This is a genomic window from Trinickia soli (assembly GCF_002879855.1).
In the GTDB taxonomy this organism is placed as follows: Bacteria; Pseudomonadota; Gammaproteobacteria; order Burkholderiales; family Burkholderiaceae; genus Trinickia; species Trinickia soli.
Window position 1 is genome coordinate 165,828 of the sequence record NZ_PNYB01000003.1, and the last position, 56,826, is coordinate 222,653.

Sequence of the window (56,826 nt, forward strand, 5' to 3'; positions counted from 1 at the left end):
CTCTGCGGGCGTCGTATAATGGCTATTACCCTAGCTTCCCAAGCTAGAGACGTGGGTTCGATTCCCATCGCCCGCTCCACGTTTCCTGAAGCGATGCCTTCGGAGTCGGCAATTTGCCTCTGATGACGTGATCCTCCCATGTCGGCGGAAAGACTAACGAAACGCATGGTGCTGCTGCTCGCCTGGGTATCGGCGTGCGCGTCTGCTGCCGTGATCGCCGCGCCTGCGCAAACGCAAACGCCCCCCCCAGAAACGCTCACCGAAGTATTGGCTCAACGCAGCGGTCTCACTTCGACCGAGGTCGCCTCCCTACTCGCCAGTTGCGACGCCAACCCCACCAGCATGAGGTTTTGCGCGTGGCGCGATCAACTCGTGGCGGAACGCAAGCTACAACAGCTCATCGACGAGAGACGCACGGCCTCCCCGAAATGCGCAGCGGCGCTCGCGCAAAAGGTCGCCGCCTGGCAAAAGTTGCGCGATCAAACTTGCACAAGGTCGGCGCAGGATCACTGGGGCAACGGTTCGATGCTGTCGGCCGCGGTGGCCATGTGCGAGACCGATCGGACCAAGCAAATGGTGCAATCGATCTCTTCCAATACCTGCAACTGAGACGTTCGTCGAAATCCGCCGCGCTTGAAAAACAGCATGCAACGCCCAATGTGAGTCTCAATCGAGACCGCAAACGCGCACGCGTGCAGTTTCCCTCGCCGACCATGAGCCATGATCGGCACGCCAGCTTCGGCTCTGCTTCGAGCCTGTACAGACAGCGGAATTTTTGGCGCGCGTAGCGGTCGATAGACAGCCGACTACCCCGCCGCCCACGACGCTACTTCTTGTTGCATTCAAAAAAAATGGAACGGTTCTTCATGTCGCGCACGAGCGCGGTCGCCCTACTCGTCGATACGCGTCGCGCGCTGACCGCCGATCTGCACGACACGACGATGGGCTCGGAGCGCCATCAAGCCATGCTGCACGAGGTCGAACGGCTGCTGCTCAATGTGCGCGTGGGCCGAACGCGCGAGTTCGAGCTCGAATATCCGAACCGGATGCAGGTCATCGTATCGGACTGAGCGCCCGGTTTTCTTCCCTCGCACCAAACCGCGCACGGCCCGCTAAAGGTCGTTGAGATTTCACAGGCGATTTCACGGGCGTCGCGCACTCGTCTACAATCCTGCCCACGCTCGCCGGCCGCACGCCGGCCCGCCCGATATGCAAGCCGCCCGCCTTGGCGGCTTTTTCACGTCGTGGCGGCCGCTGTTTTCGACTGTTGGAACACCATGATTCACGATCCGAATGAAACGGGCTACGAGCCCGACGCCCCCGGCCATGCCGATGACGCCACCCAATCCCCCGCCGACGGCGCCCCCGCTTTCCCACGCCGCATCCGCAGCTTCGTGACACGCGCCGGCCGCGTGTCGACCGGCCAGCGCCGCGCGATGGACGAATTAGGCCCGCGGTTCCTCGTCCCGTACACATCGAGCCCCGTCGAATGGGACGCCGCGTTCGGCCGACATGCGCCGCGCGTGCTCGAAATCGGCTTCGGCATGGGTGCGTCGACGGCGGAGATCGCCGCCGCGCGGCCGGGTGATGATTTCATCGGCGTCGAGGTACACGAGCCCGGTGTGGGCGCGTTGCTCAAGCTCATCGGCGAACAGCAACTGACGAACATCCGCATCATTCAGCACGACGCGGTGGAAGTCATCGAGCAGATGATCGAACCCGGTACGCTCGACGGCGTACATGTGTTCTTCCCCGATCCATGGCACAAGGCCCGGCACCACAAGCGGCGACTGATTCAGCCGCCGTTCGTCGCGCTATTGGCCCCTCGTTTGAAACCGGGCGGCTATCTGCATTGCGCAACGGACTGGCAGAACTACGCCGAGCAGATGCTCGAAGTGCTCGCCGCCGAGCCTTCGCTCGAAAACACCGCCGAGGGATATGCACCGCGCCCCGACTACCGCCCGGTGACAAAATTCGAGCGGCGCGGGCTACGACTCGGCCACGGCGTGTGGGATCTCGTCTTCAAACGTCGCGCAACGTAGCAACGCGCGCCGCACCGCCAAACGTGCGAGACGGCAACCATCCGGTCATCGCAGGGTGAGCCATCGCGCCCTGCGAACTTCGCTACGCACCCCAATTCAGCGCATCAGCATAGCCGATCACGAGCACGATCATCCCGAAGGCGATCCGGTACCAGGCAAACGCGGTGAAGTCGTGGGTGGCGAGATAGCGCAGTAGCCAACGCACGCAGATGAACGCGCTGACGAAGGCCGCCGCCGTGCCGATCGTGAAAATTTCGGCCATGTCGACGAAAGCCCCGCCGCGGTGCTTGGCCAGTTCGTAGAGCGTCGCCCCGCCGATGACGGGAATGGCCAGAAAGAACGAGAACTCGGTGGCGACACGCCGATCGACGCCGACCAGCATCGCGCCGATGATGGTCGAGCCCGAACGCGATACGCCGGGGATCAGCGCGCAGCACTGCGCGATGCCGACTTTGAGCGCATCGAGCGGCCGCAATTCCTCCAGCGCGCTGATGCGGGCCGAAGCGCCGCCACGGCGACGCTCACGCGCCTGCGCCCAAAGAATGACGACGCCGCCGAGCACGAGCGCGAAAGCGACGGGCACCGGCGCGAACAGCGCATCCTTGATCACGGTTTCGAACAACAGCCCCAGCACGACCGCCGGGATCGTGGCGATGACGACATTCAACGCAAACCGGCGCTGTGTTCCATCGGTCCAGACGCCGGATGCCACGCGGCCGATGCGCCGCCGATACTCCCAACACACCGCCAGGATCGCGCCGAATTGAATCACGACGTGAAACGCCTTGGCGCCGTCCCCGCCGAAGTTGAGCAGGCTGCCGACGACAATCAGATGCCCCGTGCTGGAGACGGGGAGAAACTCGGTCAATCCTTCCACGACGCCGAGAATCAACGCTTTGCCGACTAGTACCCAGTCCATCGATGCCCTCTCTCGAAGCGCGAGAAGGCCGCAGCAATGGGGGCGCAGCCTCTCGCGGCCGCGCGCCGGTCATTTTTCGACGATCTGCACGCGTATGCCGTTTGTAAGGATCGTGATTGTACCGGGTTCGAAGTTCACGCCGGCAAATTGCAGTTGATCGGGCTTGAACGTGTAGATCGGGTAGCCGTCGAGCCACTGTGCGGCGGCCAGCGCGCCCGCGGCTTCGATTTGCTGCTGGTAAGCGCGCGCCTCGCCGCCGACCTCGACGTGCTCGACGCTTGGCGAACGCAGCACGACAGCGTGGCGCGCATCGTCGTACTCGAGCCGGCTCGACAGCAGGAACGCGCCGTCGACCGGTTGCTGCAGGAACGGGCTCTCCACGTGCGCGTCGACATGCACCGTCACGCGATCCTGGTCAGGCTCCAACCCGACGACGGGGTTCGTCAACGCGACATCGAACAACTGCGAAACGGTATGGCGATAGGGAAACTTGCGCGCAACGGCCGTCTGCACCTGCGCACGCGAAAACGTGTAGTGATCGGGAATGAACGGAAACGTCGGGCTCGCGCATGCGCCGAGCGACACGGTCAAACCTGCGCCAGCCACCGCAGCGCAAACGAATCCCAACAACCTGCGCCGACGGGGCGCGACTGCGTATGCCATGCATGAACCTCCTACCGGACTGCTAGTATCGATGCGAACCTGCCATTTTATGCCGTCGCGCTGCGCCCGGGCGCGCGCCTGAATGTGCGACGCTTCTTCACGGACGCAACCTATCGCCCTCCATGCATATCGAACCGGAAATCCGCATCGTCCGCCACATTCCCCGCACCGTTTGGGTTCTGGGCTGCGTGAGCCTGTTCATGGACGTCTCATCCGAGATGATCCATAGTTTGCTGCCGATGTTTTTGATGGCGAGCCTCGGCGCCAGCGCCGCCATGATCGGCGTCATCGAGGGCATTGCCGAAGCGACGGCGCCTGTCGTCAAAGTGTTTTCCGGTGCGCTCAGCGATTATCTGAACAATCGCAAATGGCTGGCTGTTGCCGGGTACGGCCTTGGCGCGCTCAGCAAGCCGCTGTTCGCCGTGGCGCCCGGCATCGGCGTCGTAGTGACCGCGCGCATCATGGACCGCATCGGCAAAGGGATCCGAGGCGCGCCCCGCGACGCGCTCGTCGCCGATGTCACACCGCCGCACCTGCGCGGTGCGGCGTACGGGCTGCGCCAATCGCTCGATACGGTGGGCGCATTTGTCGGTCCGCTGCTCGCAGTGGGCGTCATGCTCGCGTGGGCCGACAACTTTCGGCTGGCGTTCTGGCTTGCAGTGATTCCGGGCGTGCTCGCCGTGGCATTGCTCGCGCTCGCCGTGCAGGAACCGGAGCATAAGGCGACCGAAAAACGGGTCAATCCGATTCGCTGGGAAAATCTGAAGCGGCTGGGCCTCGACTACTGGTGGGTGACCGCGGTAGGCGCCGTCTTCTCGCTGGCAAGGTTCAGCGAGGCGTTTCTCGTGCTGCGCGCCATGAAAAGCGGCATTCCGATCGCGCTGGTGCCGCTCGTGATGGTGGCCATGAACGTGGTGTATGCGCTATCGGCGTTCCCGTTCGGCAAGCTGGCCGACAAAATCGACCCGATGCGGCTGCTCGTTGCCGGTCTGGTGGCGCTCATCGCAGCGGATCTCGTCCTCGCCCACGGCGATCATTGGGGCGTGATCGTTGCGGGCGTCGCGCTGTGGGGTCTGCACATGGGGATGACCCAGGGGCTACTCGCCGCGATGGTGGCCAAAACGGCGCCCGCCCAGTTGCGCGGTACGGCGTTCGGCCTGTTCAATCTGTTGACCGGCATCGTCACGCTTGTCGCGAGCATCATTGCCGGCGCGCTCTGGGATCGAGTCGGGGCTACAGCGACCTTTTACGCGAGCGCGGCATTTTCCCTTTGCACCATCGCGCTCTTGCTGCTGCGAGGCGGGCGGCTAAAGTCCGTGTAACGCCCCCGACGCGGTGCGATAGCGGCTCCCTACCCGCCCGCATCGGCGTCACGCTCAGTGACAGCCGCGCTTGCCCGCTCCGGATCGGACATGACCCTTGATATCGATGCAGACGTCGTCTTCGACCTGCACCGTGACGTGATCGATGTCGAAGCGCTCCGAGAGCCGGCGCTGGACCGCGGTGACGACATCGCGCGCATTCGTTCCCTGCGCCGGGTGGACATGCAAAGTCAGCAGGTGCTGCTCGCCGGTGATGGACCATGCGTGAATGTGATGCGCGTCGCGCACTTCTTCGAGATTGGCCTCGAGGTCCGCCTTGATGTCAGCGAGGCTGATGCCTTCCGGCGTGCCTTCGAGCAGGATATGCGCCGACGATCTGACGATGCCCCAGGCACTGCGCAGCACGACCACCGCAACGAACACCGACAGCAGCGGGTCGATCGGCATCCAGCCCGTCAGCAGGATCACGCCCGCGGCGATGATGGCCGCGGCCGAACCGAGCATATCGCCAAGGACATGCAACCAGGCGCCGCGCAAGTTGAGGTTCTGCCGATTCCCGCCATGCAGGACGACGAACGCGGCAATATTGGACGCAAGCCCCGCCAACGCAACGATAAGCATCATGTTGCCGGCCACTTGCACGGGCGCGAAGAAACGTTGGATCGCCTCGACGATGATCCACGCGGCGATGACGAACAAGGCGCAGCCGTTCACGAATGCCGCGAGGATCTCCAACCGCTTGTAGCCGTAGGAAAGTTGCGCAGTCGCGGGGCGGCGGCCGTAATGCATGGCCGCCCAACTGAAGCCGAGCGCAGCGGCGTCGCTCACCATGTGGCCGGCGTCGGCCAGCAGTGCCAGCGAGCCGGACAAGAAGCCGCCCACCACCTCTACGATCATGAACACGGTGATGATGAGGAAAGCCCAACCGATACGGCGCTGGTCCGTCACGCCGTGCAGATGGTTGTGACCGGCGTGACTATGACCGTGGCCGTGACTATGGCCGTGCCCTCCGTGATCATGGTCATGGTCGTGCGCATGACCAGGGTGGTGGCCCGTGTGATCGTCGTCGTGATCATGACCGACGCCGTGATCGTGCCGATCGTGCTTGTCGTAGTTGTGCGCCATCGAAAAATCCGCTGTACCAGCAATAAAACGACATTATGAACTGGCGCCGATGCGGCCAGGCTGCCGCGAGTATCAAACAATGGACGGCATTACGCCCCGCCAGATCGAATCCGGGCTCCGGCTTAGATCAGACCACCGTTATGATCCGGGGCCGTGTGCGCCTCCATCCGCTCGAGCCAGACCATCGCATGGTCGCGGCTGTTTCCACACATCTCTTCGCTCGGCCTCAGCGAGCCGCAAACGGCAGGCCGGTCCGCGCGCCCGAAAATCATGCATCGCTCGTCGGGGCCAAGCTGCACGCAACGCACGCCGGCCGGCTTGCCGTCGGGCATGCCGGGGATGGGACTCGTGATGGACGGTGCGATACAACAGGCGCCGCAATCCGGACGACAGACGCGTTCGGCCGATGAAGGCGAACCGGGGGCGGTCATGGCGATTTCTCGGTAAAGCACAAGTGTGCGCCCGGAGCCGGCGCGCACTTGATAGAGTAGTAGGTTCAACCGCAATTCTAGAGGATCCAGCATGCGCAGTACGCGCGCCATTTCCGCCGTGCAAAAGCTCAAGGAGCGCACGGGCAACCCGCACTACGCCGCCATCGGCATGCCGGGCGGCCTGTTTCGACTGGTCGATCGGGCCAGCGGCGTCGAGTTGCCGCTTTCCGAGCCGTTGCCGCTCGATGCGTTCGTCGCATTCGTCGACGCCGTGTCGCCCGCCAAACCCAAGCGCGTCAGCAAGCTCGACGCTGCGTTCGAAGCGCAGCTCAAACGCAGCAAGCGCTAAGAACGACGGCCGGACTACGCGGTTTGGTACAATTCCAAGGTTTCTTTCGCACATTTCGCACGAACCGCTACGTCCAAGACCGTCAAGTCGCCATGAACATCGAGCAAGCCCGTTTCAACATGATCGAACAACAAATTCGCCCCTGGGACGTGCTGGACCAGGACGTGCTGAATCTGCTGTCGGTCGTCAAGCGTGAAAACTTCGTTCCCGCCGCCTATCGCGACATCGCCTTCGCCGATCTCGAATTGCCGCTGCCGGCCGGCGAACACATGCTCTTCCCGCGCGTCGAAGCACGCATCATGCAGGAGCTGGCTGTGAAGAAGCATGAGGCCGTCCTCGAAATCGGCGCGGGCTCGGGCTACATGGCCGCGCTGCTCGCCCATCGCGCGCGCCACGTGTTGACGGTGGACATCAAGCCCGAACTGGCCGACCTTGCCAAGCGCAATCTCGCCGACAACGGCGTGACCAATGCCGAAGTCGCCCTCGGCGACGGCGCACGCGGCTGGGCCGCCGCCGCACCCTACGATGTCATCTGCATCTCGGGCGGCCTGCCCGTGCTGCCGCAGGAAATGCTTGAACAGCTGAAGATCGGCGGCCGGCTCGCCGCATTCGTCGGCACGGCCCCCGTCATGAAGGCGCAGGTCATCACGCGTATCGACGAAAAGCAGTACCGCGTGGCTGATGTGTTCGAGACCTACGTCGAGCCGCTCATCAACGCCGTGCACCCGCCGCGCTTCAAGTTCTGAGCGCACTGCAGCCAGCTGGCGCGCCCCCGTAGGCCGCGCCAGCCTTCGCTCCTCTTAACCCGGTAGTCTCCCATGCAAAATCTGACCGCGCCCGCACTCGCCGAATGGTTGGCCGACACGTCGCGCCCCGCCCCGGTTCTGCTCGATGTCCGCGAACCGTGGGAAGTCGCCACCGCTCACATCGCCGGTTGCGTGGAGATTCCGATGCGCGACATCCCTGCTCGCAGCGAAGAGCTCGACGACGAAGCGCAGATCGTCTGCATCTGCCACCACGGCGCGCGCAGCGCGAACGTGGGCATGTTCCTCGAAGGGCGCGGCTTCAAGCATGTCTTCAATCTGCAAGGCGGCATCGACGCGTGGTCACGACAAGTCGATCCGAAGGTCCCGCTTTATTAAGGCCTAAAGCGTCGCTTGTTGCTGCGCATGTGACACGTCGGCCGTCACGGCCCGACTCACCAATATCGCGCCTTTCGCTCCGCGGCGGCGCGCCGCGCACCAGTTTCGACGCTCAAATCGGTGCAGCCGATCCGCCCGCCGCGGGCGCTGATCCCATCGAACCCCGCTGCGCCTGACGCTCCCGCCATTGGCATACCCCTTGCAACGCACGGCGGCCCGCGCGCTCGTACGTCGTTTCCAACGATGCGCGCCTGGCGAAATTCACGCCAATAAACGTTGACGGCAAGGGGAAAACATGAAACGTCGTAGCTTGTTGAAGCTCGGCTCGCTCACCGGCGCGCTCGCACTTGCAGGACAAAGCCCGTTCGCCCGCGCGCAATCGTCGAGCGGTCCAATCAAGGTGGGTATCTTGCATTCGTTGTCGGGCACGATGGCGATCTCGGAAACGTCGCTCAAAGACACGGCGCTCATGACGATCGCCGACATCAACAAGAACGGCGGCGTGATGGGACGACAGATTCAGCCCGTCGTCGTAGACCCCGCCTCGAATTGGCCGCTGTTCGCGGAAAAAGCACGGCAGTTGCTGACGCAAGACAAAGTCGCGTGCGTGTTCGGCTGCTGGACGTCGGTGTCGCGCAAATCGGTGTTGCCCGTGTTCGAGGAACTCAACGGGTTGCTCTACTACCCCGTTCAATACGAAGGCGAAGAGATGTCGCGCAACGTCTTCTACACGGGAGCGGCGCCAAATCAACAGGCACTTCCCGCCGTCGAATATCTGATGAGCGCCGAGGGCGGCGGTGCGAAGCGCTTCTTCCTGCTGGGCACCGACTACGTTTATCCGCGCACCACCAACAAGATCCTGCGCGCCTTCCTGCATACGAAGGGCGTCAAGGACGAAGACATTCAAGAGGTCTACACGCCCTTCGGGCATAGCGACTATCAAACGATCGTCGCCAATATCAAAGCGTTCGCCCAAGGCGGCAAGACGACGGTCGTCTCGACCATCAACGGCGATTCGAACGTGCCTTTCTATAAAGAACTCGGCAATCAGGGGCTCAAAGCAACCGATGTCCCTGTCGTCGCGTTCTCGGTCGGCGAAGAGGAACTGCGCGGCATCGACACGAAGCCGCTCGTCGGCCACCTCGCCGCATGGAATTACTTCATGTCGGTCAAGGGTTCGGCCAACGCGAAGTTCAAGAAGCAATGGGCCGCATGGGTCGAGTCGCAGCACCTGCCCGGCGGCGCGAAGCGCGTGACGAACGATCCGATGGAAGCGACGTTCGTCGGCATTCATATGTGGAAGCAGGCCGTCGAAAAAGCCAAGAGCACCGACGTCGACAAAGTGCGCACGGCGATGATCGGCCAAACGGTCGCGGCGCCTTCGGGCTTCACGCTGACGATGGACGGCAACCATCATTTGCACAAGCCCGTGATGATCGGGGAAATTCGCGCCGACGGCCAATTCAACATCGTCTGGGAAACGAAGACGGCCATTCGTGCGCAGCCCTGGAGCCCGTACATCGCAGGCAACCAAGGCAAGCCCGACATCGTCAGCTCGATCGGCGAATTTCTGCGCCGTCGCCGACAAACCGCCTAGCGGCCAGACGCGCTCCGTGGAGCCGCGCCTCGGCGCGGCGTCGTTACGCGGGCGTGCGCTCAGTTGCGTTGCGCACGCCACCGGCTTGCTTTCGCTTTCGGCTCTTATCGATGACTCGATCCCTCTACCGTTGCCTCCTCGCGACGGCGCTGTCGTGCTGGCTTGCCGCTGCCCCTGCGTTCGCACTCGCGCCGGCCGACGTCGCCCCGCTCGCGGGCGATGACTTCCATGCGAAAGCCAGCGCGATCGATGCGCTCGCAGCCAAACCCGACACGGCGGCGCGAGCGTTGCTCGACGGCCTCGCCGACGATCGCGTACTCGCGACCGGCTCCGGCGAAGTGCTGATTCAGACGGACGGCGACGATACGCAGGCGCGCGACGCCGTGACCGGCCGGCTGGTCGCCATCGGCGACGCGCAGCCCGTGATGCTCAACAATCTGCTGCGCGGCAAGGTCTCGCATGCCCTGGCCGGCTTGCGGCTCGCCTCGCCCGATCTCCCGACCCGCCGCGCCGCCGTCGATGCTTTGCTCGCGAATCCCGACGCTTCGATGAAGCCGTTGGTCGAAGCCGCTCGTGCGAAAGAAACCGATCCCGCACTGAAGCGACGCCTCGATGCGCTATGGGCAACCACTGCGCTCACCGATCCCGATCCGGCCAAACGGCTCGAAGCGGTCAAGCTCGTCGCGGGGCGGCACGATCTCGACTTTTACCCGCTGCTGCGGCCGCTCGTGGCAATGCGCGCCGACGGCGCCTTCGCAGAGCCGAACCCGGCCGTCCGCGCGGCCGCACAGCGCGGGATCGACGAACTGGACGCCATCGAGCGCAATAGCCGCATCGTCGGCACGCTGTTCGCCGGGGTCTCGCTCGGCAGCGTATTGCTGCTGGCGGCACTCGGGCTTGCCATCACCTATGGCGTCATCGGCGTCATCAACATGGCGCATGGCGAATTTTTGATGATCGGCGCTTATGCGACCTACGTGGTGCAAAACGCGTTTCGGCACTATGCGCCGAATGCCTTCGATTGGTATCCATTGGCAGCCGTGCCGGCCTCGTTCGTGGCGGCAGCGGCCGTCGGCGTCGTGCTCGAACGGCTGGTCCTCAAGCGGCTTTACGGCCGGCCCCTTGAAACGCTGTTGACGACATTCGGCGCAAGTCTGGTGCTGATGCAAGGCACCCGCACCCTGTTCGGGGCGCAAAACGTCGAAGTGGCCAATCCCGCTTGGATGACGGGCGGCATCGCAGTCATGCAGAACCTGATCCTGCCGTACAACCGGATCGTCATCCTCGCGTTCTCGCTGACGGTGGTCGCGATCGCATGGAGCGTCCTCACACGGACACGCCTCGGCCTGTTCGTCCGGGCCGTGACGCAGAACCGCTCCATGGCGGCCTGCGTCGGCGTGAAGACCGCGTTCATCGATTCGTATGCCTTCGCGTTCGGCGCCGGCATCGCGGGCCTCGGCGGTTGCGCGCTCTCGCAGATCGGCAACGTCGGCCCCGATCTCGGCCAGAGCTACATCGTCGATTCGTTCATGGCCGTCGTGCTCGGCGGCGTCGGGCAATTGGCCGGCACGGTGCTCGGCAGCTTCGGGCTCGGCGTGCTCACGAAAGCGATCGAGCCGTTCTCGGGCGCCGTGCTCGCGAAGATTGCCGTGCTCGTGTTGATCGTTCTATTCATTCAGAAACGCCCGCAAGGCTTGTTCGCCTTGAAAGGACGCAGCGCATGAGGCCCCCGATGCAGTCGCTCCCCTCCTCCGCCGCCGTCCAGGACGCGCGCTCATCGCAGGCCGGCGCCGAACTTCGCGCGGCGACGGAAGGCTTTGGGCAGTACGACCGCCACGCATTGCTCTCTCGCCCCGCGTGGATCGCGCTCGCCGCGTTCGTGCTCGCCGTCGGCTTCGGCGCGCCGCTCGCCGCGCTCGTGCTGCCGGAGTCGAGCGCGTTTCATCTGTCCGCCTACGCGCTCACGATCGGCGGCAAATTCATGTGCTACGCGATCGCCGCGCTCGCGCTCGATCTCGTCTGGGGCTATTGCGGCATCCTGAGCCTGGGCCACGGACTCTTCTTCGCGCTCGGCGGCTACGCGATCGGGATGTACCTGATGCGCGCGATCGGGCACGACGGCGTCTACGGCAGCGATCTCCCCGATTTCATGGTGTTTCTGAACTGGCACACGTTGCCCTGGTTTTGGCGCGGCACCGAACATCTTTGGTATGCACTGTTGCTGATGCTGATCGTGCCTGCCGCGCTCGCCTGGACGTTCGGCTTCTTTGCATTTCGTTCTCGCGTGCAAGGCGTCTATCTCTCGATCATCACGCAAGCGCTCACGTACGCGGCCATGTTGCTGTTCTATCGGAATGAAACGGGTTTCGGCGGCAATAACGGGTTCACCGATTTCAAGCGCATTGCCGGTTTTCCGATTGCGCACGCAGGCACACGCGTGACGTTGTTCTTGCTGACGTTCGCGACCCTCGTGCTTGCGTTTATCGGTGCGCGAGCGATCGTGACGTCCAAGCTCGGCCGCGTCGTCACCGCGATGCGCGATAGTGAAACGCGCCTGATGTTCCTCGGCTACAGTCCGCTCGCCTACAAACTTTTCATCTGGACGATTTCGGCAATGCTCTGCGCGATCGCAGGCGCGTTGTATGTGCCGCAAGTGGGCATCATCAACCCGAGCGAGATGTCGCCGGCCAACTCGATCGAAATGGCGATCTGGGTGGCCGTCGGCGGCCGCGCGACACTCGTCGGGCCGATCGCCGGCGCCGTCGTCGTCAACGCGGCGCGCAGCATATTCACAGCCTACCTTCCCGAGTACTGGCTGTTCTTCCTGGGCGCCCTGTTCGTGATCGTGCCGCTCGCGTTGCCGCGCGGCCTCGCCGGCTTGGCCATGGCGCTGACAGGCAAAGGCGGACGACAATGATCGGCACGCCTGACGAAAGCATCGAGCGGGAAGCACCGGCCTCCGGCGATGCCGCGCTGGCGCATATCCTCGCGCCCGGCGTCATCGACGTGACGCACGGTCCGATTCTCTATCTGGACGACATCACCGTCAGCTTCGACGGTTTCCGCGCGCTGAACGGCTTGTCGTTGACGCTCGATGCCGGGGAATTGCGCTGCGTGATCGGCCCGAACGGGGCCGGTAAAACGACGATGATGGACGTCGTGACAGGACGCACACGGCCCGACAGCGGACGCGCGTTTCTTGGCCAGACGCTCGACCTCACCCGGATGGACGAGCCGACGATCGCGCGCGCCGGCATCGGCCGGAAGTTTCAGAAGCCGAGCGTGTTCGAGCAGCATCCCGTGTGGGAGAACCTCGAACTCGCCATGAAGACCGACAAGCGGTGGCATGCGTCGCTGCGTGCGCGGCTGACCGCCGATGCCCGTCTTCTGATCGAACAAACGCTCGCTACCATCGGTTTGGAACACGAAGCGCGGCGAGCCGCTGGCGAGCTTTCTCACGGGCAAAAGCAACGCCTCGAAATCGGCATGCTGCTCATGCAGCAACCGGCGTTGCTGCTGCTCGACGAGCCGGCGGCCGGCATGACCGACGACGAAACGATGGCGCTCGCGGCGCTGCTCGATCGATTGCGCGGGACCTGTTCGATGATCGTCGTCGAACATGATATGGAGTTCGTCGCCGCACTCGCCGGTGCGCAATCGCGCGTCACGGTAATGGCCGAAGGCCGTGTGCTCGCCCAAGGCACGTTGGACGAGGTCAAGCGCGACGAGACGGTCATCGAGTCATATCTCGGCCGGTAACCGCACCATGGGATCGCATCAACAAGGACAGCTTCGATGCTCGACGTGACAGGACTCAATCAGTTCTATGGCGGCAGCCATATCTTGCGCGACGTCGCGATCCACGTTCCGCAAGGGGAGCTGACGGTATTGCTCGGCCGCAACGGCGTGGGCAAGACGACGCTGATCCGTTGCCTGATGGGACTCGTGCGCGCGAAAAGCGGCTCGATCCTATGGTGCGGCGAAGCGATCGACGCGCTCGCTCCGCCCGCACGCGTGGCACGAGGGATCGCCTATGTGCCGCAGGGCCGCGACATCTTCGCGCGGTTGACGGTCGAAGAGAATCTGCTCGTCGGCGCGGCAAGCAAGCGCGGCGTTTCGCGTGTGCCGGACCGCATCTATGCGCTCTTTCCCGTGCTCAAGGAGATGCGCAAGCGGCGCGGCGGCGATCTATCGGGCGGCCAACAACAGCAACTCGCGATCGGCCGCGCGCTGATGAGCGACCCGCGTCTGCTGATCCTCGACGAGCCCACGGAAGGCATCCAACCGTCGATCATTCAGGCAATCGGGCGCACGCTGCGCGAGCTCGTCGACGAAACGGGCATGACGGTGCTGCTCGTCGAGCAGTACTACGACTTCGCCAAAGCACTCGCCGATCGCTACTGGGTGATGTGCCGCGGCGAAATCGTGGCGGGCGGCACGGGTGCGCAGATGGACGAGCACCGGGTGCGCGAGATGATCGCTGTCTAGCCCGAAGCGCACGGTGCTATGCTCGACCCCATTCACCTGCGCGCCTGCCCGACGCCCGGCGCCCCACGCATCTCATGCCTTATCGAGCACTTTACGATGTCCCGTCAGCGGCGACGACCGAACACGACGCGACGCACGACGCAGCACATGCCGCACACGAGCGCGACGGCTGGCAGGCGAAGCTATCGCTCGGTTTCGAGCAACGCGGCGCACGCACAACGCTCTCGCATCGGCTCCATTCGGGGCCGCTGCGCGTGCAAAAACCGCTCTACCCCGAGGGCGACTCGATCTCCCACGCTGTCATCGTGCATCCGCCCGGCGGCGTTGCGGGCGGGGATGTATTGACGATCGACGTCTCGCTCGGGGCGCGTACGCATGCGGTACTGACCACGCCCGGCGCGGCCAAGTGGTACAAGGCGAACGGCCGTCTTGCGCGTCAACGGATCGACATCGCCGTCGGCGCCGACGCGAAGCTCGATTGGCTGCCGCAAAACAACATCGTCTTCGATCGCGCGCAAATCGCGCTCGAATTCACGCTCACGCTCGCCGAAGGTGCAACGGCGCTCGGCTGGGACGCGACGCAACTGGGCCGGATCGCCGCGGGCGAGCACTGGCGCGACGGCACTTTGTCGAGCGTGGCGCGGATCATCGGGCCGGCTGGCAAACCGCTTTGGTTCGAACGCGCCGAGCTCGCGGCCGACGACCCGCTGCGCACCGCGCAGCAGGGGCTCGCAGGCTACCCCGCATTCGGCGCGCTATGGGCCGTCGGCCCGGCGTGCAACGAAGCGCTCGCCGAATCGCTTGCACGTCAGTTGCCGTTCGACGCATCGCAACGCGCGGGCGTGTCATGCGTCAGCGATGGCGTGCTGATCGTGCGCACGCTGGCCCATTCGATGGAAGCGCTGCAACAGACGCTCATGCAATGTTGGCTTACGCTGCGTCCGATCGTTCATGGTGTCGATGCAAGACCGCTTCGACTGTGGCGCACTTGAACGAAGGGGGTTATTGTCTGCATCGACGCGGTGCTACGATTGAACGCCCCCCTGCATCCGCTCGTGACGCCACTCATTAGACCAAACGAACGCAGCTTCTTTCAACGACCTTACGGTTTAGAGCAACCCGCGCCATGAAATTGACGCCCAGAGAAAAAGACAAGCTGCTGATCTTCACCGCTGCGCTGCTGGCCGAACGGCGTCGCGCTCGCGGCCTGAAGCTGAACCACCCCGAAGCGGTCGCCTTCATTTCCGCGGCGTTGATGGAAGCGGCGCGCGACGGCAAGACCGTCGCCGAAGTCATGCACTACGGCACGACGCTGCTCTCGCGCGACGATGTCATGGAAGGCGTGCCCGAAATGATCGCCGAAATTCAGATCGAAGCGACCTTCCCCGACGGCACGAAACTCGTGACCGTTCATCATCCGATTGCCTGAACCCTTTCGAGCCAGGCGGCGAGGCAAATATGATTCCCGGTGAACTCCTCATCGAAGACGGCGAGATCGAACTGAACGCGGGCCGCGAGACGCGCACGCTGATTGTCGCCAACACAGGTGACCGGCCCGTGCAGGTGGGCTCCCACTATCACTTCTACGAAACGAACGCCGCGCTCTCGTTCGACCGCGACCAGGCCCGCGGCTTCCGCCTGAACATTGCGGCCGGCACCGCCGTGCGCTTCGAGCCCGGGCAGTCGCGCACCGTCGAATTGGTGGCGCTCGGTGGCGCACGCGTGGTCTACGGCTTCAACGGCAAGATCATGGGCGCGCTCTGAGCCGCTGGCCGCTTTCTCGCCCGGCGAAAAACACTTAGGACTGCAAATCGTCATGACACTACGGATCAGCCGCCGCGCGTATGCGGAAATGTTCGGCCCGACGACAGGCGACCGGATTCGGCTCGCCGACACCGATCTCCTGATCGAGATCGAACGCGACTTCACCGTCTACGGCGAAGAGGTGAAGTTCGGCGGCGGCAAAGTCATCCGCGACGGCATGGGGCAATCCCAACGCCCCGCGCGCGAGGTGGCCGATACGGTCGTGACGAATGCGGTCATCCTCGATCATTGGGGCATCGTCAAAGCCGATATTGCAATCAAGAACGGACGCATCGCCGCGATCGGCAAGGCCGGCAATCCCGACATCCAGGCGGGCGTGACGATCGCGATCGGCGCGGCTACCGAGATCATTGCCGGAGAAGGACTGATCGTCACGGCCGGCGGCGTCGATACGCACATTCACTTCATTTGCCCGCAGCAGATCGACGAGGCGCTGGCGTCCGGCATCACGACGATGATCGGCGGCGGCACGGGCCCCGCGACGGGCACGAATGCGACGACCTGCACCCCGGGCCCGTGGCATCTCGAACGCATGCTGCAGGCGGCCGACGGCTGGCCGATGAACCTCGGCTTTCTCGGCAAAGGCAACACGAGCCTGCCCGAACCGCTCGAGGAGCAGGTGGCCGCGGGCGCGATCGGTCTGAAGCTGCACGAGGATTGGGGGTCGACGCCCGCCGCGATCGACAACTGTTTGAGCGTGGCCGACGCCACCGACACGCAGGTGGCCATTCACACGGACACGCTGAACGAAGCGGGATTCGTCGAAGCCACCGTCGCCGCCTTCAAAGGACGAACGATCCATACGTATCACACCGAAGGCGCGGGCGGCGGCCACGCACCCGACATCATCAAGGTGTGCGGCGAAGCGAACGTGCTGCCGTCATCGACGAATCCGACGCGGCCCTACACCATCAACACGCTCGACGAGCATCTCGACATGTTGATGGTGTGTCATCACCTCGACGCATCGATCGCCGAAGACCTCGCTTTCGCCGAATCGCGCATTCGCCGCGAGACGATTGCGGCCGAAGACATCCTGCATGATCTGGGCGCATTGTCGATGCTGTCGTCCGACTCGCAAGCGATGGGCCGCGTGGGCGAAGTCATCATCCGCACCTGGCAAACCGCACACAAAATGAAGCGGCAACGCGGTCCGCTGCCGCAAGACGCCGCGCGCAACGACAACTTCCGCGCCAAGCGCTACGTGGCGAAGTACACGATCAATCCGGCGCTGACCCACGGCATCGCGCACGAGGTGGGATCCGTGGAAGTTGGCAAGTGGGCCGATCTCGTGTTCTGGGAGCCTGCTTTTTTCGGCGTGAAGCCCACGATGATACTGAAGGGCGGCATGATTGCGCTCGCGCAGATGGGTGACCCCAATGCATCGATCCCCACGCCGCAGCCCGTGCATTACCGCGAGATGTTCGCCACGCGCGGCGCAGCCTTGGCCCAGACATCGCTGACATTCGTGTCGCAAATGGCGCTCGAAGCCGGTATCGGCGAGCGCTATGGCTTGAACAAGCGTCTCGTAGCGGTGCGCGGATGCCGCTCCGTATCGAAAGCCGACATGATTCACAATGCATGGCAGCCGGCCATCAGCGTCGATCCCGAGACGTACGAAGTCGTCGCGGACGGCGAGACGCTCACCTGCGAACCCGCCACCGTGCTGCCAATGGCCCAGCGTTATTTCTTGTTCTGAGCTTGAGTAACGGATGCTTCGGTGTCCTGAATATATTTCCGATGCGAACGATCGACAAACGTATTGCCCCTCCCGCGAAACTCGCTGCGTCGCTCGTTGCACGCGCGCCTACCCTGACGCTTGCCTACGATGAACGGTGCAAGAGCCGGCTCGCGGCCACGCTCGATACGGGCGAAGCAGTCGCACTCGTCATGCCGCGCGGCACCGTGCTCGCCGATGCAGACATCCTCGTCGCCGACGACGGTGCGCTCGTGCGCGTCGTCGCCGCCGCCGAGACGGTGGTCGTCGTACGCGCGCGCGACACGCTCGCGCTCACGCGGGCGGCCTACCACCTCGGCAATCGCCATACCCCCGTGGAGATCGGCGCGGATTATCTGAAACTTGCAGCCGATGCCGTTCTCGAAGCGATGCTGAGCCGGTTGGGCGTAGACGTCGAGCGCGCGACCCTGCCGTTTCATCCGGAAGCCGGCGCATACGGCGGCGGCCATCGCCATGGGCACGATGCCACGTTTGCCGAAGACTATGCGCTCGCACAGCAGGTGTTCGCACAGCGTCACGGCGATGAAAAAGAGCCCGCCGGGAACGGCGGCGCGGACCACGTCCATAGTCACGATCACGATCACGATCACGGCCACGGCGAAGAAGATAGTTGCGCACACAACCATCGTCATTCGCACGGGCATTGACAGCATGCGTGTGGCCGAACTGACCGCTCTGCTGCATCTCGCGTCGCCGGCGCTGCCGATCGGCGCGTTCAGCTATTCGCAAGGCCTCGAAGCCAGCATCGAAGCGCAGTGGACCACCGATGCCGACACGACGCGAACCTGGGTTGAAGATGGGTTGCTGCATGTCCTCGCACGTGGCGAACTGCCGCTCATTGCGCATCAAATGTCACGCTGGCACGCGCAGGACGCAGCGGCCATCGCCGCCGCGGACGCGCAGTTTCTGGCCAGCCGCGAGGCCGCCGAACTGCGCCGCGAAACCGAACAAATGGGATGGTCCCTCAAGCAGCTCGCGTTTTCGCTCGAATGGGGCGACGAAGCAGGTCGGGCGATCCTGGCCGCTTTGACGCCCATATCGCAGCCGAGCGCCTACGCTTTCGCCGCTGCTGCGCACGGACTTGCGCCCGATGCGGCACTCGCGGGCTATGCCTTCGCCTGGGCCGAAAACCAGGTCGCGGCAGCCATCAAGGCCGTCCCGCTCGGCCAACTGGCGGGACAACGCATTTTGATGGCAGCGCGCGCGGTCATCGATCAAGCCGTCGAGCAGGCGCTGCGCACGCCGCCCGATCGCATTCACACCTTTTCGCCGATGCTCGGCATTTTCTCCGCGCGGCACGAGGCGCAGTATTCGCGCCTGTTTCGCTCATAAATCGAATTCGATTGGATTTCCTGAATCGGGAGGCAATAAGCCATGAGGACGAAGAAACTGCCGCCGCTGCGCGTCGGCGTAGGCGGTCCGGTCGGCTCGGGCAAGACGACGCTGCTCGAAATGCTCTGCAAAGCGATGCGGGACCGCTACGACCTCGTCGCCATCACGAACGACATTTACACGAAGGAAGACCAGCGGCTGCTGACGGTTGCCGGGGCGCTCGCGCCCGAGCGCATCATGGGCGTCGAAACGGGCGGCTGCCCGCACACGGCGATCCGCGAAGACGCCTCGATCAATCTCGAGGCCGTCGATCGCATGCTGACGCGGTTTCCCGATGCCGACATCGTCTTCATCGAATCGGGCGGCGACAATCTCGCGGCGACGTTCAGCCCCGAGCTGTCCGACCTCACGATCTACGTCATCGATGTCGCGGGCGGCGAGAAAATCCCTCGCAAGGGCGGCCCCGGCATCACGAAATCCGATCTGCTGGTGATCAACAAGATCGATCTTGCGCCGCACGTCGGCGCCAACCTGGACATCATGGCGACAGACGCGAAAGCAATGCGGGGCGAACGGCCCTTCGTCATGTGCAATTTGAAAACGCAAAGCGGGCTTCGCGAAATCATTGCCTTTATCGAGCGTAAGGGATTATTGGCCGATTAGAGGGCCATAAACAAACCGATGACATTCAATTCATCGGAAGCGAGTGCCAGGCTGCGCATCAAAATCATCGGCGGCGCCGGCGGTCGAAGGCAGCGCTCGCGCTCGGACCCCTGCCCACCCGAGTTCGGCGCACGCTCGGCGCCCACGCCTCACCCCCGACCTACGCGACGCTTGGGGGCAGCAACGCCTCGAGCACAGCCACCGTGCGTGACGTTGCGCCACGATGGCGCGCCGCGAAAGCTGCCGCCGCGGCCCCCATCGCCACGCGCCGAGGCTTGTCGGCAAAGAGCTCTCCGAGCACGCGCGCCAGGTCGCGCGGATCGTCGACTTGCACCGCCGCGCCCGCCGCGACCGCATCAGCCGTGGCCTGAGCGAAGTTGAACACATGCGGGCCGATCAGTACGGGCACGCCCACCGCGCACGCTTCGATGAGGTTTTGTCCGCCCAGCGGCAACAGGCTGCCGCCGATGAACGCCACGTCCGACGCCGCATAGTAGGCGCCCAGTTCGCCCATGGAATCGCCGAGCAGCACCGTCACATCGCCCGGCAGCGGCTCTTTGGCCACCTGTGCAGCCGCAGCCGCGGCCAGCGCCGCGCCGCCCCAGGCGGAGCGCCGCACGCAGCGCAGCCCGCGCCGCTCGGCCAGCATGGCGACTTCGTCGAACCGTTGAGGATGGCGCGGCACGAGAATCAGCAGTGCGTCTTCGGTGGCGAGCGCTGCGAACGCGTCGAGCACCAGCGCTTCCTCGCCTTCGCGCGTGCTCGCGGCCACCCAGACGGGCCGCGCGCCGATCGCCTCGCGCCACGCCCGGCCCCGGGCGACAAGTTCGGGCGGCGTCGCCATATCGAACTTCAGGTTGCCGAGCACGGCCACGTTGCGCGCACCGAGCGCGGTCAGCCGCTCGGCATCCGACGGGCTTTGCGCGAGCACACGCGTAAAGCCGCCGAACACCTCGCGCGCGGCCGAGCCGAAGCGCGCGGCACGCTTGAACGAGCGAGCAGACATGCGGGCATTCGTCAGCACCAGCGGCACGTCGGCGACACGGCACTCGTCGATCAGCGTCGGCCATACCTCCGTTTCCATGATGATGCCGAGCGACGGCCGCCAAGCGCGCAGAAAGCGCCGCACGGCGCGCGGCAGATCATAGGGGATGTAGCAACGCAACACGCGATCGCCGAACAGCTGCACGCTCGTTGCACGCCCGTTCGGCGTCATGTGCGTCACGAGTAATCGCGCGTCGGGCCGCGCCTTCATCAACGCCGTGATCAAGGGCTCGGCCGCACGTGTCTCGCCCACCGACACGGCATGCACCCAGATCAGCGGCGCGCTGTCGTCGGGCACGCGCCCGCGCGCATGGCCAAAACGCTCGCCGATATGCTCGCGATACCCGCGTTCGCGACGCGAGCGGATCAAGAGCCGCAAGACGGCGAGCGGCGCGATCAGCCACCATAGGGCACGATAGATCGCCCTCAACATGCCATTCCCACGATGACGGCGGGTTGCGCGCACGCCATCGCTCGCGCGTCGGCGCGGCCCGCCTTCCGGCCAAAGGCAACCAGGGACCGGCAGTCACCCAGCGTCGTCATATCAGCGCGCGGCCTTCGAGCCGCTCGAGAATGCCGAGCGGCGCGCATTCGGGCTGAACCATTGCGCGCACGGGCAGAAAGAATGTCTGCTCCAGCATGTATTGCCCCGACATGGCGGCATGCGAGGTTTGATCGGAGAAGCAGATCCAGACGCTGCCCGGCGGGAACGGCATCGTCACTTGCGGGCAGGTCTTCTGATAGTCGAGGTCCGCCTTCATGCCGTCGTGAAGATGGAGCATCAGATGATCGTAGGCGCTGCGCGTCGATTTGGTGATGTGCAGCGTCTTGAGGAGCCAGGCCGAACCCGGCATCTGGCGCTTGATCTTCGGCAGGAAACGCCGAGCCATCTGCTCGAACGGCTCGCCGACACGCCAGACGCGCGGCTCGCCGTGCGGGTTCACGTTGGCGAACACACGCAGGATCCGCTCGCCGCGATTGGGCCGCGAAGGAAACGCATCGACGTGCAAACGGCTGTCGTCCTTGCGCCATGACGTATGGCGCGTCTCCACGCGCAACAGGCGCAGGCTCGTTGGCGCGGGGCGTAATGCGTCGCGATACTCGGGCAGCAGCAAATCGACGAGCGCCCGCGCTTGCGTTTGATAACGGGCCACGAGCGCGCGCACGGCCGATTGGGTGACGATGTCGCCGGCGACACCGCGCAATTCGCCGCCGTTCGGATCGAGGCTGATGTTCTTGCGCTTGGGATCGGCAAGCGCCGGATCAAGCAGCGCGGTTTCGCCGCCTTCGATCGCAAAGCGCAGATTCGGAAAATAAATCACTTTGCCGGTTTCAAGCGCGACACGCAGCGTTTCGCGCGTGACGGAAAGGTCCGAGCCTTCCCAATCCGAGCAATTGACTTCGAGGATTTGCGATTCTTTCATGGTCGCGTGGTGGGGTCCCTGGTGCGCCGGCATCTATAGCAAGCCGAATCCGCCCAACGCGGCCTTCACTTGCTGCAGCGTCGGCGGATCGCCCGCGGTGCCGAGATTGACGACGCGTGGGGACCAATAGCCGCCCGTGCGCCATGCGGTCGCGAAATTGTACAACTCGACGGTGGGACGCTTGAGCGCCGCGGCGATGTGAACCAGCCCCGTATCCACGCCCACGGTGGCCGCCGCCGCATCGAGCAGCCCCACGACGGCCGGCAGCGACAGGCGCGGCGGCACGATAGCCGCGGCGCCGAACTCTTTGGCCAGACGCTCGCTCGTCGCCCGTTCGGCGTCGCTGCCCCACGGCAACACGAGCGACGCGCCGCGCGCGACGAGGGCGCGGCCGAGCTCGATCCACGACGCATCGGGCCACTGTTTGTCCGCGCGCGAAGTGGCATGCACGAAGACGACATAGGGAACGGGCAGATTCAACCCCGTTTCGGCCAATGCGCGTGCGGCGCGCGACGTGTCGAGCCCGAAGTCGATTTCGTCGAGCGGTTGCGGCGCCGGGGCGCCGATCGCTTGCGCGACGAGTTGCCGCGTGCGCTCGACCACATGCGTGCGTGGCGCGATCGGGACCCGTCGGCTGTAGAAGAAGCGTACGGGCCATTCATAGCCGGCGCCGTCGGTGCGATTGCCGAGGCCCACGAGCGGCCCGCGCGCCCAGCTTGCCACCCAGGCCGTCTTGATGAGCCCCTGGCAGTCGATCACGAGGTCGTAGCGCTCGGCGGCGAGCGCGCGGCGGAAAGCCTTGATCTCACGCCACGTCGAGGGCGAGAGTATGCGTTTGCGCCAGCGCCGCAGTGCAAACGGAATGGCCCGGCGCACGCCCGCGACGAGCGTGACCAGCTCGACGAAGCTCTCTTCGACGAGCCAATCGATTTGCGCGTCGGGGTAGAGGCGCCGAATGTCGGCGATGGCCGGCATGTTGTGGACCACGTCACCGAGCGACGACACGCGAACCAGCAGTATCTTTTGCACGCTGAAAGTAAAAAGAAAGGTATTCCGTGGGCAGGCCCGGCAGGCCATCGCGACCGCCTGCGCCGCGCGCTGCCTGAAGGGCACGCATTCTACCGCGCCCGGGCACGGTTTTTTCGCTTGCGGCAGGGTTGATGCGGCGCGATATGATGTCGCGATTGCATTGGCGAGTGTTTCATGCTCGATTCGTCGAAGGCACTACAATGCTTGTCGTCCGAACCAACCGCTTGCCGTGCGCAGCACTTTTCGACGCATCATGTCCAGTTCGTTCCGCCCTGCCCGCGTGGCTCTTTCGTTTGCAACGTTCGCAGCGCTCACCGTTTTCGCCGCATGTTCGAGCGCGCCGCAACCGAAATTTCAGCAAGAGCTCTTCGATTCGGGCGCGAGCCCGTTCTCGCACAACTACAACGTCGGCAGCAACGACGCTTGCGAAGCCGCCCGGCGCGCGCTGCTCAACCAGGGTTATCTGACGACGCTGAGCGGTTCCGATCGCATCGATGCCACCAAGGATTTCCAACCCAACGGCGACTCGCACATCACGGTGGAATTTCATGTGGTCTGCACGCCGGGCGAAGACGCCGACGGCACGAGCATCGTCTATGCGAACGCGATCCAAAGCGGCTATGCGCTGAAAAAGAGCGACACCTCGGCCAGCGTGGGCTTGAGCCTGCTCGGCTCGGTCTCGTTGCCGATCCGCTCCAACAGCGACGCGATGGTGAAAGTATCGAGCGAAACGATTCAATCGAATGCGTTCTACGATCGCTTCTTCGAATCCGTCGGCCACTATGTGGGGACGCTCATCAAGACCGCGCCCGTGCCAATCGCGCCGGTGACCACGACGATTCTGCCGGGGTCGCCGCCGCCCATCATTGCCGCCGCGCCGGCTGTGACCCCAGCGCCGGCGCTGCCGGCTTCGTCCGCAACGCCGGCTTTGCCTGGGACGCCGGCTTTGCCTGCTGCGCCCACGAACCCGACGCCGACCGCGGTGCAGCCGTCGATCGCACAGCCTGAGCCGGCTCAGGCCGCTTCGCAGTAACGCCAGCGACTGCCGGGAGCCAGGCGTTTCGAAAGGTTGCTACAAAGGGCTGCCTGCAGGGCTGAGCGAAGGCGCCCGGCCCTGCTGCCCGCATCCTCAGAACGGCAGCTTCGCGTCGGGCTTTGCGGCCACGATCACACGGCGGAAATCGTTCTGAATGCGCGCGAGCGCGTCGGCGCTATCGGCTTCGAAACGCAGCACGACCACGGGCGTCGTATTCGATGAACGCGCGAGCCCGAAGCCATCGGGATATTCGACGCGCAGGCCGTCGATCGTGATGACTTCGTCGGCGCCCGTAAAGCGCGCTTCCTTCTGCAAGCGGCCGATCAACTCGAAGTTCTCGCCTTCCTCGAGCTTCAACTGAAGCTCCGGCGTCGAGAGCGAGTTCGGCAAATCGTTGAGCACCTTGCTCGGGTCTTGCACGCGAGCCAGCAATTCGAGCAGCCGCGCGCCCGTATAGAGGCCGTCGTCGAAGCCGTACCAGCGGTCTTTGAAGAAGACGTGACCGCTCATCTCGCCCGCGAGCGGCGCCCCCGTCTCGCGCAGCTTGGCTTTGACGAGCGAATGCCCCGTCTTCCACATGACCGGATCGCCGCCCTGGGCGCGGACCCACTTCGCCAGATTGCGCGTGCATTTGACGTCGTAGATGATCTGCGCGCCCGGGTTGCGCGATAGCACTTCCTGCGCGAACAACATGAGCTGACGGTCGGGGTAGATGATCTGCCCGTCTTTCGTGACGACGCCGAGCCGGTCGCCGTCGCCGTCGAACGCAAAGCCGATTTCGGCATCGGTTTCCTTCAACGCGCGGATGACGTCCTGCAGATTCTCGGGATGGGCCGGGTCGGGATGGTGATTCGGGAAGTTGCCGTCGATTTCGGTGAAGAGTTCGACGAGCTCGCAGCCGAGCGCCTTGAACAGACGCGGACCGAGCGCGCCGGCCACACCGTTGCCGGCGTCGACGACGATCTTCATCGGGCGCGCGAGCTTGACGTCGCTGACGATGCGCTCGATGTACTTGTCGGCGATATCGTATTGCTCGTAGCTGCCGCTGCCGCTCGCAAAGTCGTCGTTCTGAATGCGGCGGTAGAGCGCCTGGATCTGCTCGCCGTAGATCGCCGCGCTGCGCAACACCATCTTGAAGCCGTTGTAGTCGGGCGGATTGTGGCTGCCCGTCACGACGATGCACGAATCGACGCGGCGCTCGCCGCCTTTGAGGGCAAGCGGTACGCTGGCCGCGAAGTAGCCGACCGGAGTCGGCACCATACCGATATCGACGACATCGACGCCCGCTGCGCGCAAGCCCTGCGCGAGCGCCTCGATCAGCGCAGGGCCGGACAGCCGCCCGTCGCGCGCGACGACAACCGCATCGCCGCCTTGTGCGCGCACTTCGCTGCCGAACGCTCTGCCGACCAGCCGTGCGACGTCCTCATCGAGCGTTTTGCCGACGACACCTCGGATGTCGTACGCCTTGAAGATGGATTGGGAGATCATTGAACACTCTCTTTTGGCTGCGATTGGAAAAGGTGCGGGCGCCGGCAACCCACTTATAATTGCGGTTTTTCCACCGGCGCGGCTCGCGCCCATTTTAATGCGCATATGCTCTTTCGCGGTCCGGCCGTACGAGATGAAGGCCGAAAAGCGCGCCATTTCAGCGCAGATGCACGGAGCGCGAGCAAATTCCCTGCCGTTGTCCTTTTCTTTTTCGTTTTCGTTTCCTGCTTTACCTTTCGTTACATGCTGAGGCGCATCGCCCACCCCGATATCGCGAAGGCCGCCGCGAACATCGTCTGGCTCGGGCTCGAGCGGCTCACGCAAATCGTGGTGGCCATCGCCATCGCGGGTCTGCTCGCCCGTTACTTCGGCCCGGAAGTCTTCGGCAAATGGCAATACGCGAACACATTGCTGCTCGTGCTCGCACCGATTACGTGGGTCTGCGGCGCTGAGATTCTCGTGCCGACGATCGTTCGTCGCGGCGAATCCGATCTGGGCGCCGTGCTCGGCAGCGCCTTCGTCTTACGATTGACCGTCTCCGCGCTCGCATTGGCCGCGACCTGGGCCGGCGTCGCCGCGGGGCTGACCGACCCCATCGTCGGGGCGATGCTGGCCGCGCTTGCGGTCACCATGTTGTTTCGCGAGCCGTTCATCGGTGTCGTCAATTCATGGCTGCAGAGCCTGACCTACAGCAAGCCGCAACTCGTCACGAGCATGATGACGGCGTTGGGCAAACTTGCGCTCGTCTACCTGTTCGTGCGCATGGCCGTGACCGCGCCGCGCTTTGCATGGCTCTGGGCGCTCGAAGCGGCCGTCATCGGCGTCGTGCTGCTGATCTATTACGCGCGCCGTCACGGCGGCAGGCTCGGCTGGCGCGTCGAGCCTGCGCTGTTGCGCCATTTCGCGAGTGCCGGCGCCGTGTTCTGGGTCGGCCTCATCTGCATGTATCTGTTCTTGAAGCTCGACCGGCTCATGCTCGAGCGCGCAATCTCGTTCGCTGACCTCGGTCGGTATTCGGCCGCGCAGCAAATCAACGAGAACTGGATTGCGCTTGCGCTCATGCTGGCGCAAACGATCGCACCGGCGTTCGTCTATCGTGTGCAGGAGCGTGCGCAGGTCATGCGCAACGTCGCGCGGCTGATGCTGTTCGCCGCCGCCTTGATGATCGGCGGTGCGCTCGTGCTCGATGCATTGGGCTCGATCATCATTACGCGCGTGTTCGGACCGAACTTCGCCGACGCCATCCCGATCTTCCGCTGGTGCGTCTGGCTATCGGTGCCTGCCGGCGTCGAGGCGATCGGCAATCTTGTGCTGCTCAAGTACCAGGCAAAGTTCGTTCTCCTAACGAAATGGCTGCTCGCGTTGGCGGTCGCTTTTGTCGTGAACCTGCTTGCGATTCCGCGCATTGGCGCCTACGGCGCCCTCGTCGGTCTGGCGGCCGGCTACTGCGCGGCTGTCGCGGTCAACCTTTACTACATTCGCCTCAAGCTGCGCCCATGACGACGCCCTCCTCCGGCTTGACGCCGCAAGACACGCTCGGCGATGTCGCCGTGCTGATGCCGGCCTACAACGGCCAAGCCGATGTCGAGCGCACGCTCGCTTCGTTTGCCGAAGCCGCGCGCATCCACGTCGTGATCGTCGACGACGGCAGCACGCCGCCCATCGTCGCCCCGACACTGCCGAACATGGACATCGAAGTCGTGCGCATGCCGCAAAACGGCGGCATCGAGCGTGCGTTGCAGGCCGGCATCGAAGCGCTTGCGGCACGCGGCTATCGTTACGCCGCCCGGATCGATGCCGGCGATCTGGCGGCTCCGGGCCGCCTTGCCAAGCAGCGTGCCTATCTCGAAGCGCATCCGAATGTGGCAGGGCTCGGCATGTGGACCCAGGTCGTCTCGCGCGAAGGCGCGCCGCTGTTCATGCTGCGCACGCCCACTGAACCTGACGCTGTGCGACGATTGCGGTTTTTCCGCGCATCGCTCGTGCATCCGGCGATGATGCTGCGCGTCGATGCCGTGCGCGCAGTCGGCAATTACCGCGTGGCCTATCGCGCGGCCGAGGATCTCGATTTGTTCCTGCGGTTGATGGAGCGTTACGATTGCGCCAACCTGCCCGAGCTCGGGCTTTACTACGAACTGAACGAAGGCGGCATCAGCGCGACGAAGCGGCGGCGTCAGATCGTGTCGACATTGAAGCTGCAATGGCGCTATTTCAATGTCGCGAACGTCTATGACTGGTTCGGTCTTGCGAAGAATCTGCTGCATCTCGTGACGCCGTACTCGGCGCTCAGAACGATGAAGCGCGCGTTGTTTGCCACGCACGCCGCCTGACTGGCCGATCGCCTGATCTTTTGCAACACACCATGAAGCCATCGTCGCGCACCCTGCCTGAACGAACCGCACCGCTTACGGTTTGCCTCGTCTGCAATACCGGGTTCGCCATCTACACCTATCGGCAAGGCGTCATTCGCATGCTCGTCGCACGGGGCGTGCGGGTAGTCGTGCTCGCGCCGCGCGATCGCACGTTCCCGCTGCTCGAACAGATGGGCTGCCACTGCATCGAACTGCCGGTCGCCTCGAAAGGCACGAACCCGCTCGACGACCTGAGAACGCTTGCTGCGCTTTACCGGCACTATCGAACGATACGGCCGAGCGTCGTGTTTCATTACACGATCAAGCCGAATATCTACGGCTCGGTCGCCGCATGGCTCGCGCGCGTGCCGTCGATCGCCGTCACGACGGGCCTCGGCTACGTCTTCATTCAAAAAAGCCGTGCGGCGCAAGTGGCCAAGGCGCTCTATCGGCTCGCGTTCCGCTTTCCGCGTGAAGTCTGGTTTCTCAATCGCGACGATCATGACGCGTTTTTGAATGAAAAGCTGCTGGCGCACCCTGAACGGGCGAAGCTGTTGCACGGAGAAGGTGTCGATGTCGATTATTTCGCGCTGACGCCTTTGCCGCCGTTACCTCGGCTATCGCACGCGAAGGCTTGCACGTTTGTTCTGATCGGACGCTTGCTGTGGGACAAAGGTGTCGGCGAATACGTTGAGGCGGCGCGCATGCTGCTTGCGCAGTATCCGCAAGCGCGCTTCCAATTGCTGGGGCCGGTCGGCGTCGATAACCCGAGCGCGATCACTCAAGCCGATGTCGATGGGTGGCGCAAGGAGGGTATCGTCGAGTATCTCGGGGAGGCGCATGATGTTCGGCCGGTCATCGCCAATGCCGACTGCGTCGTGCTGCCGTCGTATCGGGAAGGCGTGCCCCGCACGTTGATGGAAGCATCGGCGATGGGCCGGCCTATCGTCGCGACGAATGTGCCCGGGTGCCGGGAAGTGGTGACCGATAACGTCACGGGCCTCTTGTGCGAGGCGAAGAACGCGGGCAACCTTGCTGCCAAGCTTGCGCAAGTGATCGAGATGAGCGAAGACGAGCGCCGCGCGATGGGGCTGCGCGGGCGCGAGAAAGTGACGGCGGAGTTCGACGAAGCGCTCGTCGTCGAACGCTATCGACAGACGATGCACGCGCTGACGGGCTCGAGCGTATTTGATCGGCGCGTGGTGCCGGGCGCAGCGATGGGAGAACAACGATGACAACAGCGGTTCAACGGCGAGAAACGATTCTCGTCACAGGGGGCGCGGGCTTCGTCGGCTCGCATACGGTGGTCGAATTGATGGCGAAGGGCTACGAAGTCGTCATCGTCGACAATCTCGTCAACAGCAAACGCGAAGCCGTGCGCCGCGTCGAGCAGATCGTCGGCCGTGAAGTGCCGTTCTATGACATCGACGTGCGCGACGAAGCCGCACTCGCGAAGGTGTTCGATGCGCATCCTATCGGCGCGGCGATGCATTTCGCGGCGCTCAAGTCGGTCGGAGAGTCCGTCGCTCGGCCGATTGCGTACTACCGCAACAACCTGGACAGCTTGCTCGTCCTGTTGGACGCCATGCGGGAACGAGACATCAAGAAGTTCATCTTCAGTTCGTCGGCGACCGTCTACGGCATGCCGGAGCGCTCACCTGTCGACGAATCGTTTCCGCTTTCGGCAACGAATCCCTATGGGCAATCGAAGGTCATCGCCGAGCAGATATTGCGCGATGTCGAGCGCGCCGACCCGAGTTGGCGCATCGCGACACTGCGTTATTTCAATCCGGTCGGCGCGCATGAGAGCGGGCTCATCGGGGAGGATCCAGCGGGTGTGCCGAATAATCTGATGCCGTATGTGGCGCAGGTTGCGGTGGGGAAGCTCGAGAAGCTGCGGGTGTTTGGCGGCGATTACGCCACGCCGGACGGCACGGGCGTGCGTGACTACATTCACGTCGTCGATCTGGCGCGCGGACACACGGCAGCGCTCGATGCGCTCGGTTCGCGCGATGCCAGCCTTGTCGTCAATCTGGGGACCGGGCGCGGGTATTCGGTACTCGAAGTCGTGCGTGCGTTTGAAGCAGCGTCGGGTAAGAAGGTGCCGTATGAGATCGTGGCGCCACGGCCCGGTGACGTGGCCGAGTGCTATGCCAATATCGACGCCGCCGAGAAGCTACTGGGCTGGCGTGCGCAGTATGGATTGGAACGGATGTGCGCGGATCATTGGCGCTGGCAGGAGATGAATCCGCGGGGGTTTGCGTAGGGGTCGCGGGTCGTCCCGGGATGCAGTAGCCGCTTCGGGGGTCGGTTGCACTCGGGACGCCTGCTTGCTCGTTCGCGATTTGTCGTGCGGGTCAGTGCGCGGCAGCGGCTAACAGCAATTCCTCCCGGGACTCGGCGCTTGCCACGGTGAGATCGCCCATCGCGCCGACATCGAAAGCCGCCATGGCCGAGATGAGAAGTTGCAGTTGATAATCGATGACGCCCGAAGCAGACGACGCGGCCGACGCTGTCGAGACAAACGGCCGATCGGCCGTACTCAGGGTGTGCGGCTCACCGGGCGCAAGCTGTGCAAACGATATTTCGTCGTCATTGCCACCGACGGTGCCTCCGGTCGGGTCGAAACCTCCCGTTGGGTCCGTGCTTCCCGTTGGGTCTGTGCTTCCCGTTGGGTCTGTGCTTCCCGTTGGGTCTGTGCTTCCCGTTGGGTCTGTGCTTCCCGTTGGGTCTGTGCTTCCCGTTGGGTCCGTGCTGCCCGTTGGATCGGTGCTGCCCCCGGCCGAGCCGCTTCCGGTATCGTCGTAAAGGCTGATACCACCGCTTGTATCAACAAAATATGTGTCGCCGTCAGTGACCGCCGTGCCATTCAACATGTCGCCACTGCCGCTGATCGAGATATGATCGCCGTCTGCGGCATTGATTTCATCGCCCGAGCCGTCGACAGTACAGGTCGCGTCGCCTAAAAGATCGATAGCGCTGCTCGTTGCATCGACGGTATCCGAAGCACCGTCCACCGTTATCGTGTCACCTGATTCGCCGTAAATCACATCGTTAGAACCCTCCACGGTCATCGACGCGTCACTGTACAGATAGACATTTTCGTTCGATCCATACGTCGTATCGGACTGACCGTTGATCGAAATAGTGTCGCCCGATTGCCCGTCGAGCACATCATTCGATCCGTTCACCGTGATCGACGCATCCTGATACAGGGAGACGGCGTCGCCCGATCCATCGATTGTGTCCGATTGTCCGTTGACCGAGATCGTGTCGCCCGATTGCCCGTCGACCACGTCGCTAGAGCCGTTGACGGTCAGCGACGAATTGCCGTAGAGATAGATGTTCTCGCTCGATCCCAAGGCTGTATCGTACTGGCCGTTGACCGAGATCGTGTCGCCCGACTGGCCGTCGATCACATCGTTCGATCCGTTTGCCGTGATCGACGTATTTTGATAGAGCGAAAGCGTGTCGCCCGATGCGTCGATCGTGTCCGATTGCCCATTGATCGATATCGTGTCGCTCGATTGGCCGTTGACCACGTCGCTCGAACCGTTGACGGTCAGCGACGAATTGCCGTAGAGATAGATGTTCTCGCTCGATCCCAAGGCCGTGTCGCACTGGCCGTTGACCGAAATCGTGTCGCCCGACTGGCCGTCGATCACATCGTTCGATCCGTTTGCCGTGATCGACGCGTTTTGATAGAGCGAGAGCGTGTCCCCCGATGCATCGACTGTGTCCGTTTGGCCGTTGATCGAGATCGTGTCGCCCGATTGCCCGTTGACCACGTCGCTCGAGCCGTTCACGCTTATCGACGAGTTGCCATAGAGGAAGATGTTGTCGCTCGATCCATATGCTGTGTCGTACTGGCCGTTGACCGAAATCGTGTCGCCCGACTGGCCGTCGATCACATCGTTCGATCCGTTTGCCGTGATCGACGCATTTTGATAGAGCGAGAGCGTGTCGCCCGATGCGTCGACTGTGTCCGTTTGGCCATTGATCGAGATCGTGTCGCCCGATTGGCCACTGACCAGATCGCTCGAACCGTTGACGGTCAGCGACGAATTGCCGTAGAGATAGATGTTCTCGCTCGCTCCCAAGGCCGTGTCGTACTGGCCGTTGACCGAAATCGTGTCGCCCGACTGGCCGTCGATCACATCGTTCGATCCGTTTGCGGTAATCGACGCGTTTTGATAGAGCGAGAGCGTGTCGCCCGATGCGTCGATTGTGTCCAATTGTCCGTTGACTGAAATGGTGTCGCCCGATTGGCCATCGATCACATCGTTCGATCCGTTTGCCGTAATCGACGCGTTTTGATAGAGCGAGAGCGTGTCGCCCGATGCGTCGATCGTGTCCAATTGTCCGTTGACTGAAATGGTGTCGCCCGACTGGCCGTTGACCACATCGCTCGAACCGTTCACGGTCACCGACGCGTTGCTGTACAGGTCGATAGAGTCGCCCGAGCCGTTCGTCGTATTCGACTGTCCGTTGATGGAGACCGTGTCGTTCGACTGACCGTCAATCACGTCGTTCGAGCCGTTCACCGTCGTGGACGCGCCTTGATACAGCGCGACAGTGTCACCCGAAGCATCGATCGTGTCGGTTTGCCCGTTGATTGAAATCGTGTCGCCTGACTGGCCATTGACCACATCGTTCGAACCGATGACAGCCGCGGACACTCCGCCCGATACATTGATGCAACTTCCAGACGTATTCGCTGTGCTGTTATTTCCTTGGAGACTGATAAAGGTGCCCGATGCCGCGTTAATCAAATCGTTGCTTCCAGCTGTGCAGACGAACTCACTTCCGCTCGTCGAATCGGTGGGCTTGACCGTATAAGCTTCAGATGAACCAGCAATGTACACTTCGGCCACGGCATTGTTCTGAGAATCTGTGAACCTGGCGGAATCGCTACCGTCTGGGTAAATCGTCATTTGAGTCGAGCTACCACCGCCTACCGCAGGGAACGTCCATACGTTTTCTCCTCCGTTCGCCGACGAATCTAGCAGTCCGGTCGCGGTCGTTGCGCCCTGACTATAAGTGACGCCCGAAGCAAAGGAATAAAGCGTACTACCATCCATTTGCGTCGCAACCGCTTCGGGAACTTGCAACGAATAACCAGAGATCAGCCCATCGCTATCAAGAGCCGGAACGACCATGCCGCCGTTCAAAACAGTCTGTACGTTGGTTACAAAGCTGCTCGCAAAACTGGCCTGCTGATCGGAGGGCAAATTGTTGTAGTAAGAATTGACTAGATTTCGAATCGACGTAATCGTATCCGCAAACGTGCTGCTATCCTTTGTCGCTACCCCTGCGACCAGGAATGCGGCCGCAGCCACACTCAACCCAATGGCAGCCGCAACCGAGCCTTCTGGGGTCCTCATTGCCTCGAGACTCAAAACGCTGCTTACGGTGCTCAGTAGCGTATTGTTTTGAAATCCGCCAGGGGTGTTAGCTTGGCCAGCCAGTGTCCCTAGATCGGCCGCGAGCCCAACCACTCCAGCTCCGAGCCCTATTTTTTTAACGAGGGCAGCAGCCTCGGGAGAGCTCCCCGCAAACTGTTGCAGCGTCTGCACGGTGGTTGCTCCAACTCCCGTCAGGCCGGCGGCACCATTTACTCCATTCAAAATCTTCTGTGTACCCGACGTATTAACCGCAACATTAATCGAATTAAATGCATCTGTCGTACCTGTCGATGTACCAACGGCCTGCAGAAAAAGATCTTCCAATGCTTGTGCGATTGTTATTACCCCCGCCATAATCAAACCTCTACAGATAGATTGCGCTTAACTTCAAACAAGAAATAAATTGAAATAATCCAAATCGCAGCAGTCAGAACAGCAAAAAAAATCGACAACCGACGCATCGATTTAATCATCGATCGAAGTTTAAGCATTGACCGCTCCGGCGTCAGGAGCAAACGGCCGTCGGGCGCCTTTATCAGAGTGGGCCAGAAATATCCTCGCCCATCCTCGCGCAAAAACCCTTCGACGTAGACGCGCGGTGCAGGGTCTCCCTGTAACATATCGATATCGTGACGAAGCGTTGTACCGCGCTCCATGTTGTAAGCATGCCCGTCATCGGTCACGAGCGAGACGTAAGAAGCCTGACCGCGGGTCACTTGGACGAACGTCCCGGTTGCGCGGATAAGCGGCACTTGAGGTGGAACTCCCCCGGACACGGTTGCGATTTGTTTCCAGCTAACAGGCCCGAGGCCAATCGGAACCGCTATGGCACATACCAGGACGGTCGATTTCCATTGAGGGTATCTTCCGATTGCCGGCGCCTTACCGATCAATAATATTTTGAAAGCGATAAACCAGCTAATATGCTTTTTTTCGAAACAAGTCATTGAAATTCACCATTAAATTTTGCGCAAACCATTAACTTTAATCGCTGAGCGTTTTTATATAAACGCTAATTGTTGCGAGCGATTCGTATATTGCCATCCCTATCAATGATCGGGCAAAAGATTCCACATCCCCAACTTGCCCAGCTTCGCAGCCAACTGCAACCGTTCCGAGCGCCAATCCGTGAGCGCGCCAATCCGTTGCCGCTTCGCCCCAGCGAGCGATGATTGCGCGTTGAGCAGCTCGAGAATGCCGCCGACGCCGATCTCATAGCGCCGCTGCGCTGCGGCGTACGACTTCTGTGCCACATCGAGCAACGTCGCGCTGTTCGCCACGTTTTTGCCGGCGGCCTGCAGCGCTTGATAACTCGTCCACACATCGAGGCCGACCTGCTGTCTGGCCTCTTCAAGCATGTCACCCTGCTTTTCCGCCTCGGCCTGCGCCTGATGAATGTCATAGGCGCGCCCAAACCCTTCGAAGAACGGGATCGTCACCTGAATGCCGAGATACCATTCGCGCGTTGCTGCCGGTGTTTGCGGCACGCCGAGTTGCAGCGACGTCGGCTGATTGTTCCAACTGTATTTGGCGACGAAGCTGACCTTGGGCAGACCCTCGGCCCTCGTTTGCCGCACTTTCGCCTGTGCGGCCTCAAGCTCCGCTTCGGCGGCCGCCACGCTAGGATGAAACCGCTTGGCGTCATTGATCAAATCGGCCACCGATTCATCGAACTGCGCATCGGGCGCCACGCCGTCCGCTACGTCCGGCAAAGCGAGCGATGCATACGGCTCGACGCTCATATCCGCCGCGAGCGTCCCGAGCGCGGTTTGCCAATCGCGCTCGGCTTTGGTCCTCTCGACCACAGCATTCGCCCACGATGTCTGCGCCTGCAGTTGATCGCTGATCGGCGCCGCGCCATGATCGACGCGCATCGTCGCCGCTTTCAGGCTGGCAGCGGAGGTTGCTTCGACTTCCTTCGCCGTGATGAATGCGCCTTGCGCCGCTTGCGCCGCGTAGTAGTCTCTGGCGACGGTCGCGAATACCGCTTGCAGCGTCGCATTTTCGGTCGCGCGCGCCGCAGCCAACAACGCGTTCGCATTGGCGAGGGCGGCTTTGCGGCCGCCGAAGTCGTAAAGCACCCAGCTCAGCGAAATGCTTTCATTGCGGAGCACGCTATTTCGATAAGTCGAATCGAACTGCGGAAATCCGCTGATGCCTTCTTTCGTCTCATCGCGCGTGCCTTGCCAGTTACCTGTGACCTGCGGCAGATACGCCGAGCGCCCCTTGCCGACAGCGGCCGCGGCGGCCTTCACATCAGCCCAGGCTTCGCGCGTCTTCGGGTTTTTGCAAAGTGCCCGCTCAACCGCTTCCTGCAGGCGGAGCGGAGTCCCCATTGCATTGAACGCGCACGAGCCGAGCACTGCATCACCGCCCATCGACGCAGCCGGCGTTGCGGGAATCGCATGCTCAGCAAACAATGGATCAAACGCATGTGCGGGCTCGATAATGCAGAGCAAGCCAGCCCACACCGAACAAACCGCTGGCCATCGCGAGCAAATACGCATGAGCTTGGACCGCCACCGGCTATCGTTCACGCAAGCTCTCCTCTCTGGCCGCCGTCACAGGATCCAGGAAGTAATGGGCCACGCTGCGCGAACCTGTTTTGATTTCAGCCGTTACCTCCATGCCCGGCGTCAGGCTTATCCATTGACCGTTGGCCAGGATTCGGTTCGTCGGTAATCGGACGCGCGCAATGAACGTCAAACCCTGTTTCTTGTCTTGAACGGCATCGTTAGGTACCTCGATGACTTGTCCTTTCAAATAGCCGTAGCGCGTGTACGGAAACGCGTCGATCTTCACGACCGCCGTCTGCCCCAGTTTCACAAAGCCGATATCTTTGTTCTCGATGCTCGCCTCGACTTCCACCGAGTCGTCGGGCACGACCTCCATCAACGATTGCGCAGTAGTCACGACGCCGCCGAGGGTATGCACGGCCAGCTGCTGCACGGTCCCCCCCACCGGACTCGTCAGGCTCATAAGCTTTCGTCGTGTCACGGCCTTCGTTTCGTCGTTGGTGCTCTGTTGCAGCTGCTGCGTAGCCTTGTCCAATTCGTCAAGCTGCGTGCGGCGAAACTCTGACATCGTCGCGGCAATATTGGCGCGCTGCTCGGTGATACCCGCGATCAATTCCCGCGCATGACTTTGCTGCGCCGCCAAGTCATGCTCCTTTTGCAGCGCGGCCTGCTCCTTGTCAAGGTAGTCCGTTTGTGCGACATATTTGTCTTTCGCAAGCATGCGGTATTGATTGGCTTGTTCGCGTGCGAGCGGCGCGGTTGCGGCCAAGCTGGCGATTTGCTCACGCGTCGTAGCGAGCTCGGCTTCGCGCTTGCTCAATTCCGCGCGCGAACTCGCGAGCTTGTCCTCGTAGGCGCGATAAACGCCGTCGGCGAAATGTCGGGCCTCGTCCATCTCGTCGTGCGATGCGCCGCCGACCTCGGCAAGCACGGGATCGCCACCACTCGTTTGCGCCGCCAACAATGCTCTCGCACGCGCGACGGCAAGCTCGGCGTCAAGCTTGGCCGCCTTCGCTTTGCTGGCATCGGCAGCCGACTGCGTCGGATCGAGTTCGACCAGCAATTGCCCAGCGCTCACGCGTTGGCCATCGTGGATCAAAATGCGTCGAACCACGCCCGTGACCGCCGGCTGAATGATCTTCACGCGTTCATTCGGGATCAGTTTGCCTTTGGCCACGGCAACAATGTCGAGCTGCCCGAACGCCGCGATCAAGAGGGCAAGCAATGCCAGCACGACAATGATCCGCATCGTCCACTTCGGCGCGGGATGCACCGGCGTTTCGGCCAGCTCCAGGTTGGCCGGCAGAAAGGCGATCTCGTGCGCGGGGCGCGGCTCCGAATCCAGTTGCAGACGAATGGCCCACGCCATCTTCCAGACCGACATGTAACGGCGCATCAGGTCGGCGAGCGCCTGCATTCTGAGGAATTGGGTCGACACGCTGCCCGCCTATCTGTTTTGAAGAGAAACCAAATGCGCGTAGTAACCGGCCTGCGCGAGCAGTTGGTCGTGCTTGCCACGTTCGACGATGCGTCCCTTGTCCATGGCGATGATCTGATCGGCATGCCGAACCGCGGTCAACCGGTGCGCGATTATAATGACGGTGCGCCCCGTGCACATCGCCCGCATGTTCTGTTGGATGATCCGTTCGGTTTCGAAGTCGAGCGCACTGGTCGCTTCGTCGAAGATCAGAATGCGCGGATTCGTGACCAGCGCGCGCGCAATGGCGACGCGCTGCCGCTGCCCGCCCGACAAGTTCGATCCATGTTCGCCAACTACGGTGTCGTACCCTTCGGGTAACTCCGAAATAAATTCGTGCGCGCCCGCGAGCTGTGCTGCGCCGATGACGGCCTCAAGCGGTGCGCCGGGATCTGTCACGGCGATGTTCTCGCGTATCGTTCGATTGAACAGCCGGTTCTCCTGCAGCACGACGCCGATCTGGCGGCGCAGCCATGCCGGGTCGGCGAGCGCAAGGTCGATGCCGTCGATCGAGACGCGTCCTTGCTCGGGGAGATAGAGCCGCTGCAGCAGTTTCGTCAGCGTGCTCTTGCCCGAGCCAGAGCGACCTACGATGCCGACGATCTGGCCTGCGCGGATTTCGAGCGAAACGTCGTCGAGAATCGGAGGGCCATCGGCCCGATAGCGGAAGCGGATGTTCTGAAAACCCACATCTCCTTTCAGGGCAGGCAATGCCTGACGGCTTTTTGTCAATTCTGTGCGTGTGTTGAGAATGTCGCCAAGGCGACCCATCGAAATGCCAATCTGCTGGAAGTCCTGCCACAACTGCGCGAGCCGCAGCACCGGGGCGGCCACGCGCTGCGACATCATGTTGAACGCAATCAACTCGCCGACTGAAAGCTTGCCGCTGATGACGAGCTTGGCGCCCATGTAGAGCGTGAGCAGCGTGACAAGTTTGCCGACGTATTGAATCAACTGTTGGCCGACGACCCCGAGCGAGGTCACCCGGAACCCTGCTGAAACATAGGCCGCGAGTTGCGTATCCCAACGCCGCGTGAACTGCGGCTCGACGGCCATCGATTTGACAGTTTCGGCGGCGGAGACGGCTTCGACGAGAAACGACTGGTTGTCCGCGCTGCGTGCGAATTTCTCGTTCAGCCGCTGACGTAAGACCGGATTGAGCGTCAGCGAAATGGCCGCATACAGGGGCAGCGAGAGGATCACGACAAGCGTCAGCCATACGCTGTACGTGAACATCACGGCAAAGAAAATGAACGAAAAGAACAGATCGATGACCGCCGTCAACGCCTGCCCGGTCAAGAAGCTACGAATGCTCTCCAGTTCGCGCACGCGCGCGACGGTGTCGCCCACACGGCGCGAGCCGAAGTAGGCAAGCGGCAGCGCTAAAAGATGGCGAAAGAGCCTTGCACCGAGTTCGACGTCAATTCGATTCGCCGTATGCGCGAACACGTAATTGCGTAACCCTGCGAGCAGTACCTCGAAGGTCGAGCTGACGAATAAGGCGATGCAAACGACGTTCAGCGTATTGAATGCGCGATTGACGAGCACCTTGTCCATCACCACTTGAAACATCAACGGCGAGACGAGCCCGAACACTTGCAACAGCGCGGAAACGAGCAGAACTTCCAACAACAGACGCCGATATTTAACGACGGCTGGAATGAACCAGGAGAAGTCGAACCGTGCGAGTTCCCCGGAGAGCGAGGCGCGCGAAGCGAACAAGAGCAACTGCCCATCACAACGCGACATCACATCCTCTGGCGTAGTTGCCGCGGGAGCGGATCGCCCCGCGTCGACAACAAGCGCTTTATCGCCAGAGCATCCCGCCAAGATGAAGTGTCGGCCGTCCTTATCGAGTGCGAGTGCTGGGAATGGTGTTCTCGACAAACGCTCGGCGGACACTTTTGCTTTCCGCGCTTTCAAGCCGAGCGAGCGGGCTGCCAGCAAAAGCTCGCGTTCGTCGAACGAGGCCGATTTCATTGCGGCGGCATGCCGCAATTGACTCGCATCTGCAGCGATACTGTGAAAGCGTGCGATTAAGACGAGAGCGACGAGGCCCGGATCGTCGACGAGCGTCGTTTCTAGATCTGATTCGGCCATGCTTATGTAAGAGCGCGACCCTCAAATGGCCGCAGCGCTTACCCCCGGTTAAAAAATTATTGTTAATTTCGTACTACAGCGCGACTACCAGCCTGGATCCGCTCCGGGCACAAGCAGTGCCGCCCGCTTCCCGCCGATCAAAACAGGACGCTTGCCTACCGCTCGGCAGAGCACATCAATGCACTTTACAAAAAGCAAGGCGAAGTTATGTTTACGTAATATTTCGCTTATCTACTCTTCTCTGCCCGATGTACATTACCGACGCGTAAAGCGGTCGATACGATTCAAGGCGCGTAACAATATAACATGCTATTGAATTTTACTCACCTCCTTTGCTAATCACTTACAAGAATCAAATCACCAGATATCTGCTTTCGCGCAAACGTTTGTAGATCTCTAGAAGCTTCCACCCGAGCCACTTCCTACACAATTAAATGGGATGACAACTCCGAATTTGTTACGTATACACGTGGGGCCACACATCGCTACAAGGTTGCGCCAAAAATCGACTGCTGTGCGCCGGCGCATGGCGATGCGCCCGCAGTACTTGCGGGGCACCTACTCGCAGCGGGCGAATGTTCCTTACGCGCCTGCCAGCGCCGCTACATCCCGGAAGCGAGCGCGAGTGTCCCGTCGTGCAGGAACAACCGCGTCAATAGCGCTACGCGTCGCGGCCGTATAATTCTTCGTCCGCTCTTCCGCTACGACCATGCTCAGCTTCGCCCTAGGCTTTCTCATCTCGCTCCTCGTGACGCTCTTGATCGTGCGCTATGCGCACTTGCACGGAAAGTTTTCGATCGACAGCGACTTGGCAGGCGTCCAGAAATTCCACGTCCGCCCCGTGCCGCGCATTGGGGGCGTCGGTATTCTGATCGGGCTCGTGGGGGCAGCACTGCAGTTGTTTTGGCCTTACCCCGCCGTCGCATCCGGCATCCTTGCCCTCGTAGCGTGCGGTATTCCGGCTTTTGCATCGGGCCTCATCGAAGATCTGACGAAGCGGGTCTCGCCTTCGGCTCGACTCCTGGCGACGATGGCCGCAGCAGCGCTCACCTATTTCGCGCTACACGTGGCCGTCGTGCGCATCAGCGTACCGCCGCTCGATTTCCTGCTGTCGTACGCGGCCATTTCGTTTGCCGTCACAGTGTTGGCCGTGGCCGCGCTTGCAAATGCGGTCAACATCATCGACGGCTTCAACGGCCTTGCGTCAATGGTCGCGTTGATGATGTTCGCTTCGCTGGCCTACGTAGCCTTCCGGCTCGGCGATCCCATTGTGCTGTCGGCCTCGCTGATCATGATGGGCGCCGTGCTCGGCTTCTTCATTTGGAATTTCCCGGCCGGCTTGATTTTTCTCGGCGATGGCGGCGCCTATTTCATCGGCTTTATGCTCGCAGAACTGGCGATCATGCTTGTGATGCGCCATCGCGAAGTGTCCGCATGGTATCCGGTGCTGCTGTTCGTCTATCCGATCTTCGAGACTTGCTTTTCGATCTATCGAAAGAAATTCGTACGTGGAATGTCGCCCGGAATTCCCGACGGGGTGCATCTGCATATGCTCGTCTATAAGCGGCTGATGCGCTGGGCGGTGGGTGCCAAGACGGCGCACGAGATCACGCGACGCAACTCGCTGACGTCACCTTACTTGTGGCTGCTTTGTCTCATCGGCGTCATACCAGCGACGCTCTTTTGGCAGCACACGGTGCATTTGTTTGCTTTCGTGGTTTTGTTCGCGCTGACGTATGTCTGGCTTTACGTCAGCATCGTGCGGTTTAAGTCGCCGAGGTGGTTGGTCGTGCGCAAAGGAAACGGAAAGTAAGCCGAAGCGCAGGCATGTCGACGGCCAACCATCCCGCTCCCTGTCGATCCCTTCTCCTCCTCTCACAGGGTAAAATCGCGCGTTTCTCGTCGACCTGACCGCAGCGCGTGCTCCCGAAGCCTGGGACAGTAGCTCGAAACCATAGGACAAATAATGGATGTTGTATTGCGCGTTCTGCCAGCGGTTCTGCTCGTTGCCTACAGCCAAGTGATCGTCAAGTGGCGCATCGAGCAGCTGGGCGCGCCCCCGGGCAGTCATCTGTCGGGCATCCTGCGCTACGCGGCTTATCTCTTCGACCCCTTTATTTTTTCCGCTTACTTGGCAGGATTTGCAAGCTCGTTCGTCTGGCTCTATGCCATTGCAAAGCTGCCGCTGGCGCAAGCCTTCCCGATCTACCAGGGGCTGACGTTCGTTGCAGTCATCGTCTGCAGCGCCGTGTTGCTCGGCGAGCCGCTCAACAGCCAAAAGCTGCTCGGAGCCGCGTTGATCCTGATGGGCGTCGCGATCGGAGCGCGCGGATGAGCGCAATCGGCTATGAGAACGTTCAGCAGTCGTCCGAAGCGTTCTTGTCGCCCCTGCGCGAGCACGTGCGGCAAGGGACGCCTGAGCTCCTTTCGACCTTTGACGAATATGCAGAGGAAGCGCGCTTCGGACACGCTTTGCTCACCGAAAGCTTGCAAGGAATGCCGCGCAGCGCGGAGATTCTCGAGGTCGGTGCAGGCGCCCTGATGCTCAGCTGTATGCTGGCGCGCGACGGTTTCCGAGTCACGGCCGTTGAGCCAGTGGGCGATGGGTTTTCTCATCTGGCCAAACTTCAGTGCGTCGTCATCGACTATGCCCGGGCGCACGGCGCCGCGCCTGACTTGCTTCGTCTGCCTGGTGAAGCGCTCGCGATCGTCGACCGATTCGACTACGCGTTTTCCGTCAACGTGATGGAGCACGTAGGCGATGTTGCCCGTGTGTTGGAAAAGGTCTACGCATCGCTCAAACCTGGCGGCACTTACCGGTTCATTTGCCCGAACTATGCCTTCCCGTACGAGCCCCATTTCAACATACCGACGCTCTTTAGCCGGAAGCTGACAGAACGCGTCATGTCACGCCGCATCATGACGTCGAAGAACGTTGTCGATCCTGCTGGAACATGGGCATCGCTGAACTGGATTACGGTCGGTCAGGTTCGAAGTATCTGCCGCGAACGCCTGCGTACCAACCCCGCGTTCGACCGTCGCATTTTCGACGTGTACCTCTCACGCATGCTGTCGCGCGATCAGTTCACCGAACGGCGCGGGCGCCTTTTTTCGCGCGTGCTGTCCGGCCTGGGACGCCTGCGACTCACGGCGCTTGCCGCGCTGATTCCCGTCAGGTGGCTGCCCGTGATGGACTGCCGTGTCGTGCGCCGATGATCGTGTCTTATACTGTCGCCTTGCGTTGAAGCAGCCTTGGTGCATGAAAGCAGCCCGCGCCGCGGTATTCGGCCCACCCATATTCCAGCAGAGACAGGCACAAGTGAAACGCCCAGAGCGACGCGTCGCAATCGTGCAATCTTGCTACATCCCGTGGAAGGGATATTTCGACCTGATTGGCTCGGTGGACGAGTTCATTCTTTACGACGACATGCAGTACACGCGCCGCGATTGGCGCAACCGTAATCAGATTAAGACACCTCAAGGGCTGCAATGGCTGACGGTGCCGGTCAAAGTGAAGGGGCGGTATTTCCAGACCATTCGCGAAACGGAGATCGACGGCCAAAACTGGCGCGCCGACCACTGGAAGGCCCTGCTCCAAAATTACCGGCGTGCGCCGCATTTCGATCGCATCGCCGCCGCCCTCGAACCGTATTACCTCGAGCGCGAATTCCGCCATCTATCGGAACTGAACCGTGCCCTGACAGAGGTCATCTGCTCGTTGCTCGGCATAACGACTACGCTTAAATGGTCCTGGGATTACACGCTCGCGGAAGGAAAAACGGAGCGCCTCGTCGACCTCTGCCGACAGGCGAACGCCTCCGCCTATCTATCCGGCCCCGCCGCGCGCGACTATATCGAGCCTCACCTGTTCGCGGCCGCTGGCATCGAGCTCGAGTATTTCGATTATTCGGGCTATCCGGCCTACCCTCAACTCTGGGGTGAATTCCAGCAAGGCGTCACCGCGCTGGATCTGCTCTTCAATTGCGGCGACGATGCGCGCCGCTATATGAAGTTCGCCGCCGGGTCTTCCCCTGCCCTCGATCGATAACCCGCACATGAACGAATTGCTAGCGCCCATTGCGACCTACTACACCGATAAACTTCGGCAGTTCGGCGACGTGCCGCGCGGTGTCGATTGGAACAGTCCGGAGAGTCAAGCACTGCGCTTTGAGCAGTTGTGCAAACTACTGCCGTCGAATTCGCCGTTTTCGATTGTCGATGTCGGCTGCGGTTACGGAGCGCTCCTGGATTTTCTGGCGGAGCGCTTCGACGTTCGCATGTCGACGTGCGACTATCTCGGCCTCGATATTTCGGGTGCGATGATCGAGGCCGCCGCGCGACGCCACGCCGACAAGGCCTATGCGCGCTTCGAGAGAGGCACGCAAGCGCCGCGAAGCGCCGATTTTCTGGTGGCAAGCGGCATTTTCAGTGTCAGGCTCACGAGCACCGACGATGCATGGGACGCCTATATTCGTGAGACGCTGGCGATGATGCATGCGTCCGCAACTAAAGGCTTCGCCTTCAACTGCCTGACCTCGTACTCCGACCGCGACAAGATGCGGCCGGACCTCTATTACGCGAATCCTTGCGAGCTGTTCGACTTCTGCAAACGCACCTTCTCGAGAAACGTGGCGCTGCTGCACGACTACGGCTTGTACGAATTCACGATTCTCGTAAGGGCCTAACCGATGACACGCAAACCTCTCGTCATTTTCGGCGTCGGACAGATTGCGGACCTCGCGTGGTTCTACTTCACTCATGACTCGGCGTATCAGCCCGTGGCATTCACGGTCGATCGTGCGTATATCCAAGGCGACACCCAGCATGACTTGCCCGTGGTCGCATTCGACGAGCTCACCCGCGCTTACCCCCCCGGAGAAGTCGAGATCTTCGTCGCGCTCAGCTATGCAAAGGTGAACTCGGTGCGGGCCAGCAAAGTCGATGCGGTGCGTGAGGCCGGCTATCGGTGCGCGAGTTACGTCAGCAGCAAAGCAACCGTGTTCCCCGGGTTCGCCGCTGGCGATAACGCCTTCATTCTCGAAGACAACACGATCCAGCCTTTCGCGCAGATCGGCAATAACGTCACGCTGTGGAGCGGCAACCATATCGGCCATCATTCTGTGATCGAGGACAACTGCTTCATCAGTTCGCATGTCGTCATTTCGGGCGGCGTGCGCGTGGGCGCGAATACGTTCATCGGCGTCAATTCGACGGTGCGCGATCATGTGACAATCGGTGAACGTTGCGTGATCGGCGCAGGCTCGCTACTCGTCGCCGATGCTGCGCCCGACGGCGTTTACTCGGCTGCCGCCGCGGAACGGTCGCGCGTGCCGAGTTCGCGGCTGCGCAACATCTAAGCAGGAGCCGAAGCCATGCGCTGGCAAAAGCTGGGCAGAGTGTTTTGCGCGTCGGGTGAACATCCCTGGATGCTCACCCACGCGGCCAATCCCGTCGCCGAATGGCGCTACGCCGACGTATTCCGCGTCTATTTCAGCGCACGCGATGCGCAGCGCCGCGCACACATCGGATACGTCGACATCGACCTGAAGCGCTCGCAAGAAATCCTCTCGCTTTCCGATGAGCCCGTCATCGCTCCAGGAGACGCAGGGCTGTTCGACGATAGTGGTACATCGATGGGCTGCATCGTGCAGCATGAAGGCCGACGATATTTGTACTATCTCGGCTGGAATCTCGGCGTGACGGTACCCTGGCGCAATGCGATCGGCCTCGCCGTGAGCGAGTCGCCAGACAGTCCTTTCGTCAAGGTATCGCGCGCGCCCGTGATGGATCGATGCGACTGCGACCCTTTTACGATTTCCTACCCGTGGGTGATCGTTGAAGACGGGCGCTGGCGCGTCTGGTACGGATCGAATTTGACTTGGGGCACCGGCACGAGCCAAGACGAAATGTGCCACTTGTTCAAATACGGGGAATCGGTCGACGGGCTCGCCTGGCACCGCGACGGGACGATCGCCCTGCATTTCAAGGACGCATCAGAGTACGCGATGTCGAAACCGACCGTCGTACGCGACGCCGGGCTCTATCGCATGTGGTATTCATATCGCGGCGCCGCCTACCGCATCGGCTATGCCGAGTCCACCGACGGCATTGCCTGGACACGGCGAGACGAATTGGCCGGCCTCGAACCAGCAGCGACCGGATGGGATGCGGGCGCAGTCTGCTATCCCTGTGTGTTCGACCATGCTGGCGAGCGCTACATGCTGTACAACGGGGGCCGCTACGGCGATTCCGGTTTTGGCCTCGCCGTGCTCGAGAAGTAACTGCGATGAACGCTAATGACCACAATACGATGACGTCGCGCACCGGCAATCCGCACCCGTGCAGCGAGGCGGCTTTATCGAATGGCGCAAAGACAACGGCTCCTGAGATCAGCGTAGTCATTCCATCCTATGGCTGCCGCGAATGCCTTGAAACCCTTTGTGCTCGGCTCGACGCCGTGTTGTCGGCACTCGTGCCGAGTTACGAAATCATCCTCGTCGACGATCGCAGCCCCGATGCGTCCTGGCCCATCATCGAAGCGCTCGCGCAGCGGTATCGCGCTGTGCGAGGGGTTCGCTTGAGTCGAAACTTCGGCCAGCAAATCGCCATCACGGCGGGGCTCGAAGCGTCGCGGGGCAACTATGTCGTGGTGATGGACTGCGATCTGCAAGATCCTCCGGAGCGCATCCCCGATCTTTACCACGAAGTACGGAAAGGTCACGATCTCGTGATGGCCAAGCGAGTGGAGCGAACTCACTCGGCCGTCAGGCTCGTGGCCGCCAGGGCCTATTACGCACTGATGCACCGCCTGACGGGGCAAGCCGTCGATGGGCAATACGGCGCGTTCAGCATTCTTTCGCGGAAAGTCGTGACGGCGTTCCTGGGCTTGCGTGAGCGCGAGCGACACTACATTTTGATCTTGAGTTGGCTCGGCTTCGATCGCGGCACCATCGAATACGCGCATACGGAACGCCACGCCGGACGCAGTTCGTACGACTTCATCAAGCTGGTTAGGCATGCTTTGGGCGGCATGTTCTTTCATACCAGCGTTTTCCTGAACTGGATCGTCTATGCGGGACTCTTCTTCACCGCAGCGAGCTTCGGCACGGGCACGTACTTCATTTACCGGTATTTTGTGTCGGCGGCCCTGCCGGGGTGGACCAGCCTGGTCGTCGCAGTGCTGTTTTCGACTGGGCTCATTCTCGCCAGCGTCGGCACGGTCGGCTTGTACGTCTCACGCGTATTCGAAATGACGAAAGGACGGCCGCTTTACGTCGTTGACCGACAATGCGGCTGCGACTCGCATTCGAGCAACTCATGATCTATGACGGGGCTTTGACGATGTGCTGCTTTTCCGACTTGGCGAATTCGGTTGCCGGCGTGCGCATTATGGAGAAGGAAACTTGAGAACCGACAAGCACATTCCGTTCAACTGGCCGAACATGACCGGCAAGGAATTGCATTACATTGCCGAAGCGCACTTCAATGGACGCCTGGCGGGAGACGGCCCGTTCACCAAGCGCTGCCACGCTTGGTTGGAGGCACGCACGCAGTGCCCGAAATCGTTGCTGACTCACTCATGCACCGCCGCGCTTGAGATGTCAGCCTTGCTGCTCGACATCGCGCCCGGTGATGAAGTCATCATGCCCTCCTTCACGTTCGTTTCGACGGCGAACGCATTCGTATTGCGCGGCGCCGTGCCTGTTTTTGTCGATATCCGCGACGACACGCTCAACCTGGACGAGCGACTGATCGAAAGCGCGATCACGGCCCGCACCAAAGCGATCGTAGTCGTCCACTACGCGGGCGTCGCATGCGAGATGGACACGATCATGGCCATCGCCAAACGCCATGGGCTGAAGGTGGTGGAGGATGCTGCCCAAGGCGTCATGGCGACCTACAAGGGGCGAGCGCTCGGCACCATTGGCGATCTGGGCACTTACAGCTTTCACGAAACGAAGAACGTCATTTCGGGCGAAGGCGGTGCGCTTCTCGTGAATGATCCGAAGTTGGTCGAGCGAGCAGAGATCATCCGCGAGAAGGGCACGGATCGCAGCCGCTTTTTTCGCGGACAGGTCGACAAATATACGTGGCAGGAGGTGGGCTCGTCGTTCCTTCCGGGCGAGCTCGTCGCTGCGTTCCTGTGGGCACAGTTCGAAGAAGCGGACAGCATCACGCAGCGGCGGATGGCCAGTTGGGAGACCTATCATGCGATGATCGAACCGTTCGAGGCGGCAGACCGGTTGCGCCGCCCGATATTGGCCGACGGCTGCCAGCACAACGGGCATTTGTACTACGTGCTGCTATCGCCCCAGGTCGATCGCCACGCGGTCCTCGAGGAATTCAAGCGCAGTGAGATTTCTTCTGTCTTCCACTACGTACCGCTGCATTCGTCGCCGGCCGGGCTCAAGTACGGTCGCGCGCACGGTAATCTCAACGTGACCGATGCTGTCTCCGAGCACTTGATTCGTCTCCCGCTCTGGGTCGGCTTGACCGAAGAAATGCAGCAGCGTGTCGTCAATACGCTCGGCAAAGCGCTCGCACTCATTTGATCGACCGACTCCGCGGATATGACTCAGATTACGACCGGGGTGCGTACCCTGCTTTCTCATCCCTTCGTCTATAACCTATTTCAGACGGTCATGGGCGCGCACAAAGGCAGGACCGAATTCGCCACGCGTTTCGTCGAGCCTAGAGCCGGGGACCGGGTACTCGACATCGGCTGCGGCACCGGCGATTTACTCGCCTATCTGCCCGACGTGCAGTACACCGGCTACGACATCAGCGAGCAATACATAGAGGCGGCCCGTAAGCGTTTCGGCACACGCGGCACGTTTCATTGCCGGCTGCTGACGTCAACGGAGCTAGAAACGCTACCGCTGTTCGATATCGCGCTGGCGGTCGGCCTTTTGCATCACATCGAGGACGACGAGGCGCGAGATCTTATTCGAATGACCAAGCGGGCGCTCAAGCCCGGCGGACGACTCATCACAATCGATCCCTGCCTCGCGGATGGGCAAAATCCCATTGCGCGCTGGCTCGTGAAGGCGGACCGCGGTCAAAATGTACGTGAGCGGGACGGCTACCTTTCGCTCGCCACAGATTGCTTCAGCCGCACGCGGGCCGCCGTCGCCCACCGAAGCTGGATTCCGTACACCCACTGCATCATGGTCTGTACGAACGACTGACTGAAGGACCTAAGTCAACGACGGCGGTCGTCGATCGGATCGGCTATCCACGCTGGCATCGTACGAACCACACCGCGCTGCAGGCCGGCCTCAGCCGGCCTGTTGACTCTGCATACCCCAACTCGGGAAATAGCATGCCGAGCAATGCGCCGCTTGAGCAATCTTCGTGGCGTTGAACGTGACGAGGAACAAGAGGACGAATAGCCAAGCCAGATAGTGCCGCTCGTAGACTTCCGGCTTCGCGAAGTTGAGCACGATCCACGCACCGACCGGCCCGATCAAAAGCGGATCGTACAGGTAAGGATGAATCGCCACCGCTTGCGGCCAGAACAGCAATGTCAGCAGATAGGAAGCGAACAGGTACGGCATCATCGCATCGGGATAGCCGGTTTCCTCAGTACTGTTCGACTGCGGCGCAAATCTGATTCGATACCAAAGCTGCAACAACAGCAACGCGGCCGGGATCAAAACGAAATACATGGGCCGATTGAAGTACGGGACGAATACCGAATTAATGAAGTTCCCGTAGTACTGCATGTCGCCATCGAGACCCGATCGAAACAGCCAAGTGCTGTTCTCACTGGTGAAATGCAGTAGCTTCGCGACGACCACCGGCTGCAAGTAAACGATCACAGAGAGCACGCTCATTACGATGGCTGAGCGCAGCATGCGTAGATCGAGCCGCCTTGCGAAAATCGCGCGCAGCCCCATGAACGCGCCAAACAATGCCGCTGTCATCGGCATCAGCACGCACATCACGACCGCAGTCAGCCAGAAGCTCTTCCCCTGTGGGCCACGACGCGCGATAACGGCGCTCGCAACCAGCAAAACAGGAAAGATGAGCACAAACACGTTGTCGACGTTGAACTTGCCGAGCGATATCCAAAACGTCGGTAGCGTAAGGAAGTAGGCAAAGGCAGCGAGGAGCAGCACCGTGCGACGAAAGTCGAGCTTCGCCCAGGTCGGCGACCCAATGGCGTACCCGATGGAGAGCAGCGATGCGGACATGCTGATGAGGGCCACCATGAGCCGCATCGTGACGGCGGGGAAAATCAATTGAATGCGATAGAGCACCCACATCAACCACAAGTACAGTGTCGGCTCATTTGCGTAGGCTTGGCCTTTCGCGTAGCCATCGGCTACGAGAAACGTCAGGAAACCGTGCTGGGTCCACGAATATTGATGCCAAGTCGGGAACGTATAGTCCCTCAACCGCTCCGGCCTCAGATTGGCGGTAGCCACCATCTGGCCGAAGCCGATCTTGTACACGGCCCAAATGCCGATCGTGAGAACAACGACTGCCAACAATGCAAAAGAGGAGGCTTTTCGTGGGGTTGAATCGCGCATAGATAAGTGGATCAGTGGTCAGCGCTGGCAATAAATGAGCGGCGCTCGGCGGTCCGAGCGCCGCGCAATCCGGCGTCGGCTCATCGTATAGTCAAGACGCCGCGGGCGCCTTCAAATTGACGGATTGCAGCGTCGGACCCATCGCCGGCTGATATTCGGACACCCATCGACGTAGGTCGCGACGGACTTCGTCATCCGACAACACCGTACGCTGCAGGAGCCACGGCAATAGTTCGTCGAGGAGGTTCGGTTTGGCGTCTCGCGCCCGTGCGATGCGCAACTTCGGATGCGGCGTACGAGTTGTCGTTTCGTCGTCGGCTAGCAGTTCTTCATAAAGTTTTTCGCCGGGACGAAGGCCGCTGAATTCGATGTGGATCTCATCCTCGGAGTAGCCGTAGAGCTTGATCAAGTCGCGCGCGAGATCGACGATGCGCACCGGCTGGCCCATATCGAGAATGAAAATTTCACCGCCGTGCCCCATGCTCGATGCCTGCAATACGAGCTGCGAGGCCTCGGGAATCGTCATGAAGAAGCGCGTGATCTCCGGGTGCGTGACGGTGACGGGACCGCCCTTCGCGATTTGCTGCTGAAACTTCGGAATGACGCTGCCCGCGCTGCCAAGCACGTTGCCGAAGCGCACGGTTTCGAACTGCGTGCGCTGCGTCGTTTGCTGCAGCGCCGAACATGTCATCTCCGCGAGCCGCTTGCTGGCGCCCATCACGTTCGTCGGATTGACAGCCTTATCGGTCGAAATCAACACGAAGCGCTTGGCGCCGCTGTGGATGGCCGCTTGTGCAACGCGATACGTACCGAGCACGTTATTGCGCACGGCCTGCCAGCTATTGAGTTGCTCCATGAGCGGTACGTGCTTGTAGGCCGCCGCGTGATAAACGACATGCGGGCTGTAGCGCGCCATGACGTGATCCAATAGTAAGGAGTCCTTGACGTCTCCCACGATCGGAACGAGATGCATATCGGGGAAGTGCTCGCGCACTTCTTCCAGCAGGCGATACACGGCGAACTCTGACGCGTCGAGCGCGACCAGTTGGGCAGGTCGGAATCGGAGAATCTGCCGACACAGTTCGGAGCCGATCGAACCGCCCGCGCCCGTCACCATGACGACGTGATCGTGCAGCAGCGCTTCGACATGCGGCGTATCGATCGTGACGGGCTCGCGGCCCAATAGATCTTCCAAGTCGATATGACGGACTTGCGAGAGGAAGCCTTGGCCAGGAGCGAGCGCAGTCAGTGACGGCAATACCATCGCATGCACGCCGGCGCGCACGCAGAGCGTCGCGGCATGGCGCTGCGCTGCGACCGACGCGGACGGGATAGCGATGATCGCGTGGCGTGCACGCAGCGCCTTCGCGCACTCGGGCAGATCGTCGATCGTGCCCAGCACCTTGTGGCCATAGACTTCGCGGCCGCGTTTGGCGGGATCGTCGTCGAGCAAACCGACAAGACGCCATTCGCTCGAACGCGACAACTCGCGCGCAAGGCTCGCACCGGCGGTGCCTGCGCCCAGTACGAGCACCGGTTTGCCTTGAGCGATCAGCGCGCCGTACAGATAAAACTCTTTCGTCGCGCGGTAAATCGCGCGCGCGCCGCCCATCAACAGGAACAGCAGCATGGGCGACACGATAAATACCGAGCGCGGCGTGACTTGCACCGGCTGGATCATCAACGACGCCACCATGGCGATGAGTGCGCCGGCGACCACGGCCTTCGAGATCCGCACGAGGTCAGGCAGGCTTGCGAACACCCACATGCCACGGTACAGCCCGAGCGCGCGGAACATGAAGCCGTAGGCCGGCAAAACCCACACCAGCCCTTTTAGACCGCTATAAATGTATTGGGGCGGAATGGAACCGTTAAAACGGATCAAGTAGGCCAACAACCATGCGCCGACGACAGCGCACAGATCGAATGCGAACGCGCAAAGCGATAGCCATGAGGCTTTATGTTTCTTGAACATTGTTCACCTCTGAGCTTGTCTCGGAAGATTGGAATTGGATTGAACACGACGCCAACGGACGTCGATCACCCTGCCGATTACGACGAGCACCACAGCCCAAACCATCACTACCATCCATTGAACGACCGGTGACCGCGGCATTGCCACGAGCGCCAGAATTATGCCAAGCGCCATCGCGACGTACCAGTCGATCGCGGTGCGCGCGTGGCCAATACCTGAGCGCACCATGCGTTGATAGTAGTGCTCGCGGTGCGCTTGCCAAAATTTTTCGCCGCGCGCGAGCCGCTTCGCAAGCGTGACGGACGCATCCGCAATAAAGGGGGCGAACGCCATGACAGGGAACCACATCGGCCAGACCCCGGTACCCCAACCCCAATAACCCAGTGCGCCCGCAAGAAAACCAAGGGGAATCGAGCCGGCGTCGCCCAGAAAAATTCGCGCCGGATGGAAATTGAACAGAAGAAAGCCGGCGGCGGCGCCGCAGACGGCCGCACTCGCTAGCGCCAATTGAGCATCGGCGTGCGGCGAAAGGCACGCCGCTAATGCATAACCGCCAAAACCGAAAAAAGCCATGCCGCCGGCCAGACCGTCGGCACCGTCCATGAAGTTGTATAAATTCGTCAGCCAAATCAGAGCGACCGCGACGACCACGCGCAGCCACAGCGCAATGGGGGCAGGAACGACGGACACGACTGCGATTGCAGCGACGGTATGCGCGGCAAAACGCACACGGGCAGGCAACCCCCGCCGGTCGTCAATCTGTGAGATTGCCGCCAGCAAAGCCGCGCAAACGGCAGTGACCCATAGCTGTGGGGCCATGAACAACATGCATAGGACGACGACCGGAATTACGCCCCAGCCGCCGACGCGCGGCGTCGGGCGCTCATGCAGCGAGCGTTCGTTGGGTATATCGGTAGCAAGGCGCCACGCCAACCCTGTGCGAAGCAACATCCAGAGAATGCCAGCGCACGCGAGCAGCGCGATCGCGGCAAGCACTACGCTCGACAAAAGCGGTACGGAAAAAACGATATCCATCGGCGTGCGCATCTAGTGATTCGAGCGATACCAGGCCGCGGTCTCGCGCAGACCCTGCTCGGTCGTGTAAGGAGGCCGCCAGCCGATTGCTTCGCGGATAAGAGAACAATCGAGCCGCAATTCGCCGACGAGGCGATCGACCACCGCCGTACGGCCGGTCAACCGGCCGACCAAGTGAAGCAAGGCGGGCGGCACCGGCAACAACCGGCGCGGCGCGTTCAACTGCTCGGCCAACATGGACGCCAGTTCCTTGACAGCGACGTCTCGCTCGTCAGCCACATGGAAAATGTGCCCCGCCGCAGCGGGGGCGTTTGCGCAATGCACGATCGCGTCGGCAAGGTTGTCGACATAAACGATACTGCGCTGCGCTGCGATCGCGCCGAGCGGCAAGGGTATCCCTTTGTCGATCGCTCGCATCAGGTTGAAGAAATTGGCGCGCACACCGGGACCATAGACGAGCGGCGGGCGGATGATCACGATTTCCATGCCGGTTTCACGACCGAAGGCCTGCAGCGCGCGTTCCGCTTCGAGCTTCGACACACCATATGGATCTGGCGGAGCCGGTTGATCGCGCTCGCTGATGGGCCGCCCATGACTGCGTTCGGCGACGGCCTTGACGCTGCTGACGAATACGAAGCGACGAACACCCGCGCGGTGGGCAGCTTGGGCGAGACGCATCGTCCCTTCGACGTTCACCGCCCGATAGGCGGCAAGCGCGTCGGGGGACGTGTCGTTCATCATATGGACGCGCGCCGCAAGATGAACGACCGCGTCGCATCGTAGCTCGGCTGGCCAATTCTCGTCGACGCCCTCGAAAGCCTCCGCATTCAACAACCACTCTTGCACACCTGCGGGCAAAGTGCCCGGACGACGCACCAAACCGATAACGGTCCTGCCCCGCTCAAGCAATTGACGGCAGACTGCTTTGCCGATGAAACCGCTTGCCCCTGCTACAACGATGCTTTGGCCCATAGGTGACGGGAACGATTGTCTGATTCAATAGGTTGGACCGGAAGCATCTGCTATCAAACACCATCGGGCCGTGCGCAGGATCTCTGTGCGAAAAACAAGCATTATACCGATCCGCCTTGGGGCGAATCCCCTGGCGCCAGCCAGGAGGCGAGCGCCGCGGAGCACGCCGTGCTTGCCAACCGTGTAGCGGCGCCGCGCAGCGTTCGCGGCGCTCCGATGTCCGCTACGCCCCGAGCGGGGCACCGCAGTTCTTCAAATTATTGGCCCGAGAACTCAAATGGCAGACCTGCGAACCCCGGCGCCCGAAGTAAGCGAACTCTGGCCGGCACCAGCCAACACCCGGCCCAAATGAACATGAGCAGGGTATAAAGGACGAATAGCGGGTGGATCACAATCGGGGCCATAACGTGGTATTGCCTTCCGTTTGCGCGCGGCTGACTGCCGTCGCTCGACGAAAAGTAAAGCCAGCCGTTCTCGAATCCATAACGCCCTCGCACTCCCGAACCAACATCGTCGATTGAGCGCCGCGTAGGGCTGAGCGTGTGCCCCGCCTCGGTAAACACCGTGCCAGTCAGTCCCGCAGTGCCTTCAGCACTGTACCGAACAAGCCCCGGCGGTAGCGCTGGCGGCAGCACCACGTAATAGGCGTCACCTCCGTATGCGCTGATTTTGATTGCGGAGAGATCACCCTCGTAAGACTTGGGCCGATGCATCTGGCTGATGCAGGCAACCGCGCAGACGATCGCAATGACCGATGTCACGGAGGCGAAAGTGACGTACGGCACTACCGCGTTCGCGACTCTTTGGGGGCTGTGCGTCGCCGCGGCAAGGCTCGCGATGATGCAAACCAACCCGGCGACCAGCGGCATCGCCAGCAGCAAGTCGTGAGACACGAGGCTCGCGCCTATAACAAGCGTCGCCGCGGGCAGTGCGCGACGCCACCCACCGATGACCAACATCATCGCGACCAGCGCGGGGACGATTATCCAGCCGTAATAGCCGAACGCGTCGGCGAGCAGCAGAAAACTATTGTGCGGAACGAGCGAAAAGGCGCGCTCGAGCCCGATCCCGGTTGCAGGACCGCTCTTAAATTGGATCCATGCGCGCTCGGCGAGCAATCCGCGAGCGGCGGCCGAATTCATTTCCTCGGTTTCCGCGATCACTCGTGCGGCAACCTTGACCGGCGGTACAGACGGAGCCGCAACAACCGGCGTGCGGGCTAAAGCGGGCTTCTGTTTTCGGGGGGGCTCGCGACGAGTATTGGCCTTCGTGCCGGATACTGGTTGCTTGATGTCGAGCGCCTTCGTCTGCGCGACCGGCGTCGGCGCCGCTGGCGGCTGCAGCGCTGCAGACGTCACGTCCGACTGATGCGTCGCGCGATGTAGCGACGTTGCGGCTTCGAACCAGCGAAGCGCGGTTTCGGCACCCACGGCACCACCTCGCGCCGCGACCAAAAACCCCTTATTGTTGAATGCTGCCGTGACAAACAGCGCGATAACAAGTGCCAATATCCATGCGACGTGCTTCGCGCCCGTGCGCATTTGCCGAGTTTTCGCTTGCCAGTCGGCCTTGAACGCGGGAACGCACGAGATGAGCACCAACACGCCAAGCAAGATGGCACTGCGCGACAACGTTGCAACAACCGCACCGGCCACCAGGACCAGGTACGCGGGCCGCCACCGATAGCTCACCGCCCAAGTCGAACCCACAGCCCCCAGCAGCAGCGCTAACGCCGCTACATTCGGATTGATGTACAAGGCGGCTGCACGGCCAGCCGTGTTGCTGAATCCGTCGAAGAAACAGAGGTCAAGAAGGCATGCAATGCTCGCGACGCAAGTCACCGATGCCGAGAACTGAGCCAAACGCCGGGCATCGCCGCAGCCGGCAGCAATGCTAAGGAACGACAACGAGAACATCCCGACGACATAGGATTTTGCAACGGGGCCGATTGCGCCTTGCGTGAACGTAATAGGCAAAAGCCCGAGAACCAGGAAGAATCCGACGTAGACGGCGACCTTAGGCGGAATGCGGCCCAGACATATCCCGGCAATTGCCGCGAGTATGCCGCCGCCGTACACCGCCAAAACGATAGGCGCCAGCCACTTTGCCCCTTGCAGGTCGGCACCGATATAGCTCGACAGTCCCGATTGAAAAACCGCCAAATAGATACCCACCACGAGCGTACCAATCACGCCCGAAGCCGCGGAAAATCCGATGCGGCCACCCGCCGTCTTTATTGTTGTCAACGACATGATCCGATTTTTTCAGTTATTTGCCGTGCTGGTCGACTTCCGGACGGACAGTCGATTGGTCTCCCTGCTCGGTGAGCCAATGCAAAACGGCGAGCACTGCCACGCGAGCGAGCGGCGCCATGGTACATCAAAGTTGAGGACGGAACCGTGAATGTAGAGGCGCCTTGTCTCAATTCCCCAACGTCAACTGACGATTGTGAAAGCAACAGCACCGCTTGCGTTGGGCACGAGTGCCTCTGGTATCATCCGCACACAAGACGAACAATGGGGACATCGCATGGATGCAGTTACCTCGCATCAACAAGAAATAGAAAATGGGGACCGATTTTCATTTGGAGAAAACTGGTCTCGCTTTCTTTCGGTGCTCACGGACGATCGAATTCAACAGGCCGAGTTAAGCCTTCGCAAAATGCTTGAAGTCGATTCGCTTGCCGGCAAAACTTTTCTCGATGTCGGGAGCGGCAGCGGCCTCTTTTCACTTGCCGCACATCGGCTGGGCGCAAACGTTTTCTCATTCGATTACGACCCAAAATCGGTGGCTTGCGCGCAGGA

The 56,826-nt window shown here is 61.8% G+C and carries 53 protein-coding genes and 1 tRNA gene (1 of these 54 cut by a window edge); 36 read left to right on the forward strand and 18 right to left on the reverse strand.

What is annotated here, in order from left to right:
- The first annotated feature begins 4 nt into the window (after positions 1-4).
- From C0Z19_RS04950 to trmB, 4 genes are all read left to right on the forward strand, one after another.
- Positions 5-79 (forward strand) — tRNA-Gly (locus tag C0Z19_RS04950).
- Positions 80-165: 86 nt separating this feature from the next.
- Positions 166-609, forward strand: a complete 444-nt coding sequence (locus C0Z19_RS04955; RefSeq protein ID WP_158242941.1) for a lysozyme inhibitor LprI family protein — start codon at positions 166-168, stop codon at positions 607-609.
- 257 nt (positions 610-866) lie between these two features.
- Entirely contained in the window at positions 867-1,070 is a 204-nt protein-coding gene (locus C0Z19_RS04960) for a hypothetical protein (protein WP_146011996.1), read from the forward strand.
- Between the two features lie 207 nt (positions 1,071-1,277).
- Positions 1,278-2,042, forward strand: a complete 765-nt coding sequence (trmB, locus tag C0Z19_RS04965) for a tRNA (guanosine(46)-N7)-methyltransferase TrmB (protein WP_102608686.1) — start codon at positions 1,278-1,280, stop codon at positions 2,040-2,042.
- Positions 2,043-2,124: 82 nt separating this feature from the next.
- On the opposite strand, the gene C0Z19_RS04970 is transcribed toward trmB, so the two are convergent.
- Both C0Z19_RS04970 and C0Z19_RS04975 read right to left on the reverse strand, forming a co-directional pair.
- Positions 2,125-2,961, reverse strand: coding sequence for an undecaprenyl-diphosphate phosphatase (locus tag C0Z19_RS04970; protein ID WP_102608687.1), 837 nt, complete (start codon positions 2,959-2,961; stop codon positions 2,125-2,127).
- A gap of 69 nt (positions 2,962-3,030) precedes the next feature.
- Positions 3,031-3,624 (reverse strand): DUF1439 domain-containing protein, encoded by a 594-nt coding sequence (locus C0Z19_RS04975; RefSeq protein ID WP_102608688.1) that lies wholly within the window; start codon positions 3,622-3,624, stop codon positions 3,031-3,033.
- A gap of 122 nt (positions 3,625-3,746) precedes the next feature.
- Between C0Z19_RS04975 and C0Z19_RS04980 the strand changes: the two genes are divergently transcribed.
- Complete coding sequence (locus C0Z19_RS04980; protein ID WP_102608689.1) at positions 3,747-4,946, forward strand: MFS transporter; 1,200 nt, start codon at positions 3,747-3,749, stop codon at positions 4,944-4,946.
- 54 nt (positions 4,947-5,000) lie between these two features.
- Here C0Z19_RS04980 and C0Z19_RS04985 read toward each other — a convergent pair whose 3' ends face one another.
- Positions 5,001-6,071: a cation diffusion facilitator family transporter gene (locus tag C0Z19_RS04985; RefSeq protein WP_102608690.1), complete on the reverse strand. Its 1,071-nt coding sequence runs from the start codon at positions 6,069-6,071 to the stop codon at positions 5,001-5,003.
- 122 nt (positions 6,072-6,193) lie between these two features.
- On the reverse strand, positions 6,194-6,502 hold the full coding sequence (locus tag C0Z19_RS04990; protein ID WP_102608840.1) for a YkgJ family cysteine cluster protein: 309 nt from the start codon (positions 6,500-6,502) through the stop codon (positions 6,194-6,196).
- Between the two features lie 91 nt (positions 6,503-6,593).
- Between C0Z19_RS04990 and C0Z19_RS04995 the strand changes: the two genes are divergently transcribed.
- The 15 genes from C0Z19_RS04995 (at position 6,594) to ureG (ending at position 19,635) form a co-directional block, all read left to right on the forward strand.
- Positions 6,594-6,851 carry a hypothetical protein gene (locus C0Z19_RS04995; protein WP_102608691.1) on the forward strand — a complete coding sequence of 86 codons (258 nt, stop codon included), beginning with the start codon at positions 6,594-6,596 and terminating at the stop codon, positions 6,849-6,851.
- A gap of 92 nt (positions 6,852-6,943) precedes the next feature.
- Positions 6,944-7,597 (forward strand): protein-L-isoaspartate O-methyltransferase family protein, encoded by a 654-nt coding sequence (locus C0Z19_RS05000; protein WP_102608841.1) that lies wholly within the window; start codon positions 6,944-6,946, stop codon positions 7,595-7,597.
- A 72-nt stretch (positions 7,598-7,669) separates the two neighbouring features.
- Positions 7,670-7,993: a rhodanese-like domain-containing protein gene (locus tag C0Z19_RS05005; protein WP_102608692.1), complete on the forward strand. Its 324-nt coding sequence runs from the start codon at positions 7,670-7,672 to the stop codon at positions 7,991-7,993.
- A 295-nt stretch (positions 7,994-8,288) separates the two neighbouring features.
- Complete coding sequence (gene urtA, locus C0Z19_RS05010) at positions 8,289-9,590, forward strand: urea ABC transporter substrate-binding protein (RefSeq protein WP_102608693.1); 1,302 nt, start codon at positions 8,289-8,291, stop codon at positions 9,588-9,590.
- 110 nt (positions 9,591-9,700) lie between these two features.
- The gene (urtB, locus tag C0Z19_RS05015; RefSeq protein WP_102608694.1) at positions 9,701-11,314 is read left to right on the forward strand and encodes an urea ABC transporter permease subunit UrtB; all 1,614 of its coding nucleotides are present in this window, start codon (positions 9,701-9,703) and stop codon (positions 11,312-11,314) included.
- An 8-nt stretch (positions 11,315-11,322) separates the two neighbouring features.
- Positions 11,323-12,507, forward strand: a complete 1,185-nt coding sequence (gene urtC, locus C0Z19_RS05020) for an urea ABC transporter permease subunit UrtC (RefSeq protein ID WP_102608695.1) — start codon at positions 11,323-11,325, stop codon at positions 12,505-12,507.
- The gene (gene urtD, locus C0Z19_RS05025) at positions 12,504-13,349 is read left to right on the forward strand and encodes an urea ABC transporter ATP-binding protein UrtD (RefSeq protein WP_102608696.1); all 846 of its coding nucleotides are present in this window, start codon (positions 12,504-12,506) and stop codon (positions 13,347-13,349) included. Before urtC ends, urtD begins: the two co-directional genes overlap by 4 nt.
- Before the next feature lie 36 nt (positions 13,350-13,385).
- Positions 13,386-14,078: an urea ABC transporter ATP-binding subunit UrtE gene (gene urtE, locus C0Z19_RS05030; RefSeq protein ID WP_102608697.1), complete on the forward strand. Its 693-nt coding sequence runs from the start codon at positions 13,386-13,388 to the stop codon at positions 14,076-14,078.
- A 74-nt stretch (positions 14,079-14,152) separates the two neighbouring features.
- Positions 14,153-15,070: an urease accessory protein UreD gene (locus C0Z19_RS05035; RefSeq protein ID WP_102608698.1), complete on the forward strand. Its 918-nt coding sequence runs from the start codon at positions 14,153-14,155 to the stop codon at positions 15,068-15,070.
- A gap of 134 nt (positions 15,071-15,204) precedes the next feature.
- Complete coding sequence (locus C0Z19_RS05040) at positions 15,205-15,507, forward strand: urease subunit gamma (RefSeq protein WP_102608699.1); 303 nt, start codon at positions 15,205-15,207, stop codon at positions 15,505-15,507.
- A 29-nt stretch (positions 15,508-15,536) separates the two neighbouring features.
- The gene (locus C0Z19_RS05045) at positions 15,537-15,842 is read left to right on the forward strand and encodes an urease subunit beta (protein ID WP_102608700.1); all 306 of its coding nucleotides are present in this window, start codon (positions 15,537-15,539) and stop codon (positions 15,840-15,842) included.
- Positions 15,843-15,894: 52 nt separating this feature from the next.
- A complete protein-coding gene (ureC, locus tag C0Z19_RS05050; protein ID WP_102608701.1) occupies positions 15,895-17,601 on the forward strand; it encodes an urease subunit alpha in 1,707 nt (568 codons plus the stop codon).
- A gap of 41 nt (positions 17,602-17,642) precedes the next feature.
- Complete coding sequence (ureE, locus tag C0Z19_RS05055; protein ID WP_102608702.1) at positions 17,643-18,287, forward strand: urease accessory protein UreE; 645 nt, start codon at positions 17,643-17,645, stop codon at positions 18,285-18,287.
- 4 nt (positions 18,288-18,291) lie between these two features.
- On the forward strand, positions 18,292-18,972 hold the full coding sequence (locus C0Z19_RS05060) for an urease accessory protein UreF (RefSeq protein WP_102608703.1): 681 nt from the start codon (positions 18,292-18,294) through the stop codon (positions 18,970-18,972).
- A 42-nt stretch (positions 18,973-19,014) separates the two neighbouring features.
- Entirely contained in the window at positions 19,015-19,635 is a 621-nt protein-coding gene (gene ureG, locus C0Z19_RS05065) for an urease accessory protein UreG (protein ID WP_102608704.1), read from the forward strand.
- Positions 19,636-19,795: 160 nt separating this feature from the next.
- Here the strand turns inward: ureG and waaA are convergent, their stop codons facing one another.
- The 3 genes from waaA to waaC form a co-directional block, all read right to left on the reverse strand.
- Positions 19,796-21,112 (reverse strand): lipid IV(A) 3-deoxy-D-manno-octulosonic acid transferase, encoded by a 1,317-nt coding sequence (waaA, locus tag C0Z19_RS05070; protein ID WP_102608705.1) that lies wholly within the window; start codon positions 21,110-21,112, stop codon positions 19,796-19,798.
- 106 nt (positions 21,113-21,218) lie between these two features.
- The gene (kdoO, locus tag C0Z19_RS05075; RefSeq protein WP_102608842.1) at positions 21,219-22,103 is read right to left on the reverse strand and encodes a Kdo hydroxylase KdoO; all 885 of its coding nucleotides are present in this window, start codon (positions 22,101-22,103) and stop codon (positions 21,219-21,221) included.
- Positions 22,104-22,136: 33 nt separating this feature from the next.
- On the reverse strand, positions 22,137-23,180 hold the full coding sequence (waaC, locus tag C0Z19_RS05080) for a lipopolysaccharide heptosyltransferase I (RefSeq protein WP_102608843.1): 1,044 nt from the start codon (positions 23,178-23,180) through the stop codon (positions 22,137-22,139).
- 205 nt (positions 23,181-23,385) lie between these two features.
- On the opposite strand from waaC, the gene C0Z19_RS05085 reads away from it, so the two are divergent.
- Positions 23,386-24,165: a DUF2242 domain-containing protein gene (locus C0Z19_RS05085; RefSeq protein WP_102608706.1), complete on the forward strand. Its 780-nt coding sequence runs from the start codon at positions 23,386-23,388 to the stop codon at positions 24,163-24,165.
- A 96-nt stretch (positions 24,166-24,261) separates the two neighbouring features.
- Here the strand turns inward: C0Z19_RS05085 and C0Z19_RS05090 are convergent, their stop codons facing one another.
- Positions 24,262-25,656, reverse strand: a complete 1,395-nt coding sequence (locus C0Z19_RS05090; protein ID WP_102608707.1) for a phosphomannomutase/phosphoglucomutase — start codon at positions 25,654-25,656, stop codon at positions 24,262-24,264.
- A gap of 243 nt (positions 25,657-25,899) precedes the next feature.
- Here C0Z19_RS05090 and C0Z19_RS05095 point away from each other — a divergent pair, with 243 nt between their 5' ends.
- Genes C0Z19_RS05095 through galE form a run of 4 tightly spaced genes read left to right on the forward strand, consistent with a single transcriptional unit; the run spans position 25,900 to position 30,273 of the window.
- Entirely contained in the window at positions 25,900-27,156 is a 1,257-nt protein-coding gene (locus C0Z19_RS05095; RefSeq protein ID WP_102608844.1) for an oligosaccharide flippase family protein, read from the forward strand.
- Positions 27,153-27,986, forward strand: coding sequence for a glycosyltransferase (locus C0Z19_RS05100; RefSeq protein ID WP_102608708.1), 834 nt, complete (start codon positions 27,153-27,155; stop codon positions 27,984-27,986). Before C0Z19_RS05095 ends, C0Z19_RS05100 begins: the two co-directional genes overlap by 4 nt.
- A 32-nt stretch (positions 27,987-28,018) precedes the next feature.
- The gene (locus C0Z19_RS05105; protein WP_102608709.1) at positions 28,019-29,242 is read left to right on the forward strand and encodes a glycosyltransferase family 4 protein; all 1,224 of its coding nucleotides are present in this window, start codon (positions 28,019-28,021) and stop codon (positions 29,240-29,242) included.
- On the forward strand, positions 29,239-30,273 hold the full coding sequence (galE, locus tag C0Z19_RS05110) for a UDP-glucose 4-epimerase GalE (protein ID WP_102608710.1): 1,035 nt from the start codon (positions 29,239-29,241) through the stop codon (positions 30,271-30,273). The genes C0Z19_RS05105 and galE overlap by 4 nt, the downstream gene beginning before the upstream one ends.
- A 91-nt stretch (positions 30,274-30,364) precedes the next feature.
- Here the strand turns inward: galE and C0Z19_RS28185 are convergent, their stop codons facing one another.
- The 5 genes from C0Z19_RS28185 to C0Z19_RS05135 all read right to left on the reverse strand — a co-directional run bounded on the left by C0Z19_RS28185 (position 30,365) and on the right by C0Z19_RS05135 (position 39,505).
- Complete coding sequence (locus C0Z19_RS28185) at positions 30,365-33,736, reverse strand: beta strand repeat-containing protein (protein WP_158242942.1); 3,372 nt, start codon at positions 33,734-33,736, stop codon at positions 30,365-30,367.
- Positions 33,737-33,768: 32 nt separating this feature from the next.
- Complete coding sequence (locus C0Z19_RS05120) at positions 33,769-34,359, reverse strand: hypothetical protein (RefSeq protein ID WP_146011997.1); 591 nt, start codon at positions 34,357-34,359, stop codon at positions 33,769-33,771.
- A gap of 102 nt (positions 34,360-34,461) precedes the next feature.
- The gene (locus C0Z19_RS05125) at positions 34,462-35,748 is read right to left on the reverse strand and encodes a TolC family protein (RefSeq protein WP_332882203.1); all 1,287 of its coding nucleotides are present in this window, start codon (positions 35,746-35,748) and stop codon (positions 34,462-34,464) included.
- 190 nt (positions 35,749-35,938) lie between these two features.
- On the reverse strand, positions 35,939-37,345 hold the full coding sequence (locus C0Z19_RS05130) for an HlyD family type I secretion periplasmic adaptor subunit (protein ID WP_102608713.1): 1,407 nt from the start codon (positions 37,343-37,345) through the stop codon (positions 35,939-35,941).
- Between the two features lie 30 nt (positions 37,346-37,375).
- A complete protein-coding gene (locus C0Z19_RS05135; protein ID WP_102608714.1) occupies positions 37,376-39,505 on the reverse strand; it encodes a type I secretion system permease/ATPase in 2,130 nt (709 codons plus the stop codon).
- A 709-nt stretch (positions 39,506-40,214) separates the two neighbouring features.
- Between C0Z19_RS05135 and C0Z19_RS05140 the strand changes: the two genes are divergently transcribed.
- The 10 genes from C0Z19_RS05140 to C0Z19_RS05185 all read left to right on the forward strand — a co-directional run bounded on the left by C0Z19_RS05140 (position 40,215) and on the right by C0Z19_RS05185 (position 48,693).
- On the forward strand, positions 40,215-41,318 hold the full coding sequence (locus C0Z19_RS05140; RefSeq protein ID WP_102608715.1) for an MraY family glycosyltransferase: 1,104 nt from the start codon (positions 40,215-40,217) through the stop codon (positions 41,316-41,318).
- Between the two features lie 153 nt (positions 41,319-41,471).
- Complete coding sequence (locus C0Z19_RS05145; protein ID WP_102608716.1) at positions 41,472-41,840, forward strand: SMR family transporter; 369 nt, start codon at positions 41,472-41,474, stop codon at positions 41,838-41,840.
- Complete coding sequence (locus C0Z19_RS05150; protein ID WP_102608717.1) at positions 41,837-42,721, forward strand: class I SAM-dependent methyltransferase; 885 nt, start codon at positions 41,837-41,839, stop codon at positions 42,719-42,721. The genes C0Z19_RS05145 and C0Z19_RS05150 overlap by 4 nt, the downstream gene beginning before the upstream one ends.
- Positions 42,722-42,824: 103 nt before the next feature.
- Positions 42,825-43,553: a WbqC family protein gene (locus C0Z19_RS05155; RefSeq protein ID WP_425330237.1), complete on the forward strand. Its 729-nt coding sequence runs from the start codon at positions 42,825-42,827 to the stop codon at positions 43,551-43,553.
- Between the two features lie 7 nt (positions 43,554-43,560).
- Positions 43,561-44,190: a class I SAM-dependent methyltransferase gene (locus C0Z19_RS05160; protein ID WP_102608719.1), complete on the forward strand. Its 630-nt coding sequence runs from the start codon at positions 43,561-43,563 to the stop codon at positions 44,188-44,190.
- Positions 44,191-44,193: 3 nt separating this feature from the next.
- Positions 44,194-44,862, forward strand: a complete 669-nt coding sequence (locus C0Z19_RS05165) for an acetyltransferase (protein WP_102608720.1) — start codon at positions 44,194-44,196, stop codon at positions 44,860-44,862.
- Between the two features lie 15 nt (positions 44,863-44,877).
- Positions 44,878-45,786, forward strand: a complete 909-nt coding sequence (locus tag C0Z19_RS05170) for a glycoside hydrolase family protein (RefSeq protein WP_102608721.1) — start codon at positions 44,878-44,880, stop codon at positions 45,784-45,786.
- A 5-nt stretch (positions 45,787-45,791) separates the two neighbouring features.
- Entirely contained in the window at positions 45,792-46,826 is a 1,035-nt protein-coding gene (locus C0Z19_RS05175; protein WP_199180756.1) for a glycosyltransferase family 2 protein, read from the forward strand.
- 82 nt (positions 46,827-46,908) lie between these two features.
- The gene (rffA, locus tag C0Z19_RS05180; RefSeq protein ID WP_102608846.1) at positions 46,909-48,057 is read left to right on the forward strand and encodes a dTDP-4-amino-4,6-dideoxygalactose transaminase; all 1,149 of its coding nucleotides are present in this window, start codon (positions 46,909-46,911) and stop codon (positions 48,055-48,057) included.
- An 18-nt stretch (positions 48,058-48,075) separates the two neighbouring features.
- Entirely contained in the window at positions 48,076-48,693 is a 618-nt protein-coding gene (locus C0Z19_RS05185) for a class I SAM-dependent methyltransferase (RefSeq protein ID WP_102608723.1), read from the forward strand.
- Positions 48,694-48,783: 90 nt separating this feature from the next.
- Here C0Z19_RS05185 and C0Z19_RS05190 read toward each other — a convergent pair whose 3' ends face one another.
- From C0Z19_RS05190 to C0Z19_RS05210, 5 genes are all read right to left on the reverse strand, one after another.
- Entirely contained in the window at positions 48,784-49,998 is a 1,215-nt protein-coding gene (locus tag C0Z19_RS05190; protein ID WP_146011998.1) for a hypothetical protein, read from the reverse strand.
- 133 nt (positions 49,999-50,131) lie between these two features.
- On the reverse strand, positions 50,132-52,015 hold the full coding sequence (locus C0Z19_RS05195) for a polysaccharide biosynthesis protein (protein WP_102608725.1): 1,884 nt from the start codon (positions 52,013-52,015) through the stop codon (positions 50,132-50,134).
- Positions 52,016-52,018: 3 nt separating this feature from the next.
- A complete protein-coding gene (locus C0Z19_RS05200) occupies positions 52,019-53,062 on the reverse strand; it encodes an MraY family glycosyltransferase (RefSeq protein ID WP_233196005.1) in 1,044 nt (347 codons plus the stop codon).
- A complete protein-coding gene (locus C0Z19_RS05205; protein WP_102608726.1) occupies positions 53,063-54,022 on the reverse strand; it encodes a UDP-glucose 4-epimerase family protein in 960 nt (319 codons plus the stop codon).
- Positions 54,023-54,279: 257 nt separating this feature from the next.
- Positions 54,280-56,214, reverse strand: coding sequence for a hypothetical protein (locus tag C0Z19_RS05210; protein WP_146011999.1), 1,935 nt, complete (start codon positions 56,212-56,214; stop codon positions 54,280-54,282).
- A gap of 337 nt (positions 56,215-56,551) precedes the next feature.
- Here C0Z19_RS05210 and C0Z19_RS05215 point away from each other — a divergent pair, with 337 nt between their 5' ends.
- Positions 56,552-56,826, forward strand: partial view of a class I SAM-dependent methyltransferase gene (locus C0Z19_RS05215; RefSeq protein ID WP_102608728.1) — the start only. The gene runs 568 nt beyond the window's last position; only the first 275 of its 843 coding nucleotides appear in the window; it begins with the start codon at positions 56,552-56,554; its stop codon lies off the right edge, out of view.

Excerpts from the sequence above, each read along its gene's own strand:
- C0Z19_RS05090 (WP_102608707.1), bottom strand. The coding sequence starts at position 25,656 with ATGATCTCCCAATCCATCTTCAAGGCGTACGACATCCGAGGTGTCGTC.
- urtB (WP_102608694.1), top strand. The coding sequence starts at position 9,701 with ATGACTCGATCCCTCTACCGTTGCCTCCTCGCGACGGCGCTGTCGTGC.
- C0Z19_RS05205 (WP_102608726.1), bottom strand. The coding sequence starts at position 54,022 with ATGGGCCAAAGCATCGTTGTAGCAGGGGCAAGCGGTTTCATCGGCAAA.
- urtA (WP_102608693.1), top strand. The coding sequence starts at position 8,289 with ATGAAACGTCGTAGCTTGTTGAAGCTCGGCTCGCTCACCGGCGCGCTC.
- C0Z19_RS05125 (WP_332882203.1), bottom strand. The coding sequence starts at position 35,748 with ATGGGGACTCCGCTCCGCCTGCAGGAAGCGGTTGAGCGGGCACTTTGC.
- ureG (WP_102608704.1), top strand. The coding sequence starts at position 19,015 with ATGAGGACGAAGAAACTGCCGCCGCTGCGCGTCGGCGTAGGCGGTCCG.
- kdoO (WP_102608842.1), bottom strand. The coding sequence starts at position 22,103 with ATGAAAGAATCGCAAATCCTCGAAGTCAATTGCTCGGATTGGGAAGGC.
- C0Z19_RS05100 (WP_102608708.1), top strand. The coding sequence starts at position 27,153 with ATGACGACGCCCTCCTCCGGCTTGACGCCGCAAGACACGCTCGGCGAT.
- urtE (WP_102608697.1), top strand. The coding sequence starts at position 13,386 with ATGCTCGACGTGACAGGACTCAATCAGTTCTATGGCGGCAGCCATATC.
- C0Z19_RS05140 (WP_102608715.1), top strand. The coding sequence starts at position 40,215 with ATGCTCAGCTTCGCCCTAGGCTTTCTCATCTCGCTCCTCGTGACGCTC.
- urtD (WP_102608696.1), top strand. The coding sequence starts at position 12,504 with ATGATCGGCACGCCTGACGAAAGCATCGAGCGGGAAGCACCGGCCTCC.
- galE (WP_102608710.1), top strand. The coding sequence starts at position 29,239 with ATGACAACAGCGGTTCAACGGCGAGAAACGATTCTCGTCACAGGGGGC.
- C0Z19_RS05195 (WP_102608725.1), bottom strand. The coding sequence starts at position 52,015 with ATGTTCAAGAAACATAAAGCCTCATGGCTATCGCTTTGCGCGTTCGCA.
- C0Z19_RS04985 (WP_102608690.1), bottom strand. The coding sequence starts at position 6,071 with ATGGCGCACAACTACGACAAGCACGATCGGCACGATCACGGCGTCGGT.
- C0Z19_RS05105 (WP_102608709.1), top strand. The coding sequence starts at position 28,019 with ATGAAGCCATCGTCGCGCACCCTGCCTGAACGAACCGCACCGCTTACG.
- C0Z19_RS05170 (WP_102608721.1), top strand. The coding sequence starts at position 44,878 with ATGCGCTGGCAAAAGCTGGGCAGAGTGTTTTGCGCGTCGGGTGAACAT.
- C0Z19_RS05135 (WP_102608714.1), bottom strand. The coding sequence starts at position 39,505 with ATGGCCGAATCAGATCTAGAAACGACGCTCGTCGACGATCCGGGCCTC.
- C0Z19_RS05085 (WP_102608706.1), top strand. The coding sequence starts at position 23,386 with ATGTCCAGTTCGTTCCGCCCTGCCCGCGTGGCTCTTTCGTTTGCAACG.
- ureC (WP_102608701.1), top strand. The coding sequence starts at position 15,895 with ATGACACTACGGATCAGCCGCCGCGCGTATGCGGAAATGTTCGGCCCG.
- C0Z19_RS05120 (WP_146011997.1), bottom strand. The coding sequence starts at position 34,359 with ATGACTTGTTTCGAAAAAAAGCATATTAGCTGGTTTATCGCTTTCAAA.
- C0Z19_RS05150 (WP_102608717.1), top strand. The coding sequence starts at position 41,837 with ATGAGCGCAATCGGCTATGAGAACGTTCAGCAGTCGTCCGAAGCGTTC.
- waaC (WP_102608843.1), bottom strand. The coding sequence starts at position 23,180 with ATGGCCTGCCGGGCCTGCCCACGGAATACCTTTCTTTTTACTTTCAGC.
- C0Z19_RS05045 (WP_102608700.1), top strand. The coding sequence starts at position 15,537 with ATGATTCCCGGTGAACTCCTCATCGAAGACGGCGAGATCGAACTGAAC.
- C0Z19_RS05145 (WP_102608716.1), top strand. The coding sequence starts at position 41,472 with ATGGATGTTGTATTGCGCGTTCTGCCAGCGGTTCTGCTCGTTGCCTAC.
- C0Z19_RS05160 (WP_102608719.1), top strand. The coding sequence starts at position 43,561 with ATGAACGAATTGCTAGCGCCCATTGCGACCTACTACACCGATAAACTT.
- C0Z19_RS04955 (WP_158242941.1), top strand. The coding sequence starts at position 166 with ATGGTGCTGCTGCTCGCCTGGGTATCGGCGTGCGCGTCTGCTGCCGTG.
- C0Z19_RS04980 (WP_102608689.1), top strand. The coding sequence starts at position 3,747 with ATGCATATCGAACCGGAAATCCGCATCGTCCGCCACATTCCCCGCACC.
- C0Z19_RS05035 (WP_102608698.1), top strand. The coding sequence starts at position 14,153 with ATGCCTTATCGAGCACTTTACGATGTCCCGTCAGCGGCGACGACCGAA.
- C0Z19_RS04995 (WP_102608691.1), top strand. The coding sequence starts at position 6,594 with ATGCGCAGTACGCGCGCCATTTCCGCCGTGCAAAAGCTCAAGGAGCGC.
- trmB (WP_102608686.1), top strand. The coding sequence starts at position 1,278 with ATGATTCACGATCCGAATGAAACGGGCTACGAGCCCGACGCCCCCGGC.
- C0Z19_RS05005 (WP_102608692.1), top strand. The coding sequence starts at position 7,670 with ATGCAAAATCTGACCGCGCCCGCACTCGCCGAATGGTTGGCCGACACG.
- C0Z19_RS05130 (WP_102608713.1), bottom strand. The coding sequence starts at position 37,345 with ATGCAGGCGCTCGCCGACCTGATGCGCCGTTACATGTCGGTCTGGAAG.
- C0Z19_RS05040 (WP_102608699.1), top strand. The coding sequence starts at position 15,205 with ATGAAATTGACGCCCAGAGAAAAAGACAAGCTGCTGATCTTCACCGCT.
- C0Z19_RS05185 (WP_102608723.1), top strand. The coding sequence starts at position 48,076 with ATGACTCAGATTACGACCGGGGTGCGTACCCTGCTTTCTCATCCCTTC.
- C0Z19_RS05000 (WP_102608841.1), top strand. The coding sequence starts at position 6,944 with ATGAACATCGAGCAAGCCCGTTTCAACATGATCGAACAACAAATTCGC.
- ureE (WP_102608702.1), top strand. The coding sequence starts at position 17,643 with ATGCGAACGATCGACAAACGTATTGCCCCTCCCGCGAAACTCGCTGCG.
- waaA (WP_102608705.1), bottom strand. The coding sequence starts at position 21,112 with ATGTTGAGGGCGATCTATCGTGCCCTATGGTGGCTGATCGCGCCGCTC.
- C0Z19_RS05095 (WP_102608844.1), top strand. The coding sequence starts at position 25,900 with ATGCTGAGGCGCATCGCCCACCCCGATATCGCGAAGGCCGCCGCGAAC.
- C0Z19_RS05165 (WP_102608720.1), top strand. The coding sequence starts at position 44,194 with ATGACACGCAAACCTCTCGTCATTTTCGGCGTCGGACAGATTGCGGAC.
- C0Z19_RS05175 (WP_199180756.1), top strand. The coding sequence starts at position 45,792 with ATGAACGCTAATGACCACAATACGATGACGTCGCGCACCGGCAATCCG.
- C0Z19_RS04970 (WP_102608687.1), bottom strand. The coding sequence starts at position 2,961 with ATGGACTGGGTACTAGTCGGCAAAGCGTTGATTCTCGGCGTCGTGGAA.
- urtC (WP_102608695.1), top strand. The coding sequence starts at position 11,323 with ATGCAGTCGCTCCCCTCCTCCGCCGCCGTCCAGGACGCGCGCTCATCG.
- C0Z19_RS05060 (WP_102608703.1), top strand. The coding sequence starts at position 18,292 with ATGCGTGTGGCCGAACTGACCGCTCTGCTGCATCTCGCGTCGCCGGCG.
- C0Z19_RS04990 (WP_102608840.1), bottom strand. The coding sequence starts at position 6,502 with ATGACCGCCCCCGGTTCGCCTTCATCGGCCGAACGCGTCTGTCGTCCG.
- C0Z19_RS05200 (WP_233196005.1), bottom strand. The coding sequence starts at position 53,062 with ATGCGCACGCCGATGGATATCGTTTTTTCCGTACCGCTTTTGTCGAGC.
- C0Z19_RS04960 (WP_146011996.1), top strand. The coding sequence starts at position 867 with ATGTCGCGCACGAGCGCGGTCGCCCTACTCGTCGATACGCGTCGCGCG.
- C0Z19_RS04975 (WP_102608688.1), bottom strand. The coding sequence starts at position 3,624 with ATGGCATACGCAGTCGCGCCCCGTCGGCGCAGGTTGTTGGGATTCGTT.